The organism is Mesorhizobium sp. USDA 4775 (genome assembly GCF_054062655.1).
This window is the reverse complement of the sequence record NZ_JBSSFM010000001.1, coordinates 7,501-64,069: the sequence shown is the minus strand read 5'-3', so window position 1 is coordinate 64,069 and position 56,569 is coordinate 7,501. Positions and strand designations below refer to the sequence as shown.

The 56,569-nt window shown below is 63.7% G+C and carries 52 protein-coding genes, 1 tRNA gene and 3 pseudogenes (2 of these 56 running past the window's edge); 28 read left to right on the top strand and 28 right to left on the bottom strand.

The genetic code is table 11. The features are described 5' to 3' along the window. From ACVILI_RS00310 to ACVILI_RS00280, 7 genes and pseudogenes are all read right to left on the bottom strand, one after another. Window positions 1-374: the 5' portion of a 3-hydroxybutyryl-CoA dehydrogenase gene (locus tag ACVILI_RS00310; protein ID WP_015315562.1), read on the bottom strand. The gene continues 505 nt to the left of window position 1, outside the view; the window shows 374 of its 879 coding nt (coding positions 1-374); its start codon is at window positions 372-374; its stop codon lies off the left edge, out of view. Between the two features lie 116 nt (window positions 375-490). Then, window positions 491-1,421, bottom strand: a pseudogene (locus ACVILI_RS00305) (electron transfer flavoprotein subunit alpha/FixB family protein). Between the two features lie 23 nt (window positions 1,422-1,444). Continuing rightward, a complete protein-coding gene (locus ACVILI_RS00300) occupies window positions 1,445-2,194 on the bottom strand; it encodes an electron transfer flavoprotein subunit beta/FixA family protein (protein ID WP_038649929.1) in 750 nt (249 codons plus the stop codon). Between the two features lie 234 nt (window positions 2,195-2,428). Further along, window positions 2,429-3,229, bottom strand: coding sequence for a rhomboid family intramembrane serine protease (locus ACVILI_RS00295; RefSeq protein WP_019861384.1), 801 nt, complete (start codon window positions 3,227-3,229; stop codon window positions 2,429-2,431). A 32-nt stretch (window positions 3,230-3,261) separates the two neighbouring features. Then, the gene (locus tag ACVILI_RS00290; RefSeq protein WP_038649928.1) at window positions 3,262-3,843 is read right to left on the bottom strand and encodes a cob(I)yrinic acid a,c-diamide adenosyltransferase; all 582 of its coding nucleotides are present in this window, start codon (window positions 3,841-3,843) and stop codon (window positions 3,262-3,264) included. A gap of 18 nt (window positions 3,844-3,861) precedes the next feature. After that, entirely contained in the window at window positions 3,862-4,053 is a 192-nt protein-coding gene (locus tag ACVILI_RS00285) for a twin transmembrane helix small protein (RefSeq protein WP_019861382.1), read from the bottom strand. Window positions 4,054-4,078: 25 nt separating this feature from the next. Continuing rightward, entirely contained in the window at window positions 4,079-4,945 is an 867-nt protein-coding gene (locus ACVILI_RS00280; protein WP_084791686.1) for an SDR family oxidoreductase, read from the bottom strand. 58 nt (window positions 4,946-5,003) lie between these two features. Between ACVILI_RS00280 and ACVILI_RS00275 the strand changes: the two genes are divergently transcribed. Continuing rightward, window positions 5,004-5,855 carry a YihY/virulence factor BrkB family protein gene (locus tag ACVILI_RS00275; protein WP_027047430.1) on the top strand — a complete coding sequence of 284 codons (852 nt, stop codon included), beginning with the start codon at window positions 5,004-5,006 and terminating at the stop codon, window positions 5,853-5,855. A gap of 119 nt (window positions 5,856-5,974) precedes the next feature. Here the strand turns inward: ACVILI_RS00275 and ACVILI_RS00270 are convergent, their stop codons facing one another. Together ACVILI_RS00270 and gluQRS are read right to left on the bottom strand one after the other, a co-directional pair. Then, a complete protein-coding gene (locus ACVILI_RS00270) occupies window positions 5,975-6,889 on the bottom strand; it encodes a DMT family transporter (protein WP_019861379.1) in 915 nt (304 codons plus the stop codon). A gap of 153 nt (window positions 6,890-7,042) precedes the next feature. Beyond that, the gene (gluQRS, locus tag ACVILI_RS00265) at window positions 7,043-7,918 is read right to left on the bottom strand and encodes a tRNA glutamyl-Q(34) synthetase GluQRS (RefSeq protein ID WP_038649926.1); all 876 of its coding nucleotides are present in this window, start codon (window positions 7,916-7,918) and stop codon (window positions 7,043-7,045) included. 75 nt (window positions 7,919-7,993) lie between these two features. Here gluQRS and ACVILI_RS00260 point away from each other — a divergent pair, with 75 nt between their 5' ends. Both ACVILI_RS00260 and ACVILI_RS00255 read left to right on the top strand, forming a co-directional pair. After that, window positions 7,994-8,635, top strand: a complete 642-nt coding sequence (locus ACVILI_RS00260) for a DNA-3-methyladenine glycosylase family protein (protein WP_027047429.1) — start codon at window positions 7,994-7,996, stop codon at window positions 8,633-8,635. 128 nt (window positions 8,636-8,763) lie between these two features. After that, entirely contained in the window at window positions 8,764-9,321 is a 558-nt protein-coding gene (locus tag ACVILI_RS00255) for an HNH endonuclease (RefSeq protein WP_010911702.1), read from the top strand. A gap of 151 nt (window positions 9,322-9,472) precedes the next feature. Here the strand turns inward: ACVILI_RS00255 and ACVILI_RS00250 are convergent, their stop codons facing one another. Next, a complete protein-coding gene (locus ACVILI_RS00250) occupies window positions 9,473-9,991 on the bottom strand; it encodes a disulfide bond formation protein B (protein WP_038649924.1) in 519 nt (172 codons plus the stop codon). A 90-nt stretch (window positions 9,992-10,081) separates the two neighbouring features. After that, window positions 10,082-10,666, bottom strand: a complete 585-nt coding sequence (locus tag ACVILI_RS00245; RefSeq protein WP_038649922.1) for a YqaA family protein — start codon at window positions 10,664-10,666, stop codon at window positions 10,082-10,084. A 275-nt stretch (window positions 10,667-10,941) separates the two neighbouring features. On the opposite strand from ACVILI_RS00245, the gene ACVILI_RS00240 reads away from it, so the two are divergent. Beyond that, window positions 10,942-11,026 (top strand) — tRNA-Leu (locus ACVILI_RS00240). Window positions 11,027-11,177: 151 nt separating this feature from the next. Here the strand turns inward: ACVILI_RS00240 and ACVILI_RS00235 are convergent. From ACVILI_RS00235 to secA, 6 genes are all read right to left on the bottom strand, one after another. Beyond that, complete coding sequence (locus ACVILI_RS00235) at window positions 11,178-11,858, bottom strand: TonB-dependent receptor (protein WP_051726872.1); 681 nt, start codon at window positions 11,856-11,858, stop codon at window positions 11,178-11,180. A 275-nt stretch (window positions 11,859-12,133) separates the two neighbouring features. Beyond that, window positions 12,134-13,141 (bottom strand): YncE family protein, encoded by a 1,008-nt coding sequence (locus tag ACVILI_RS00230; RefSeq protein ID WP_240565422.1) that lies wholly within the window; start codon window positions 13,139-13,141, stop codon window positions 12,134-12,136. A 161-nt stretch (window positions 13,142-13,302) separates the two neighbouring features. Next, window positions 13,303-14,244, bottom strand: coding sequence for a creatininase family protein (locus tag ACVILI_RS00225; protein ID WP_457102278.1), 942 nt, complete (start codon window positions 14,242-14,244; stop codon window positions 13,303-13,305). Window positions 14,245-14,247: 3 nt separating this feature from the next. Beyond that, window positions 14,248-15,528: a GNAT family N-acetyltransferase gene (locus ACVILI_RS00220; RefSeq protein WP_038649918.1), complete on the bottom strand. Its 1,281-nt coding sequence runs from the start codon at window positions 15,526-15,528 to the stop codon at window positions 14,248-14,250. Then, on the bottom strand, window positions 15,528-16,928 hold the full coding sequence (locus ACVILI_RS00215) for a lipopolysaccharide biosynthesis protein (protein ID WP_038649916.1): 1,401 nt from the start codon (window positions 16,926-16,928) through the stop codon (window positions 15,528-15,530). The genes ACVILI_RS00220 and ACVILI_RS00215 overlap by 1 nt, the downstream gene beginning before the upstream one ends. A 118-nt stretch (window positions 16,929-17,046) precedes the next feature. After that, window positions 17,047-19,779 carry a preprotein translocase subunit SecA gene (gene secA / locus ACVILI_RS00210; protein ID WP_019861369.1) on the bottom strand — a complete coding sequence of 911 codons (2,733 nt, stop codon included), beginning with the start codon at window positions 19,777-19,779 and terminating at the stop codon, window positions 17,047-17,049. 262 nt (window positions 19,780-20,041) lie between these two features. Between secA and ACVILI_RS00205 the strand changes: the two genes are divergently transcribed. Then, a complete protein-coding gene (locus ACVILI_RS00205) occupies window positions 20,042-20,953 on the top strand; it encodes a peptidylprolyl isomerase (RefSeq protein ID WP_019861368.1) in 912 nt (303 codons plus the stop codon). Window positions 20,954-21,020: 67 nt separating this feature from the next. Here ACVILI_RS00205 and ACVILI_RS00200 read toward each other — a convergent pair whose 3' ends face one another. Continuing rightward, window positions 21,021-21,620: a TetR/AcrR family transcriptional regulator gene (locus ACVILI_RS00200; protein WP_027047427.1), complete on the bottom strand. Its 600-nt coding sequence runs from the start codon at window positions 21,618-21,620 to the stop codon at window positions 21,021-21,023. A gap of 263 nt (window positions 21,621-21,883) precedes the next feature. Here ACVILI_RS00200 and ACVILI_RS00195 point away from each other — a divergent pair, with 263 nt between their 5' ends. Next, complete coding sequence (locus tag ACVILI_RS00195) at window positions 21,884-23,101, top strand: MFS transporter (protein WP_038649914.1); 1,218 nt, start codon at window positions 21,884-21,886, stop codon at window positions 23,099-23,101. Between the two features lie 21 nt (window positions 23,102-23,122). On the opposite strand, the gene ACVILI_RS00190 is transcribed toward ACVILI_RS00195, so the two are convergent. Then, the gene (locus tag ACVILI_RS00190) at window positions 23,123-24,358 is read right to left on the bottom strand and encodes a caspase family protein (protein ID WP_038653397.1); all 1,236 of its coding nucleotides are present in this window, start codon (window positions 24,356-24,358) and stop codon (window positions 23,123-23,125) included. Window positions 24,359-24,525: 167 nt separating this feature from the next. On the opposite strand from ACVILI_RS00190, the gene argJ reads away from it, so the two are divergent. The 5 genes from argJ to ACVILI_RS00165 all read left to right on the top strand — a co-directional run bounded on the left by argJ (window position 24,526) and on the right by ACVILI_RS00165 (window position 27,784). Continuing rightward, entirely contained in the window at window positions 24,526-25,767 is a 1,242-nt protein-coding gene (gene argJ, locus ACVILI_RS00185; RefSeq protein WP_019861364.1) for a bifunctional glutamate N-acetyltransferase/amino-acid acetyltransferase ArgJ, read from the top strand. Between the two features lie 29 nt (window positions 25,768-25,796). Then, a complete protein-coding gene (locus tag ACVILI_RS00180) occupies window positions 25,797-26,549 on the top strand; it encodes a GNAT family N-acetyltransferase (RefSeq protein ID WP_019861363.1) in 753 nt (250 codons plus the stop codon). An 8-nt stretch (window positions 26,550-26,557) separates the two neighbouring features. Then, entirely contained in the window at window positions 26,558-26,980 is a 423-nt protein-coding gene (gene mutT / locus ACVILI_RS00175; RefSeq protein WP_038649912.1) for an 8-oxo-dGTP diphosphatase MutT, read from the top strand. A gap of 198 nt (window positions 26,981-27,178) precedes the next feature. Then, the gene (locus ACVILI_RS00170; protein ID WP_038649910.1) at window positions 27,179-27,496 is read left to right on the top strand and encodes a hypothetical protein; all 318 of its coding nucleotides are present in this window, start codon (window positions 27,179-27,181) and stop codon (window positions 27,494-27,496) included. Window positions 27,497-27,604: 108 nt separating this feature from the next. Next, a complete protein-coding gene (locus ACVILI_RS00165; protein WP_019861361.1) occupies window positions 27,605-27,784 on the top strand; it encodes a Flp family type IVb pilin in 180 nt (59 codons plus the stop codon). A gap of 42 nt (window positions 27,785-27,826) precedes the next feature. On the opposite strand, the gene ACVILI_RS00160 is transcribed toward ACVILI_RS00165, so the two are convergent. Next, window positions 27,827-28,681, bottom strand: coding sequence for a methyltransferase domain-containing protein (locus tag ACVILI_RS00160; RefSeq protein WP_038649908.1), 855 nt, complete (start codon window positions 28,679-28,681; stop codon window positions 27,827-27,829). A gap of 66 nt (window positions 28,682-28,747) precedes the next feature. Between ACVILI_RS00160 and ACVILI_RS00155 the strand changes: the two genes are divergently transcribed. From ACVILI_RS00155 to ACVILI_RS00140, 4 genes are read left to right on the top strand one after another with little or no spacing between them, the layout of a single operon-like run. Then, window positions 28,748-29,548: a ComF family protein gene (locus ACVILI_RS00155; protein WP_240564714.1), complete on the top strand. Its 801-nt coding sequence runs from the start codon at window positions 28,748-28,750 to the stop codon at window positions 29,546-29,548. Window positions 29,549-29,573: 25 nt separating this feature from the next. Further along, window positions 29,574-29,843: a glutaredoxin 3 gene (grxC, locus tag ACVILI_RS00150; protein ID WP_038649905.1), complete on the top strand. Its 270-nt coding sequence runs from the start codon at window positions 29,574-29,576 to the stop codon at window positions 29,841-29,843. 10 nt (window positions 29,844-29,853) lie between these two features. After that, on the top strand, window positions 29,854-30,720 hold the full coding sequence (locus ACVILI_RS00145; protein WP_084791792.1) for a carbon-nitrogen hydrolase family protein: 867 nt from the start codon (window positions 29,854-29,856) through the stop codon (window positions 30,718-30,720). Further along, complete coding sequence (locus tag ACVILI_RS00140) at window positions 30,717-31,142, top strand: DUF1178 family protein (RefSeq protein ID WP_032931815.1); 426 nt, start codon at window positions 30,717-30,719, stop codon at window positions 31,140-31,142. Before ACVILI_RS00145 ends, ACVILI_RS00140 begins: the two co-directional genes overlap by 4 nt. Before the next feature lie 4 nt (window positions 31,143-31,146). Here the strand turns inward: ACVILI_RS00140 and ACVILI_RS00135 are convergent, their stop codons facing one another. Beyond that, window positions 31,147-31,632 (bottom strand): MarR family winged helix-turn-helix transcriptional regulator, encoded by a 486-nt coding sequence (locus ACVILI_RS00135; protein ID WP_038649901.1) that lies wholly within the window; start codon window positions 31,630-31,632, stop codon window positions 31,147-31,149. 117 nt (window positions 31,633-31,749) lie between these two features. Here ACVILI_RS00135 and ACVILI_RS00130 point away from each other — a divergent pair, with 117 nt between their 5' ends. Further along, window positions 31,750-32,658, top strand: coding sequence for a DMT family transporter (locus ACVILI_RS00130; protein WP_038649899.1), 909 nt, complete (start codon window positions 31,750-31,752; stop codon window positions 32,656-32,658). A gap of 6 nt (window positions 32,659-32,664) precedes the next feature. Here the strand turns inward: ACVILI_RS00130 and ACVILI_RS00125 are convergent, their stop codons facing one another. Continuing rightward, window positions 32,665-33,261 (bottom strand): winged helix DNA-binding protein, encoded by a 597-nt coding sequence (locus ACVILI_RS00125; RefSeq protein ID WP_240564715.1) that lies wholly within the window; start codon window positions 33,259-33,261, stop codon window positions 32,665-32,667. Window positions 33,262-33,372: 111 nt separating this feature from the next. Here ACVILI_RS00125 and ACVILI_RS00120 point away from each other — a divergent pair, with 111 nt between their 5' ends. Continuing rightward, on the top strand, window positions 33,373-34,497 hold the full coding sequence (locus ACVILI_RS00120; protein ID WP_019861353.1) for an LLM class flavin-dependent oxidoreductase: 1,125 nt from the start codon (window positions 33,373-33,375) through the stop codon (window positions 34,495-34,497). 24 nt (window positions 34,498-34,521) lie between these two features. Further along, window positions 34,522-35,022, top strand: a complete 501-nt coding sequence (locus ACVILI_RS00115; protein ID WP_032921391.1) for a flavin reductase family protein — start codon at window positions 34,522-34,524, stop codon at window positions 35,020-35,022. Between the two features lie 12 nt (window positions 35,023-35,034). On the opposite strand, the gene ubiG is transcribed toward ACVILI_RS00115, so the two are convergent. Beyond that, complete coding sequence (gene ubiG, locus ACVILI_RS00110; protein ID WP_038649897.1) at window positions 35,035-35,784, bottom strand: bifunctional 2-polyprenyl-6-hydroxyphenol methylase/3-demethylubiquinol 3-O-methyltransferase UbiG; 750 nt, start codon at window positions 35,782-35,784, stop codon at window positions 35,035-35,037. A gap of 182 nt (window positions 35,785-35,966) precedes the next feature. On the opposite strand from ubiG, the gene ACVILI_RS00105 reads away from it, so the two are divergent. Continuing rightward, a complete protein-coding gene (locus ACVILI_RS00105) occupies window positions 35,967-36,536 on the top strand; it encodes a putative glycolipid-binding domain-containing protein (protein ID WP_038649895.1) in 570 nt (189 codons plus the stop codon). 18 nt (window positions 36,537-36,554) lie between these two features. On the opposite strand, the pseudogene ACVILI_RS00100 reads toward ACVILI_RS00105, so the two are convergent. Further along, window positions 36,555-38,392 (bottom strand): annotated as a pseudogene (locus ACVILI_RS00100) (CHASE3 domain-containing protein). A gap of 247 nt (window positions 38,393-38,639) precedes the next feature. Here ACVILI_RS00100 and ACVILI_RS00095 point away from each other — a divergent pair. The 8 genes from ACVILI_RS00095 to ACVILI_RS00060 all read left to right on the top strand — a co-directional run bounded on the left by ACVILI_RS00095 (window position 38,640) and on the right by ACVILI_RS00060 (window position 50,382). After that, on the top strand, window positions 38,640-39,893 hold the full coding sequence (locus ACVILI_RS00095) for an aspartate kinase (RefSeq protein ID WP_038649893.1): 1,254 nt from the start codon (window positions 38,640-38,642) through the stop codon (window positions 39,891-39,893). A gap of 81 nt (window positions 39,894-39,974) precedes the next feature. After that, on the top strand, window positions 39,975-42,245 hold the full coding sequence (gene ptsP / locus ACVILI_RS00090; RefSeq protein WP_019861345.1) for a phosphoenolpyruvate--protein phosphotransferase: 2,271 nt from the start codon (window positions 39,975-39,977) through the stop codon (window positions 42,243-42,245). Window positions 42,246-42,254: 9 nt separating this feature from the next. Then, on the top strand, window positions 42,255-43,334 hold the full coding sequence (gene prfA, locus ACVILI_RS00085; protein ID WP_019861344.1) for a peptide chain release factor 1: 1,080 nt from the start codon (window positions 42,255-42,257) through the stop codon (window positions 43,332-43,334). Then, a complete protein-coding gene (prmC, locus tag ACVILI_RS00080) occupies window positions 43,327-44,199 on the top strand; it encodes a peptide chain release factor N(5)-glutamine methyltransferase (protein WP_038649889.1) in 873 nt (290 codons plus the stop codon). The genes prfA and prmC overlap by 8 nt, the downstream gene beginning before the upstream one ends. Window positions 44,200-44,508: 309 nt before the next feature. Further along, a complete protein-coding gene (locus ACVILI_RS00075; RefSeq protein ID WP_038649886.1) occupies window positions 44,509-45,471 on the top strand; it encodes a DUF4167 domain-containing protein in 963 nt (320 codons plus the stop codon). 220 nt (window positions 45,472-45,691) lie between these two features. Further along, a complete protein-coding gene (gene clpB, locus ACVILI_RS00070; RefSeq protein ID WP_038649884.1) occupies window positions 45,692-48,298 on the top strand; it encodes an ATP-dependent chaperone ClpB in 2,607 nt (868 codons plus the stop codon). Between the two features lie 60 nt (window positions 48,299-48,358). Then, window positions 48,359-48,721, top strand: a complete 363-nt coding sequence (locus ACVILI_RS00065; RefSeq protein ID WP_019861340.1) for an MmcQ/YjbR family DNA-binding protein — start codon at window positions 48,359-48,361, stop codon at window positions 48,719-48,721. A gap of 149 nt (window positions 48,722-48,870) precedes the next feature. Continuing rightward, complete coding sequence (locus ACVILI_RS00060; RefSeq protein WP_038649881.1) at window positions 48,871-50,382, top strand: L,D-transpeptidase family protein; 1,512 nt, start codon at window positions 48,871-48,873, stop codon at window positions 50,380-50,382. Here the strand turns inward: ACVILI_RS00060 and ACVILI_RS00055 are convergent. The 3 genes from ACVILI_RS00055 to istA form a co-directional block, all read right to left on the bottom strand. Next, window positions 50,356-50,988: a TMEM175 family protein gene (locus ACVILI_RS00055; protein WP_019861338.1), complete on the bottom strand. Its 633-nt coding sequence runs from the start codon at window positions 50,986-50,988 to the stop codon at window positions 50,356-50,358. The genes ACVILI_RS00060 and ACVILI_RS00055 overlap by 27 nt on opposite strands. Window positions 50,989-51,151: 163 nt before the next feature. Further along, on the bottom strand, window positions 51,152-51,907 hold the full coding sequence (gene istB / locus ACVILI_RS00050; RefSeq protein WP_038646815.1) for an IS21-like element helper ATPase IstB: 756 nt from the start codon (window positions 51,905-51,907) through the stop codon (window positions 51,152-51,154). 12 nt (window positions 51,908-51,919) lie between these two features. After that, window positions 51,920-53,431: an IS21 family transposase gene (istA, locus tag ACVILI_RS00045; protein ID WP_148307437.1), complete on the bottom strand. Its 1,512-nt coding sequence runs from the start codon at window positions 53,429-53,431 to the stop codon at window positions 51,920-51,922. A gap of 340 nt (window positions 53,432-53,771) precedes the next feature. On the opposite strand from istA, the pseudogene ACVILI_RS00040 reads away from it, so the two are divergent. Further along, a pseudogene (locus tag ACVILI_RS00040) lies at window positions 53,772-55,347 on the top strand (MFS transporter). Between the two features lie 150 nt (window positions 55,348-55,497). On the opposite strand, the gene ACVILI_RS00035 reads toward ACVILI_RS00040, so the two are convergent. Continuing rightward, on the bottom strand, window positions 55,498-56,569 hold the 3' portion of the coding sequence (locus tag ACVILI_RS00035) for a M23 family metallopeptidase (RefSeq protein ID WP_027047418.1). 899 nt of this gene lie beyond the right edge of the window; 1,072 of the gene's 1,971 nt are visible here — the last part of the coding sequence; its start codon lies beyond the right edge, outside the window; the stop codon is at window positions 55,498-55,500.

Genomic DNA, 56,569 nt, shown 5'->3' with positions numbered 1-56,569 from the left:
GTGATCGAGATTGACGAGGTGTTGGTCGCCAGTATGGCTTCGGGATTGAGCTGCGGGCAGAGCTGCGCGTAGATCTTGCGCTTGACCGTCTCGTCCTCTGTCGCCGCCTCGATCACCAGATCGGCGCCGGCGAGATCGGCCATCGTCGGCGCGGAGGCAATGCGCGCCATCGCCTGGTTGCGCAGCTTCTCGTCGAGCTTGCCCGAGCCTACCTGGCGGGCCATGTTGCCGCTGATGGTGGCGATGCCCTTTTCAATGCGGTCGGGCGAAATATCGTAGATCAGCACCTTGTAGCCCGATAGCGCGGAGACATGGGCGATACCCCCACCCATCTGGCCTGCGCCGATGATGCCGATCGTCTCGATCTTGCTCATTACACCGATCCCGTCCAAAGGCTTTTGCAGCCTGCTTTTTGTGCGGTGCAAACTAAAAGGGCGGGGCGACTTCGTCTACCCCACCCCAAGCATTTAATACGCTTTGCCAGAGAGCGTCAAAGCGCCTTCTGCAACTCCGGCAGAATGACGAAGAGATCGCCGACGAGGCCGTAGTCGGCAACCTGGAAGATCGGGGGCCTCCTCGTCCTTGTTGATGGCGACGATGACCTTGGAATCCTTCATGCCGGCGAGATGCTGGATGGCGCCGGAAATGCCGACGGCGATGTAGAGGTCCGGAGCGACCACCTTGCCGGTCTGGCCGACCTGCCAGTCGTTCGGCGCATAGCCGGCATCGACCGCGGCGCGCGAAGCGCCGACCGCCGCACCGAGCTTGTCGGCGACCGGCAGGATGACCTCCTGGAACTTCTCCGAGGAGCCGAGCGCGCGGCCGCCGGAGATGATGATCTTGGCCGAGGTCAGTTCCGGACGGTCGGTCTCCGACAGCTTGTTCTCGACGAAGGTGGACAGGCCGGGATTGGCCGCTGCCTTGACAGTCTCAACCGCGGCCGAGCCACCCTCGGGCGCTGCCTGGAAGGAGGCGGTGCGCACGGTGATGACCTTCTTGGCGTCGGTCGACTGCACGGTCTGGATGGCGTTGCCGGCATAGATCGGCCGCTTGAACGTATCCGGTGAGACCACTTCGATGATCTCGGACACCTGCGCGACATCGAGCAGGGCGGCGACGCGCGGCGCGACGTTCTTGCCCGACGAGGTCGCTGGCGCGATGATGGTGTCGTAACCGCCGGCGAGCGACACGACGAGGGCTGCCGTCGGTTCGGCGAGACGCTCGGCGAGTTCGTCGGCTTCGGCGAGCAGCACTTTGCTGACGCCCTTGAGCTTGGCCGCGGCGTCCGCAGCACCCTTGGCGCCCTTGCCGGCCACCAGCACATGCACGTCCGAGCCGATCTGCAGGGCCGCCGAAAGCGCCTTGGCGGTCTGGTCGGAGAGGCTGGCGTTGTCGTGTTCGGCGATGAGGAGAATTGCCATTTATCTGTTCCTTTCCCGATCGCTTACAAAACGCCGGCTTCGTTCTTGAGCTTGTCGACCAGTTCGGCGACGCTCTTGACCTTGACGCCCGCCTTGCGGCCGCCCGGCTCCTCGGTCTTGATGACCTTGAGGCGCGGCTTGACGTCGGCGCCGTAGTCGGCCGGGGTCCTTTCGTCGAGCTGCTTCTTCTTGGCCTTCATGATGTTGGGCAGCGAGGCATAGCGCGGCTGGTTGAGACGAAGGTCCGCGGTGACGATCGCCGGCATCTTCAGTTCCACCGTCTGCAGGCCGCCGTCGACTTCGCGCGTCACCTTGGCCTTGTCGCCGTCGAGCACCACCTTGGAAGCGAAGGTGCCTTGCGCCCAGCCGAGCAGGGCCGCCAGCATCTGGCCGGTCTGGTTCGAATCGTCGTCGATCGCCTGCTTGCCGAGGATGACGAGGCCGGGCTGTTCGGCATCGACCACACCCTTCAGCACCTTGGCGACGCCGAGCGGCTCGGTCTGCTCGTCGGTCTTGACCAGGATGGCGCGGTCGGCGCCCATGGCAAGCGCGGTGCGCAAGGTTTCCTGCGCCTGCTGCGGGCCGATAGAGACGACGATGATTTCTTCGGCCTTGCCGGCTTCCTTGAGCCGGATCGCCTCTTCCACCGCGATCTCGTCGAACGGGTTCATCGCCATCTTGACGTTGGCCAGTTCCACCGCCGAACCGTCGGCCTTCACGCGAACCTTGACGTTCGCATCCACAACCCGCTTCACGGGCACAAGGATCTTCATTGCCTGTCACCTCTTCACGCTAGTTGGGCGCGCTATAACAGCTTGCGCCCCTTCTGAGTTGTCGAAAGCCGACATTCCTGACTGAATTCCGGCCAGACGGAATTCTGGCCGGATGGAAATTCTGGTCTTTGCCCGTCTTGGACTGCTCCTTAACAGCCCTGGCGCTCGGACGGAGACGTTTCCGTAGTTGGGGCAACCCCTGCCGTCAATACGCTGAAAGCGGCTCAAATCGGTTCAGTTTGGGCCAGACGGGTTTCCCCGGCCCCAGCGCGTCGTGGTGGCCTGCGGTTCAGGCGCCGCTGGTTCGGCGGCAACCGGCGGCTGGTCTGATGTGGGAACCACGGCATCCTCATCTGCGCCGGCAAAAAGCGGCACGCCGCGGCTGCGCAGGACCAGAACAAGCACCGCGCCTGCAATGATGCCGCCGATATGACAGGCCCAGGAAATCTGGTCCTCGCCGCCGGTGGCGAACATGAAGACTTGGAACAGCACCCACAGGATAAGCGGGATGAAGGCCGGAATGCGCAGCGGGATGCGAGCAAAGGCCAGGACCCAGACCTTAACCCTGGGATAGAGGATCAGATAGGCGACGACCACGCCGGCGATGGCGCCTGAGGCACCGATCAGCGGCACTTGCGAATCCCAGGCGATAAGCCCCTGGAAGGCGGCGCCGGCGATGGCGCACAGGAGATAGAAGATCAGGTAGCGGATGTGGCCGAGCGCGTCCTCGACGTTGTCGCCGAACACCCACAGGAACAGCATGTTGCCACCAAGGTGGAAGATGTCGGCATGCAGAAAGGAATAGGTGAGGTAGCTCAGGCTTTCCGGAATGATGATGAACCGGGGGTCAAGCTCGGCCGTGTTGTGGACAACGGACGGAATAAAGCCGAGGCCGAGCACGGCGGCATTGGTGAAGTTCTCGCCGCCGAGTGCCGTGGCGCAATAGACCAGCGCGTTGACCACGATCAGGCCGATCGTCACATATTGCAGGCGGATGTGGCGCAGCCTGTTGGTGTCGTAAAGCGGGATGAACATGCGTGCCTGGTCCCCTCCGCTTTTCGATCCGTTCAGCGGTTCTTGCCGGGAACCCATAGCACGTCGCCATTTCCATTGTCATTGACCGCCCGGGCGGCGACAAACAGGAAATCGGAGACGCGGTTGATGTATTTCAACCCGTCGCGGTTGACGTGCTCGCCCGGGTCTTGAGCCAGCGCCACCATTAGCCGTTCGGCTCGCCGCGCCACCGTGCGGGCCAGATGCAGCGCTGCCGCCGCCGGCGTGCCACCGTTGAGCACGAAGGATTTGAGTGGCTGCAGATCCTTGTTGAGGAGGTCGATGTCCTTTTCGACGCGGTCGGTCTGCGCGGCAACGATACGCAGCGGCTCGTAGCCAAGCGGCTTGCCGTCATCGGGCACGGCGAGATCGGCGCCGAGGTCGAACAGATCGTTCTGGATGCGCGACAGCATGGCATCGATCGCCGGGTGGTTGGCTGCCGTGTGCACGCGGGCGATACCGATGCAGGCATTGGCTTCGTCGACCGTGCCGTAGGCGTCCACCCGCAGATCGGATTTCAGCCGCCGCTCACCGGTGCCGAGACCCGTCGTGCCGTCATCGCCGGTGCGGGTGTAGATCTTGTTGAGCTTGACCACATCGCCTCCCGAACGGCCTCACTTGCGGGTGAAATACACGGCCAGCAGGATCAGCGCCAGCGCCACGGCCTGCAGCATGACGCGTGCCTGCATCAGCTTGTTGGAGGTGACGCCGGAACCGCCGCGCATCATGTTGATGAGGCCTCGGATCAGCACGATCGCCACGGCGGCCATGACCAGAATGGCGAGGATATTGAAGACGGTTGCCATTGTTGCGTTTCCAGTTGTTTCGCGTTCAGGCGCGTTTGGCCATCAGGCGGTAGAGCATCGAAGCCGGCAGGATACGTTTGAGCGCCGCGCAGATTTTAGCCGGCACCGTTACCACATAGTGCGGACGCGGGCGCCGCGACAGAAGGGCATGACGCAGAACCTTGTGGACTACTTCCGGCCCGGGCTTCAACGCCGATTGGCTGCCGCCGGCGCGCAGCCGCTCCAGCTGCGCGGCATAGTCCGCGCGGTGCACGGAATTCTCGATGTCGATGTTCTTCAGGAACCAGGGGAGGCCGTTGCTGGCGATCTTCGATTTCACCGGCCCCGGTTCGATCAGCGAAACATGGACGCCGCTGCCGTCCAGTTCCTGACGCTGGCAGAGCATCAGCGCCTCGAGCGCATGTTTGGATGCCGAATAGGCGCCGCGAAAGCGCACCGGCACCAGACCGAGGATCGACGAGCAATGGACGAGACGGCCGTGACCCTGGCGGCGCATCACCGGCACGAGACGGCTGGTCAGATCATGCCAGCCGAAGAAATTGACCTCGAACTGCTGCTTGAGCGCGGCCACCGACAGATCCTCGACCGCGCCGGCCTGGGCGTATGCGCCGTTGTTGAACAGGGCATCGAGCCGGCCGCCGGTGCGCTCGAACACCGCCGTCACCAGGGCGGCAATGGAGCCCGGTTCGCTGTAGTCGAGGTAGAAAGCCTCGATGCCGTCACTTTCGAGCGCGGCGATGTCCTCGGGTTTTCGGGCTGTTGCAAAGACCCGCCAGCCTTGCGCCTTGAGTGCCCGGGCGCAATATGCACCTATGCCGGACGAGGCGCCGGTGACGATGATGGTGCGCAATTCCTGCGCCGTCGGACTCGTGGTTTCGCCAAGGGTTGCCATTTGCCGCATTCACTTCCCATATTCGCGGCGTCGAGACAATCGAAGGGAACGCGGGTTCTTGTTGCGGAATATTGTCGCCCTGCGCCGCGTGCTCTACGACGCGCTCGGCCATTTCAACACCGATGACGGCTGGGCGATGGCCAGCCATCTGGCGATCACCTCGCTGATGGCGCTGTTTCCTTTCCTGATCTTCGCCACGACGCTGGGCAGCTTCCTCGGCGCCCAGGCCTTTGCCGACACGGCCGTGCACCTGGTCTTCGACACCTGGCCGGATCAGATCGCCAAGCCGATCGCGCATGAGGTGCTGAACGTGCTGACCGTCCGGCGCACCGACCTGTTGACCTATGGCGTGCTGCTTGCCGCCTATTTCGCGTCGAACGGCATAGAGGCGCTGCGCACCTCGCTCAACCGCGCCTATCGTGTCACCGAGACGCGCGGCATCATCTACCGCCGGGTGCAGAGCATCTTCTTCGTGCTGATCGCGACGGCCGGCTTCCTGGCGATCAGCGTGCTTCTGGTGTTCGCACCCCTGCTGGCGCGGCTGGCGGAAGCGCATTTCGAATGGATAAAGCCCTATACCGGCACGATCACGCTGTGGCGCTACGTCATCGCCTCGGCCGTCATCATCGGCGGGTTGTTTGCCGTGCACTACTGGCTGCCGGCCGGCAAGCGCCGCTTCGTCTCGCTGGTGCCGGGCATCGTCTTCACACTGGCCGCATGGCTCATCGGCTCGACGATGTTCGCCACATATCTCGACCATTTCTCGTCCTATGTTACGACTTACGCCGGGTTGGCCTCGATCATGATCGCGGTGGTCTTCCTCTACATCGTCTCGGCGATCTTCATCCTCGGCGGCGAGCTCAACGCCGCGATCAGCCGCTATCTCGAGGCGCGTGCCCGGGTCGGATGAGGCGGTGCCGAATTGAGGAAATGAAGAACTGGAGAATTGGGGAATTGGAGAAATGAAGAACTGAGGAAAAAGGCGGCCATATCTGGCGCCGTGTGCTTCTTCCTCAATTCCTCAATTCCTCAATTCCTCAATTCCTCAGTTCTTTTCAATCCCTCAATTCTTCCCTTGGTCTGCCGCGCCGTTGCCAGGCCGACGCCGAAGGTGGTGATCGCCATGCCGACGATCTGCAGCGCGTTGAGCTGTTCGTCGAAAAGCGCCCAGGCGATGATCGCCGTCACCGCCGGCACCAGGTAGAACAGCGAGGCGACTTTCGACATTTCGCCGTCGCGGATCATCACCATCAGCAGGAAGATGGCGCCGAGCGACAGCACCAGCACCAGCCAGGCCATGGCGAAGATCAGTTCGCCATTGATGATGACGGTGTGCGTTTCGAAGGCGAGCGCGGCCAGGATCATCAGCGAGGCGCCGCCGACATATTGCCACATGGTTGCTGCGACGAGGTCGCCGCCGGAAGCAAAACGCTTCTGCCAGATGGTGCCGGCGCTCATGCCGAGCACCGAGACCAGCGAGGCGGTCAGCGTCGCCGCGGTCACGCCGCCGCCGAGCGCGCCAAGCTTTGGCCACAGCACGATGACGATGCCGATCAGGCCGATGCCAAGGCCAAGCCAGTGGCGCGGCAGGATGGCCTCGCCCAGGAACTTGCCGGCAAGCACGGCGGTGATCAGTGGTTGCAGGCCGACGATCAGGGCCGAAAACCCGGCCGGCATGCCCCTGTGGATGGCCCAGAAGACGGCGCCGAGATAGACGCCATGCATCAGCACGCCGGCGCCGGTGGCGTGCAGCGCCTCCTTGCGGGTAGCTCGCTTCGAACCCAGAACGGGCATCAGGGCTGCCAGCAGGATGGCCGCTATGACGAAACGGGCGGCGAGGAAGGTGAACGGCTCCGCCCATGGCATGGCATAGCGCGCGCCGATGAAGCCGGTCGCCCACAGGACGACGAATGTGGCGGGGATGAACCGCTTGATGCTTTGCATTTTCCGGAGACCGCTACGCTGGTGAGAAACTGACCGTGGCGCTGCTCTAATCCCGTTCAACCCGAGGCGCAAAACGAAACGATTGATCCATGCATCACGGGAATTCAATCGGCAGTGCGTGCGGCGCGCTTTTGCCAGAGCTTTTTGCCACGCTCAGAGGCCGGCCATCCGCCTGATATCGTCCGGCGATGCGCCGGCCTCCCGCAGCTTGGCAAGGCCGGTGTCGCCAAGGCTCTTCGACAGTTTTCGCCCGTCCCGCCCGAGGATGAGCCGATGGTGGAAATAGGCCGGTTGCGGCAGCTCGAGCAATTCCTGCAGAAGGCGCTGTACGCCGGTGGCAGAAAACAGGTCCTGCCCACGCACGACATGGCTGACCCCTTGCAGCGCGTCGTCGACAATGACGGCCAGGTGGTAGCTGGTCGGGATGTCGCGGCGCGCCACGATCACGTCGCCCCAGTCCTGCGGGCGGGCTTCGACCGAGCGCGTCGCCGATAGCGTATCATCGCTGAATTCGGTCCATGCGAGGTCCCTGCCTACACGTACAACAGCGGCATCGACATCAAGCCGCCAGGCGAAGGGTTCGTTTTCAGCGATACGCCGTTTGCGTTCTTTCACCGGCAGCGCCTTGTCGACGGGGGGATAGAGCGGCACGCCATCGGGATCGCGCGGCCAGTCGCGCCCGCGCTTTTCGCTGTCGGCTATGAAGGCCCTGATCTCGCCACGGCTCATGAAGGCGGGGTAGACGAGGTCCTCGCGGATCAGCCGGTCGAGCACCGCCTGATACTCGGCGAAATGCTCGGACTGGCGGCGTACCGGCTCTTCCCAGCCAAGGCCCAGCCATTTCAGGTCGGCAAGCACGCCGGCCTCGAATTGCGGCGTGCAGCGCGTGGTGTCGATGTCCTCGATGCGCAGCAGCAGGCGGCCGTCGCGGGCCTCTGCGAGCGTCTGGTTGAGCAGCGCCGAATAGGCATGGCCGAGATGCAGTTCGCCGTTGGGGCTGGGCGCGAAGCGGAATGTCAGGAGCGTCATGTCTGAGGCGGCAATCGGGTTGTGCTGTGCTTTTGGCGGTTGCTACTTTGCTGCACATTGGTGGGCAAGGATACCATGCAACGAATCGCGACACTGAACGACATTGCCCGCGGGCTCGATGCGCTTTGCATTATCGACCCGCGCCTGGAAAAGGTGCGCGGCATGGCCGGCGAGGTGCCGCTCAGGCTTTCCGAGCCGGGATTCAGGAGCCTGGCGTCGATCATCGTCTCGCAGCAGGTGTCGCGGGCCAGCGCCGATGCGATCTTCGGGCGGCTGACGAAGCTGGTCGATCCGCTGACGCCGCAGGCGATCCTGGCCGCCGGCGAGGACATGTTTCGCGAGGCCGGCCTGTCGCGGCCCAAGCAGCGCGGCCTGATCGCGGTTGCCCAGGCCGTGGCGGACGGGCTCGACCTCCATCACCTCTGTTCGCTGGATGCTCAGGAGGCGATCACGACGATGACGACGGTGCCTGGCATCGGCCCGTGGACGGCCGAAGTGTACCTTCTATTCGCCGCCGGGCACCCCGACATTTTCCCCGCGCGTGACGTTGCGCTGCAGAGCGCGGTCGGTCACGCGCTCGGCATCGACCCGCGTCCGCCGGAGAAAACACTGATCGCATTGGCCGAATCATGGAGCCCGTGGCGAGGTGTCGCATCGCGGCTTTTCTGGTCCTATTATCGCGAAACCAGGGGGCGGGACGCAGCGCCGCCGTCCTGAATCTACAAAAAAGCATAAAAATCGGGGTTTTTTGACGCCTTGGGCAAGCGACAATCCGCTTCACATCCCTGTCATGTCGGGCTTACAGTATCCGCGCCGTTCGGGTCTAGAACCAAGGAGGTAAACACGTGACGGTTGCCGTATCTCCGGATGGGCTTCCAGCACTGGTGCTGAATGCGGATTACCGTCCGCTCAGCTACTACCCCTTGTCGCTCTGGTCCTGGCAGGACGCCATCAAGGCGGTGTTCCTCGACCGGGTGAACATCGTCGCCGAATATGAGCATGCGGTGTCCTCGCCGACCTTCTCGATGAAGCTGCCGAGCGTGGTCAGCCTGAAGGCCTATGTGAAGCCGTCCAGGCACCCGGCCTTCACCCGCTTCAACGTCTTCCTGCGCGACCGCTTCCAGTGCCAGTATTGCGGCACGCCCGACGACCTCACCTTCGACCACGTCATCCCCCGCCATCGCGGCGGTGCGACGACCTGGGAGAATGTCGTCGCGGCCTGCTCGCCCTGCAATCTGAGGAAGGGCGGCATGATGCCGGCGCATGCCAAGATGTGGCCGCTGCAGAAGCCCTATCAGCCGACCGTGCATGATCTGCACAACAACGGCCGCCTGTTCCCGCCGAACCATCTGCACGAAAGCTGGATGGATTATCTCTACTGGGACGTCGAACTCGAACCTTGAGATCGTTCGAGAATTCGGGAGGCTGGCCGCCTGAAGCGATTGTCTGCGCTTCCGGTACTCACGTACTTTAGTGCGCTCCGCTCCGGTTCTCGAAAATCACTTCATCCGACTCAGCCTGCCGAATTCTTGAACGATCTCGCGCCGCGCCAGATCAGTCCTTGGCAAACGCGCCACGGAAGGCGACGGCGCCCAGGATAAGGCTGGCGATGGCGTTCCAGCCGGCCAGGGACAGGCCCAGGATGCGCAGTGCCGCCTTGTCGCAGGAGGGCGGCACGAATTTGTCGAGCGCGTCGAGCACGCCCTTGCCGCCGGTGTCGACCGGGCCGGCGCCCGCCGTGCAATCGGTCGGGCCGGCCCACCACTGCCACTCGACGCCGGAGTGATAGACGCCGAGATAGAGGCCATAGAGCATCAGCAAGCCGCCAATGCCCAGCAGGCCGCGCGTCAGCCAGGCCGGCGCGCGCAGCATCGAGGCGATCACCGCCAGCACCATCAGCGGCGCGCCGATATAATAGGGGGTGCGCTGCTCCAGGCAGAGATGGCAAGGGATGTAGCCGCCAATGTACTGGAAGCCGAGCGCCGACCCGACGGTCGCGGCCATGGCGACGGCGAGAAACAGGGCGGTCCGCGTCCGCTGGTGTCTGGTGTCGGCATTCATGGTCGCTGTCATGGGGTTTTTGTCCGTTGAGTTCGCCGGCCGTTCGACTTTTTATCCATGTCGTTGTCCCAAAACCGCGGGGCACTTTTTGGGCGACATGGACTAGAACGCGTATTTGACGACGATATAGAGCAAAATCAGGGCAGCGGCCGCGGCGCCGGCGATCAGCCCGAGGCGCTTTTCGATGAATTCGCGGATCGATTCGCCATAGCGGCGCAGCAGCCACGCCAAGAGCAGGAAGCGCGCGCCGCGAGCGACGATGGCCGAGATGATGAAGATCAACAAATTGACGTGCAGGGCGCCCGCAAGGATGGTGACGACCTTGATCGGCGGCAGGTGCGCGAGACCGGAGGTAACGAGCAGCACCAGCATCAGGCCGATGCCAGAATTCTGCCAGCGCTCGAAGGTCTCCAGGCCGCCGAAATGCTCCAGGATCGGACGGGCGATAGTGTCGTAGGCGAAATAGCCGATCATCCAGCCGGCGATGCCGCCAAGCACCGAGGCGACCGTGGCGGTCAGCGCATAGCGGTAGGCGCGGTCGGGGCGTGCCAACGCCATCGGCAGATAGAGTACATCGGCCGGCACGAAGAAGAACGAGCTTTCAATGAAGGCGATGATGGCAAGCCACCATTCCGCGGATTTCCTGGCCGCCAGCGACAAGGTCCAGTCGTAAAGTCCGCGAAGCATCGGCACTCCTATGCGTGTCGCCCAAACGGTGCGCTGCGGTTTCGGGGCAATGGCATGCACAAAACAAAGACCCAAAGCGCGCCATCCATCCGCTGGGACGCGCCTCGCTTTGATGCGCCGCCTGTCTAGAAAGATTTTCCGCGCCGCACAATGGCAGCGCGGTCACGAAATCAAAAGGGGAAGATTGGTCGCATCCCGGTGATCTCGAGATTTGGCCAGTTGACGAACAGGCCTCCGACCGTATAGTCCGCGCCCATCCAGGCCGCCCGGCCTGAGCCCCTATGGCGGAATTGGTAGACGCGCTCGACTCAAAATCGAGTTCCGCAAGGAGTGCTGGTTCGATCCCGGCTAGGGGCACCATTCCTTTTTTCAGGATCCATGTTGCTTGCCCGCCCATGGCCTGGGGCAAGGTCGATAAGCCACGGAGAGGGTCGGTTGCATCGGACGCGGCCGAGATGATTCAGGGCACAGGCTGGCGCTACAGCGACAGCCTGTGCCTTCTCCGATCCAATCAGAGCGAGTGCTTGTAGCCGATCCCGATGTTCCATTTGTCGCCGGCGAGATCGTTGTAGGGCGCCGAGGTCGTATCGGTCTTCTTCCAGGAATAGCCGACGCTGGCATAGACCGCGTTGGTGGAGTCGATGTTGTAGGTCACGCCGGTGGCCAGTTTGGGCGTTTCCCAGGTGGTGCTGAAGGCGTTGCGGTAGCGGAAGTTGAAGACGTTCCAGGTCCATTGCTTGGACAGCTTCCAATCGCCCGCGAGATAGAGGGCATAGTAGGGAACATTCGCGTTGGCATCGGCATCCTTGATGATGCCAGTATCGTGCCAGGTGTAGCCGAGCCCCAGGCTGGGGGTCAGGGTGAAGGCATCCGTGATCTTGATTTTGTAGCCGAGGCTTGCTTCGGCATAGTACTGCGACTTTCCGCCGGTCTTGAAGGTTGGCTGGATGAAGATCCCGCCGACGAAATTATTGTCGAAATTGTGCGAGACGCTGAGCTTGAAGTAGGTGTCGGCAAGCGACCGGGCGGTGTTGCTGCCATTGTCGATGGCGTAGAATTCCGGGTCCCCCTCGATTGCGATCGTCCAGGTCGGCGCTGCCGGTGGCGGGGCTTCGACCAGGTCGGCGGCAAAGGCCGATGTGGCCATGGACAAGCAGACGCCCAATGGGGCGATGATGGCGCGCAAAAGCATGGTCTTTCCTCGAGATGTGGCGGCGCATCGGGGACGGAGCGGCGCGTTGGGATGTGGCGAGGATTAGCTAGGCGCGTGCCATTACAGTTATGTGACGATGTGCCATTCGTGTGGGCGGCTTCGCCCAGACGGCCCTCGACTGGAAACCGGCGGTGCAGTTTGGTCACACCCGCGAGGCGGGGGTGGCAACAACTCTTCGACGAGAACGGTTTTCTTGCCTTGGACGAAGCAGGTGCACCAGACGGCTGTGTCGCGCGTCTGCGCGGTCGAGATGGCTATCGCATATTGCCGGTATGGCCCTGCGAATATCTGCCGGGCTGCGGCCAAACCGTCAGGCCATGAGGCTCGACGCCGACGCGGATTTTCGTCACGGCGCCCGAGGTGGTGTCGATCATGTAGACCTCGCTGTCGAAGCGGCCGGACAACCACAATTGCCTGCCGTCGGCGCTGACATTGCCCATATCGGGGCTGCCGCCACCGGGTATGGGCCATTGCGCGACCACCGAACGGGAAGCAAAGTCGATGACCGTCACGCTGCCCGGCCCCTTTGCGCGGCCTTGCTCCATCTTGTGCGAGCCGCGATTTGAAACGTAGAGTTTTGTCCCGTCGCGGCTCACGACAAAGCCGTGCGTTCCGATGCCGGTGGCGATGAAGCCGATCTCGGAAAAGCTGTCTCCGTCGATCAGGAACACGCCGTCGTTCATCATGTCGGCGACATAGAAGACCTTGCCGTCGGGCGAAAGCCGGATGTCCTGCGGCATGCCCATCTTCGACAGAGCGAGGTGGCCGAGCACCTTCTGGTTTTTCAGGTCCACCTTCAACAGTCCCCCATCGCCATATTCGCAGGTGAATATGGCGTAGGCATTGTCGGCGGAGAAATCGGCATGGTTGATGCCGGGGCAGGTCGGCGTCGGTATCGTCGATTTCAGCGCCATGGTCTGCGGATCGCGCAGATCAAGGCGCTGAAAGGCCTCGTCGACGACGACGGCCGAACTTCCATCCGGCATGAAGTACATGTTGTAGGGGTCATCGACCGGGATTTCGTGACCCGGCCTGGCGGTCTTGGGATCGATCGGCGTCACGCTGCCCTTGCTGGTGCCGCTGGCGTTGTTGGCGACCCAGAGCGTGCTCAGATCCCAGGACGGAACGACGTGCTGCGGCTTGCGCCCGACAGGGAACCTGTCGACCTCCTTGAGCGTCGCGGTATCGATGACCGATACGCTGTTGGACGAGCGGTTCGGAACATAGACGCGCGGCAGCGCGCCTATCGTGGCCGGGCTCAAATGATCAGAGGTTGTCTGGTCGTAGATATTGACCGGAGAGCGGGCAGGCGGCGGCTCGCTGCAATCCTCCGGGCACGAGTCGGCCCAAGCCGATGCCGGCGATAGGGCAAGCAACAAAACGAGCAAGGCGCGAAAGCGCGTGAACCGTCGATATGGCTTGATCATTTGGGCTGCTGTCTTGTGAATTCGCGGATCGCTTCGGTCGTACCGCTGACGATCAGGTCGACGCCGAGTTGACCGAACTCGGCCGATGATCGTGTCGGGTCGCCACCATAGACGCCGTCGCCGGCGCCGAGCTTCGGAGCCGCCGCGAGGCGATCCTTGCGCACCATGGAAGGGTCGATGGCGAGCATCAGCGATGTGTCGGCCAATCCGGCGTGGGTTCCGATCTCGGACTGCCTCGCGCCGGCCGACAGGAGCTTGTCGACATAGGGGCCCTGGGTGATCTGATAGTATTGCAGCGCCGCAAAGACCCGGACCGGGCCTTTGCTCCATTCGGCATTCAGACGATCGGCCACATGACGCTCGTCGACTTGATAGCCGCCATGGTCGCCGATCAGCACGATGGTCTTGAAGCCGTGCAGCTTGAAGCTGCGCGCCGCGGATTCGAGCAATTGCTCGAAAATCTTGTCGCTGATGGTAATCGTTCCGGGAAACCGCATATGGGCGCTCGGCGGGTCGATGGTCCCTTCCGGGACATAGGAGATCACCGGGGCGACCAAGGCGTTGCCGAGTTGACCGGCAATCTTCTCGGCCAGGAACTTGACCCGCACATTGTGCTTGCCCAAGGCCATGGCAGGACCGCTTTGCTCTGTGCCGCCTATCGGGACGATGATCGTCGTCGTCCCGGCGCTGATCCGATCGCGCAGTTCGGTCCAGGTCTGGTCTTCGAGGAAGACCGATGCATTGGCAGCATGGGCCCCCGAGGCAAGACCCGACAGAAGCCAAAGGCCAACGACAATGCCCGCGCGCGTGAAACGGTGCCGTGCGATCAGCCTCTGGGCGATGCGTTGCACCGGACCGGATGTCCGCCGATTTCCTGCAGTTAGTTCGGGGGCGGTGGTCTCGGCAAGGCGCCGGCGGCCGCGAGGATTCGGGATCATGGGCTACCGCCGTCTCAGCAGGCTCTTCATGCGGTTGCGCAGCAGGCGGGCCATGTTGCGGGTCTCGCGGTAGAGATGCAGCTGCGAGGCGGCCTGGCGGGCGAGGCGGTCGGCGTCCGGCGTCAGCCCGATCACCAGCGTGCCGATCGGCTTGCGCTCGGCCCACAGCCGGCTCATCACCGGATGATCCGGCACCGCGCAGGAATCGGTCATCATGATGTTGGGATCGTCGAGATGCTGCCGGGTGACCTCGATCATCAGCAGCGTGCCGGGAGAATAGGCGGCCAGCGTCTCGTCATAGGCCGTCTTCCAGGTATAGGCGACGCCGGCCTCGACGAAGACGATCAGGCAAGCGATGGTGCGGCCGTCGAGCGTCAGCGAATGGATGCGGCACATGTCCTGCTCGGCGAGCCGGTGGACGGCCTCGCGGGCAAAGGCGGCGCGGAAGCGGTCGATCGCCATGGCGGTGCGCTCGCGGCCCTTCCAGCCGGAGGCTTCCAGCGTCAGGAAGCCCTCGATGGCGTGGCGGATCTCCTCGGGGCCGCGCGCCACCACATGCTCCAGCCTGCCGAGGTCGGCAAGGCGCCGTTTCAGGCGGCGGAACTCGCGATAATGGTGCGGGCGCAGCGAAGCCTTCAGATAGTCATCGCCGTCGAGCCCGCTCTCCAGCACGGGGCGCGGGGTCTGGCCGGTCGTGACCAGCGTCAGGCCGCGCGTCTCGGCCACGGTGTCGAGCAGGCTCGCCACGGGACCATCGAGCCTGATGTCGGGCAGCACGAAGACTTTCGGCAGCTTGAGGTGTGGGCGCGACAGCATCGAGAAGAAATCCTCGACGACGCCGACCGGATCGTCGCGGTCGATCAGCGGCGTGCCGAGCGGACCGAACGGGCTCGACCAGGTGCGCATCACCGGCACGCCGAGCGGCACCACCGGGCGTTCCACCGAGATCGGCACCAGCAGGCGCAGCCGGTTGCGGTATTCGTCGCCGTCGCGGATCACCGCCAGGCGCACCTCGCGATCCTCCAGCCGGGGCATGGCCGGCGCCAGGAAGCGCGGGTTGAAGAAGACGTTCGGCTCGATCGTGCGGGCGCACAAATAATCCAGTTCCTCGACCAGGTCGAAGCCGGCGGACGCCGGGTAGATGGCAAGCTTGCGTTCCGGCCGGTTGTTGGCGAGGATTTCGATATGGGCGGGATCGGGATCGCGCGCCAGCCCGGCAAGGCCGGACACCATGGCGCCGGCGGTGCCGCCGCTGGTTTCCTCGAGCAACGGGATGGCGGCCATCAGGCGGCTCCTTTGGCAGGCACGAAGATGGCCATGACGATGCCAAGCTTGCGCCAGACCGTGAAAGACAGCGCGCTGGCCTCGAAGATCATGGCGAAGGCGGTGGCCATGGCGGCGCCCCACAGGCCGAAATGCGGGATCAGCACCACGTTGAGGCCGATGTTGAAGGCCAGTGTCATGGCATAGACGGCGGCGCAGATGTTCTGGTTGCCGCTCATGGTGAGCAGGCTTTCGCAGGGACCGACGGCGGCGCGCGCCACGACGCCGAAGACGAGCAGGAACAGCAGCGGATAGCCCGACGTGAATTCGGGGCCGAACAGCACCAGCATGGGTTTGCCCAGTGCCAGCACCAGCAGCGCCATCAGCAGCGAAGGCCAGAAGGTCCAGGACACCGTCTCGCGGGCAAAGGCGGCAAGCCTCGCCGGCTCGCCATGGGTGAACTGCGCATAGCGCTGGGCGACACCGGCCTTGACGGCGAAATAGACGAAATGCACCAGCGCCAGCGTCTTGACCGTGGCGAAATAGACGGCGACGTCGTTGGGATCCATATAGGCGCCGACCATCAGCACGTCGGCATTGGTGAGCAGGAAGAAGAAGCTTTCGACCAGGAAGATCGGCAGCGAGACGATGAACCATTGCGCGAAATGCACCTTCATCGGTCCGGCCGGGATCTGCCTTTCCATGCGGTGCGTGACGCCGATCAACTGGGCGAGGGTGGTGACATAGGTGGCGGCGATCGAGGCGAAGATCGCCGTCCTGGCATCGGCGGCGTAGCCGGCAAGAAGCATCAGCGCCATGAACAGCAGGATCAGCACCGGCCGTATCAGATAGGTCGGCGACAGGGCGAAAAGCGCCCAGCTGTTCGCCCTGGCCTGGCCCTGCAACAGGTCCGACAGCGCGATCATCGGCAGGCAGATGACGCCGAGGATGAACGGGATCACGTAATAGTTTTCGATCCACGGCGCCGACAGCCAGACACCGAGCGCGCCAAGCCCGGCGATGATGGTGGAGGCGATCAGCACGAACAGGCGGCTGGCCACGACGATGCCGCGCAGTTCGTCCATCAGGCCGCGCTCGCGGTATTCGGGAATGAAGCGGATGACCGAGGTGTGGAAGCCGAGGCAGGCGAGGTTGCCGACGATGACCATCGTCACCCAGACCAGCACGAAGATGCCGTATTCGAACGAGCCCATCCAGCGCGCCATCAGCACCTGGCTGATGAAGGCGATGACGGCGCTGACGATGCGGATGGAGAAGGCGATGACGGACATGCGGCCGGCCTCGCCACGCTCATCGGCGGTGAACAGCACGGCGTCGATGCGGCCAAGCAACGGCCCGACACGCAGCGCCAAACGCTGCGGCAAGAACCGCCCGGCAGTCGTGGCCGCGGAAAAGCGCACCCCGATCTCTCTCCGTTTTCCGCCTCTTTTTCAGGCGTTGGTGTAGCGGAGACACATTAAGAAACGGTTGGGTGAGCTTCCTTCGCCCCGTTCACGGGGAGAAGGAAAGAGCGCGTCCTTAAGCAAAGGCCCCGTGGCAGTGCTTGTATTTCTTGCCGGAGCCGCAGGGGCAGGCTTCGTTGCGGCCGACCTTGCCCCAGGTCGCCTGATTGTTCGGGTCGCGGTCTTCGGGGGCGACGACGGCGCTCTGCTCCTGGCGCACCAGGAGGGCTGTCTCGCCGCCTTCGAAATCGTTCTCGCCGGTGGTGCCGTCAATATGCGTGCCGAACATGTCGGGCGCTTCCGGGGGCGGGGCTTCGGCGGCCTGGCGGACCAGTTCGACGCGCATCAGCTGCGCGGTGACGGCCTGGCGCAGATTGCCCAGCATCGCCTGGAACAGTTCGAAGGCCTCGCCCTTGTACTCCTGCAGCGGATCGCGCTGCGCGTAGCCGCGGAAGCCGACGACCGAGCGCAGATGGTCGAGATTGACGATGTGCTCGCGCCACAGATGGTCGAGCGTCTGCAGCACCACGGAGCGCTCGACATAGTTCATTACTTCGGGGCCGAAGCGCTCGGCGCGCTCCTTGGCGGCGGCATCGGCGGCGGCAGTGATGCGCTCGCGGATGTCGTCCTCGGCGATGCCTTCTTCCTTGGCCCAGTCCTCGACCGGCAGGTCGAGATTGAGGAATTCGGCGACCTCGGCCTTGAGGCCGGCGACATCCCATTGCTCCGCATAGGCGTTTTCGGGGATGGCCTTGGCGACGATCTCGTCGATGACGCCCTCGCGCATCTCGGCAATGGTTTCCGACAGGCCTTCGCCGTCCATCAGCTCGATGCGTTGTTCGAACACCACCTTGCGCTGGTCGTTGGAGACGTCGTCATATTTCAACAGGTTCTTGCGGATGTCGAAGTTGCGCGCCTCGACCTTCTTCTGCGCCTTCTCCAGCGCCTTGTTGATCCAGGGATGGATGATCGCCTCGTCTTCCTTGAGGCCGAGCTTCTGCAGCATGCCGTCCATGCGCTCGGAGCCGAAGATGCGCATCAAATCGTCCTGCAGCGACAGGAAGAATTTCGAACGGCCGGGGTCGCCCTGGCGGCCGGAACGGCCGCGCAACTGGTTGTCGATGCGGCGCGATTCATGGCGCTCGGTGGCGAGAACGTAGAGGCCGCCGGCGGCCAGCGCCTTTTCCTTCAGGCGCTCGACGTCGGCGTTGATTTCCTTTTCGCGCGCCTCGCGCTCCGGGCCCTCAGGCATGTCGCCCAGTTCGTCGGCAATGCGCATTTCGGCATTGCCGCCGAGTTTGATGTCGGTGCCGCGGCCGGCCATGTTGGTGGCGATGGTGATGGCGCCGGGCTTGCCGGCCTGGGCGACGATCGCCGCCTCGCGCTCGTGGTGGCGGGCGTTCAGCACCTCGAAATCCTTGAAACCTTCCTTGCGCAGGCGGTCGGCCAGCTGCTCGGACTTCTCGATCGAGGTGGTGCCGACCAGCGTCGGCTGGCCCTTGGCGCTGGCTTCGCGGATCTCCTTGACGATCGCCTTGTACTTCTCCTCGACCGTCCGGTAGACCTCGTCGTCCTCGTCCTTGCGGATGACCGGCAGATTGGTCGGGATCTCGGTGACTTCGAGCCCGTAGATGTTGCCGAATTCCTCGGCCTCGGTCAGCGCCGTGCCGGTCATGCCGGACAGCTTCTTGTAGAGGCGGAAATAGTTCTGGAAGGTGACGGAGGCGAGCGTCTGGTTCTCCGGCTGGATCGCCACATGCTCCTTGGCTTCCAGTGCCTGGTGCAGGCCTTCCGAATAGCGGCGGCCGGGCATCATGCGGCCGGTGAACTCGTCGATGATGACGATCTCGCCGTTGCGCACGATGTAGTCCTTGTCGCGCTGGAACAGCCGGTGCGCCTTCAGCGCGTTGTTGACATGATGGACGATGGCGACGTTCTCGACGTCATAGAGCGACTCGCCCTTCAGCAGGCCGGCATCGCGCAGCAGGTTCTCCAGCTTCTCGGTGCCTTCCTCGGTGAAGATCGAGGTCTTCTGCTTCTCGTCGATTTCATAATCCTGCGGCTGCAGCTGGATGATGAAGGTGTCGATGGTGTTGTACATTTCCGAGCGGTCCTCGAGCGGACCGGAAATGATCAGCGGCGTGCGCGCCTCGTCGACCAGGATGGAATCGACTTCGTCGACGATCGCGTAATTGTGGCCGCGCTGCACCATCTGGGCGCGCTCGTACTTCATGTTGTCGCGCAGATAGTCGAAGCCGAGCTCGTTGTTGGTGGCGTAGGTGACGTCGGACGCGTAGGCGACGCGGCGCTCCTCGTCGGACAGGCCATGGACGATGACGCCGACCGAGAGGCCGAGGAATTTGTAGACGCGGCCCATCCATTCGGAGTCGCGGGTGGCGAGATAGTCGTTGACGGTGACGACATGGACGCCGTTGCCGGCCAGCGCGTTGAGGTAGACCGGCAGTGTCGCGACCAGGGTCTTGCCCTCGCCGGTGCGCATCTCGGCGATGCCGCCATTGTGCAGCACCATGCCGCCGATCAGCTGGACGTCGAAGGGGCGCATGCCGAGCACGCGGCGTGCCGCCTCGCGCGCGGTGGCGAAGGCCGGGACCAGAAGGTCGTCAAGGCTGGCGCCATTGGCGATGTCCTGGCGGAATTTTTGCGTACGCCCCGCGAGTTCGGCGTCGGAGAGCGCTCGCATCTCGTTTTCCATGGCGTTGATCGCCTCGACACGGGGCCGGGTCGATTTGACCCGACGGTCGTTGGAGGAACCGAAAACCTTACGGGCGAGACCGCCGAGACTGACCATCCAATGGTCCTTTCGATAGAATTCTCAATCTTGAGATGGGCGCCGGCCGGCCCCATCAAATCCGCGTGATCGCACCGCCTGAATACGGGCAAACACAAAAAGCGCCCGGAAAACGGTTCTGGACGCAAAGTCGTTGGACAGATAAGAGGGGGCTCAACTGATGTCAACGCCGCGCTGGCCCTGCCGGTCGTGCCAAATTCCGCCACAATCTGGCTGATCTGGAAGCCACCCCTCCTTACAATCCTTCACCGGAGTCATCCTTATGCCCTTGTTGTTCCGCCGTGCGTCGCTCGCCAGCCTTGGCCTGGCCTTCGGCCTGTCGGCTCTTTGCCTGTCGCCCGTCATGGCGCAGGAGGCCGCTCCTGCTGCCCCGGCCGCACCCGCTGCGGCGCCGGTCGACCCGAATGCCGTTGTCGCAACGGTCAACGGCCAGCCCCTGACCGAAGCCGACCTAGTGCTTGCCGAAGGCGAGCTGTCGCAGCAATTCGCGCAGTTGCCGCCCGAACAGCGCCGCGCGGCTGCCCTTTCGGCCGCCATCGAGATCCGCGTCATGGCCGCCAAGGCCGTTACCGACGGCCTCGACAAGGATCCCGACTTCCAGCGCCGCATGGCCTTCCTGCAGCAGCGCGCGCTGCATGGCGAGATGGTCGAGAAAGGCGTCGTCGACAAGGTCACCGACGCCGAGATCCGCGCCCGCTACGACCAGGAAATCGCCAACACGCCGCCGGTCAACGAGGTGCATGCCCGTCACATCCTCGTGAAGACCAAGGAAGAGGCCGAGGCGATCATCAAGCAGCTCGACGGCGGCGGCGATTTCCAGAAGCTCGCCAACGAGCACACCAGCGATCCCTCGGGCAAGTCCAATGGCGGCGATCTCGGCTGGTTCGGGCCTGGGCAGATGGTGCCGGAGTTCGACAAGGCGGCCTTCGCGCTCGATGTCGGCAAATACACCAAGGAGCCGGTGCAGACGCAGTTCGGCTGGCATGTCATCAAGCTCGAGGACAAGCGCGCCAAGCAGCCGCCGGCCTTCGACGACGTCAAAGACCAGGCCAAGCAGGCGGTCATCCGCGACAAGTATTTCGCGCTGGTCAAGTCGCTGCGCGCCGGCGCCAAGGTCGAGATCCCCGACGCCAAGCTGAAGCAGGCCGTCGATACGATGGAAGCCGGCAAGTAAGCCTGAACGATTTCTTCAAAGGGGCGCGGCAGCCAAGGGTTGCCGCGCCCTTTTTTGTTGGCCGCCGCTATCTGCCTGATGCCGCTATGCCTTGCAGGAGATAGCGGATCATCTTGCGTATCGTCGCCTCGGGCTCGTCGAGCCGGTTGGTCAGGAGATGCCGCCAGGCGTAGGAAGCGATGAGATCGGCAACGACACCCGCATCGATATCGCCGGCGATCTCGCCCCGCGCCTTGGCGCGTTCGATGATCTGGCCGGTATGGGTGCGGCGCGCTCCGGCATAGCCGGCCAGGGCCGTCGCCGCGGTTTCATCCGACTGCGCCTCGGCGATCAGCGACTTGAAAACACTGCCCGACGATGTCTCGAGCCAGTGCGTGAATAGATTGATCAGGAAGCCGACGAGATCCTCCTCCAGGCTTCCCGTATCAGGAATGTCGACGCGCTTCTGGCGCTGGTAGACCTCGAGCAGCAGTGCCGCCTTGCTCGGCCACCAGCGATAGATGGTCGGCTTGCCGGCACGGGCGCGCCGCGCCACCGCCTCGATCGAGAAGCCGGCATAGCCGGCCTCGATCAGCACGGCTTCGGCGGCCTCCAGAATGGCTTCGGCGCTGTCCGGATTGCGCCTGGCACCAATCGATTTGCGTGCCGGATCGGCGATTTCGCCCATGAGCCGTTCCTCCTGAAGCGGTTGCGTGCCGGCCGAAACGACAACCCGCCGGCAACTGTTGCCTCGCCCCGTATTTTTGCCAGCCGGATGCCTGCCATCCGGAGCAAAGCCTTCGTTTTCCTTGCAGCGTTCGTGCGGACGCCAAATGAAGCCATTTGGCCGCAAAATACGCTGATGCCAAGAGATGCTCATACATCATCGCTTGACGAAACGGAACGGTTCGTTCTATTCAACGAAACGTTTCGTTCCGATGGACATCGCCCATGACGACCATTATCGCATCCGGCACCGCACCCGCCGAGACGACAATTTCGAGTTGGATGACCTTCTTGCTGGCTGCCGCCTGCGGGCTGATTGTCGCCAATATCTACTACGCGCAGCCATTGATTGGCCCGATCGGCGCTGAACTTGGCCTGCCGCCGCATGCGGCGGGCCTGATCGTTACGATGGCGCAGATCGGCTACGGGGTGGGCCTGCTGTTCATCGTGCCGCTTGGCGACCTCGTCGAGAACCGCAAGCTCGTGCTTGGCATACTCGTCGTTGCGACGCTTGCCTTGCTGGGTGCGGCGATATCAACGCAGCCGGCGGCTTTTCTGGCCGCGATGCTGTTTGTCGGTCTTGGCTCGGTCGCTGTGCAGACCCTTATCCCCTATGCGGCGCACCTGGCGCCGGAAGCCAGGCGTGGCCGCGTGGTCGGCAATGTCTCAGTGGGGTTGTTGCTGGGTATAATGCTGTCACGGCCGTTTTCCTCCTTCATCACGGCGCTGTCGTCCTGGCATGTGGTCTACTTCACCTCTTGCATTGTCATGATCGTGCTGACCGTGGTGCTGCGGTTCGCGCTGCCCAGACGCATGCCGACGGCGCGTCTGAGCTACGGTGCGCTTTTGGCGTCCATGGTGCATATTGCGCGCTCGACGCCGGTGCTGCGGCGGCGGGCTCTCTATCAGGCCTTCCTGTTCGCAGCCTTCAGCCTGTTCTGGACGACGACGCCGCTGCTGCTGGCCGGACCCGATTTTGGCTTGACGCAGCGCGGCATCGGCCTGTTCGCTTTGGCCGGCGTCGCCGGTGCAATCGCCGCGCCGCTCGCCGGAAGGGTCGCCGACCGCGGCTGGAGCCGCCCGGCGACAGCCTTTGCCATGCTGTGCGTCGCCGTTGCGTTTCTTGTAACCCATATCGCTCCCAGCGGCTCGACACTTTCGTTGGCGCTGCTGGTCGCCGCCGCTATCGTGCTCGACTTCGGCGTGCAGACCAACCTTGTGCTCGGCTATCGGGATCTGTTCGCGCTCGGCGCCGCGCATCGCAGCCGCCTGAACGGGCTCTACATGGCGACGTTCTTTATCGCCGGCGCAGTCGGCTCGGGCGTCGGCGGTTGGGCGTATGCCCAAGGCGGCTGGCCACTGGTGTCCTGGATCGGCCTGGCGCTGCCAGTTGCGGCACTGCTCTGTTTCGCCACCGAATTCATGTCGCGCCAAAGGGCGTGAATTCGCGCCCAGGTTAGCGCATCATTGCATCGCCTGCGAGGTTTCGGATTCGATGCGCCATCCCTCTTCGGCCTTGACCAGCCCGAGCGTAACGCGCGCCTTGCCGGTCAGCCGTGCCGCCGACTTGTCCTTCGGCACATAGTCGTAGTGCATGGCAAAGGTGGCCTCAGTGCGGTCCTCGCCATGCGGCGTGATCTCCAGGCTGCCTGGTTCCAGCCCGAGCGACCACGAAGTCCATTGCGCGAACCAGTCGGTCTTCACCTTGACGATGGCATCGGCGTCGTAGCGTGTGCCGAAAATGGTGGCCGACGCGCCGTAGATCCGCTTGACCGTTTCGGCCATCGTCCTGGTGTCCGGTGTCAGATAGTTCCGGCGCAGGAATTGTTCGATCGAAGCCTTGTCGTCGCCCACGGAACGCTCCAGCGCCGCGACCTGTGGGGCCGTGGCCGGCGCCGGCTCCGCCGCCGGCTTCGGCTTCGGGGCAGGCCCTTCACCCGGGACGAATTCGAAGCGTTCGAGCAGCGAGCCCTGCTCCCAGGGGCGCTGGCCTTCGCGGGTTTGCGAAACGACGTCGCGGCGCACCGCGATCATCATGTCGTTGATGCTCTGGCCGGGCTCGCCAATGTGCCGCAAAAGGGCTGATGCAAAGGGCGAGTTGCGCCCGGTGCCGTCCATGGCGACCGCGCCGGGCGCCGTCGAGAAGGCAATGAAGGAGCCGCGCGTCGAATCGAACTGCGCCAAGCCGGCGAGCGCCGTCGCCGAGCGCGTGGTGGCGGTGCGGCTGAGGCTGCGGGCGAACGGGTTGTTACGGCAGGCATCGAGAAACACCAGACTGACCTTGGTCTGCTGTTCCATGATGTCGAGGACTTCGTCGATCGGCACGGCTTCGAGCTGCAGTTTCACCGGCATGTCGAGCCTGGCGTCGACCGGCACGATGTAGTTGCGCCCGTCGACCTGCAGGCCGTGGCCGGCATAGTAGAAAAGCCCGACGCCGGCGCCTTCGAGCGCATCGGAGAATTCGCCGATGCTGCGTTCGAGCTCGCGCTTGCCGAGGTCGTTGCCTTCGATGACCTCGAAACCGATGGAGCGCAGCTTGTCGGCGATGTCGAGGGCGTCGTTGACCGGATTGGCCAGCGTGCCGGCCTCGGCATAGGTGCCGTTGCCGATGACAAGCGCCACGCGACGCGCCGGCTCAGCGTCGGCGCTCAGCAGCAATAGTCCCAGAAATGCCCATGCGAGGATCGCAAGCCTGCCCATGGGCGCAATCATAGCGCCACAGGCCCCGGCGACGCCAACAGATTTGAAATGCAGGCTTAATCCAGCGTGGTCCGCCGCCCCGGCAGGCGCGGCGAAAACGCCCTTGCGCCCGCGCGCCGTATCGGGCAAACCGGCCTTCCCTTGCGATTTTCCCGCCCGAGGTCCCCATGTCCACGACGATTTCGCCGCTCGCGCCGAAGAAGTACCCCAAGATGCCTGTCATTGAAGGGGTGCGCATCGCCACCGCCGAAGCGGGGATAAAGTACAAGAACCGAACCGACCTGCTGGCCATGGTGTTCGATGCCGGCACCGCGGTCGCCGGCGTGTTCACCAGGTCGAAATGCCCCTCGGCGCCGGTCGATTTCTGCCGTCAGAACCTTGCCGCCGGCAAGGCGCGGGTGCTGGTCGTCAATTCCGGCAATGCCAACGCCTTCACCGGCAAGAAGGGCCGCGAATCCACCGCTCTGACCGGCGAGGCGGCGGCCAAGGCTGCCGGCTGCACGGCAGGCGAGGTCTTCCTGGCCTCGACCGGCGTCATCGGCGAGCCGCTCGACACGACCAAGTTCAGCCATCTGCTCGCCGGGCTGGTCAGCGATGGCAAGCCCGACCTGTGGACCGAGGCGGCGAAGGCCATCATGACCACGGACACCTATCCGAAAGTGGCGACGCAGACGGTCAAGCTTGGCGATACCGATGTCACCATCAACGGCATCTCCAAGGGCGCCGGCATGATCGCCCCCGACATGGCGACGATGCTGTCCTTCATCGCCACCGATGCGCCGATCGCGGCCCCCGTGCTGCAGGATCTGCTATCGCGCGGCACGGCCAAGACCTTCAACGCGGTGACCGTCGACAGCGACACCTCGACCAGCGACACGCTGCTGATCTTCGCCACCGGCAAGGCCGCCAAGCGCGGCGCGCCCGAGATCACCGACCCCAGAGATGCCCGGCTCGGCCAGTTCCGCCGGGCGCTCGGCAAGGTGCTGAAGTCGCTGGCGCTGCAGGTGGTGCGCGACGGCGAGGGCGCCCGCAAGCAGGTCGAAGTCACCGTCACCGGCGCGAAATCGGCCCGCTCGGCCAAGCGCATCGCGCTGTCGATCGCCAATTCGCCGCTGGTCAAGACGGCGGTCGCCGGCGAGGACGCCAATTGGGGCCGTGTGGTCATGGCCGTCGGGAAGGCCGGCGAACCCGCCGACCGCGACCGGCTGTCGATCTGGTTCGGCGACAACCGGCTGGCGCATGAAGGCGAGCGCGATCCGGCCTATTCGGAAGAAAAGACCTCGGCCTACATGAAGCGTGACGATATCCGCATCCGCGCCGATATCGGCATCGGCCGCGGCAAGGCGACGGTGTGGACCTGCGACCTCACCAAGGAATATGTCACCATCAACGGCGATTATCGGAGCTGACGGTTTTGGCTTCCAGGCATCCGGCAAGCATGCTTGCGATCGTGCGCCGCTACGAGGCGGCCGGCTTTCGCGCCTGGCCGGCGGCCGCCGTCCACTATGACGGCACCTGGGTGGTGCGGCTCACCGCCGGCCATCCGGCCAAGCGGCTGAATTCGGTCAACCCGCTCGATCCCGGCGACATCCAGCACATAGCCGACCGCATCGGCCGCGCCAGCCGCCGTTTCGACGCCTATGGAAGGCCGCTGACGTTCCGCATGTCGCCGCTGTCGGGTCCCGATCTTGCCGGCCATCTCGACAAGGAGGGCTGGAGCCGATTCGACGAATCGCTGGTCATGCGGCTGCCGCTGGCCGACGCCCAGCTCGATGCCGCCATGGACCAGATTCCGCTCAAGGACATCAGCCGCTTCATCGGCGCGTCGCTCAAGGTCAGCGGATCGGATGTTTCGCTGCGGCCCGGCCTGTCGGAGATCATCGGCGCCATCCAGCCAGAGGCCGGGCTGTTCGCACTGGAAGATGGGGCAGAGGCGCTGGCGACCCTGATTTGCGTGCATGACGGCGATCTCGCCGGCCTGTTCGAAGTCGCCACCGACAAGGCGGCGCGCAACAAGGGCCATGGCCGCAACCTGATCCGGTCGGCGCTGAAATGGGCGCGGCTGCGCGGCGCGCGGGAGGCCTGGCTGCAGGTCGAGGCCGGCAATGTGCCGGCGCTGGCGCTCTATCGGTCGCTCGGCTTCGAGGAAGTCTATCGCTACCATTATCGCCGGCCGCCCGGGCATGAGTGACGTCGGGCATGAATGATCCGGCCAATACCGGCAAGCGCCTGCTCCTGGTCGCGGCCTGCGCGCTGGTCGATACCGACGGCCGCGTGCTGCTTGCGCAGCGGCCCGAGGGCAAGCAGCTTGCTGGCCTGTGGGAATTTCCCGGCGGCAAGGTCGAGCCCGGCGAGACGCCGGAACAATGCATCATCCGTGAATTGCATGAGGAGATCGGCATCGAGACCGAAATCCCGTGCCTGGCGCCGCTTACCTTCGCCAGCCATTCCTATGACGACTTCCATCTGTTGATGCCGCTGTTTGTCTGCCGCCGCTTCCGTGGCATCGCCCAGCCCCGGGAAGGGCAGGCGCTGAAATGGGTGCGGCCAAGAGAGATGCGTGACTATCCGATGCCGCCGGCCGACGCGCCGCTGATTCCGTTCCTGATCGATCTGCTCTGAGGATTTGTTTTGACGCAATTCCCAAGGGAAAGCGCTCCGCGTCCCGGGAAAGCCGCTTCACATTTTTCCTGGAATTGCTCTGAGGAGCGGCCACGGCCCATATCAGCCAGCGTTAATAGAAGATTTATCTCATCATGAAAAATTGATGCATGGCCGTGTCGTCGCGGCCGCGTCGCGGATTGGCTGGGGAGCGATAGGATGAGCCTGGACAGGGATTGGGATTCGATCCGGCCCGACCGCGGCTTTCGTGCCGCAGATGCGGGCATGGGCATCCTGCGCGTGACACTGCTGTTCGGCTCGGCCGCGGTGGCGCTGGCGCTGATCGCGACCCCTTTCCTCGACAGCCAGACGCGCTCGCAATCGGCGCGCGATGATTTTCCCGGTGGTCTCGACATGACGGCCACCGGCTCGATCAGCCATCGAACCACCTATACGGTGCGCCGCAGCGTGTTGCAGGCGCAGCCCGGTTCGGTCTGCATCATCGGCTCCGATGGCAGAACCAGCGGCGACTGCTGACATGGTTGGAATTTGCAAGAGGGTGGCGGTTTCACCGCCTGTTAAGGCTTTGCCGTTAACCTTTCTTAACAGGTCGGCGGTAAGGTCCTTGGCGAGGGGATCGAGGTGATGAAACCAGTGCTGCTGCATTTTCTGAAAGACGAAACCGGCGCCACGGCGGTCGAATATGGCTTGATCATAGCTGTGTTGTCGCTGACCATCGTCGCCGGCATCAGTCAGGTGTTCAACTCCATCACCTGGCTGTTCAGCAACAATAGCAGCCGGCTTGCGAACGCGTTCGCACCCTGATCGGGCTGTCCACGGCCGACCCGATCATTGCCCGTCGGGAGCCTAAAGTATCGTCTTCAGCGAGACTTTGGCTGAACCCGGTTTCAGCGGTTTCTGCTGCGATGCATCGGGCGCCCAGCCGGACATCCAGACCATCGAGAAACTTGCCCGGATCCGGCCGTCGGCGTCGGAAAACCGCTCGGCATAGATTTCCGCGGCACGCGCAAACAGTCTGCGTGTGCTCGGCCGCCGGCTGCGATCGGTGAGGGCGCTGGTTTCGCCCATGGCGCGCAGATCGGCCATCAAAGCAAACAGATTGGCATAGCGCACCGTCACGGTCTCGACATCGGCGACCGGCAGGGCAAGACCGGCGCGCTGCAGCAGCGCACCGGCGTCGCGCACGTCGGTGAAGGGGATGACGCGGGGGCTGGCGCCGCCGTAAAGCTCGGTCTCGGCCGCAAGCAGGCTCTCGCGCAGCTCGCCGAGCGTGCCGGCGCCGGCGAAGGCGCCAAGAAAGAGCCCGTCCGGCCGAAGCGCGCGGCGGATCTGGATCAGCATGCCGGGAATGTCGTTCATCGCCTGCAGCGACAGAAGCGACACCGCCAGATCGAGGCTTGCCGGTTCGAAGGGCACGGTTTCCAGTGGTGCGACCATGCCGGCGGCACCCGTCAGGAAAACCGTGTCCGTCTCGACGCGGACGATATCCGCCACCTTGCCGCTCGCGGCGAGCACACCGGCCGCGGCCGACGTCTGGCAGAACAGCACCGCCGCCTTGTCGAACCGGCGCTCGACGGCGCCCAGCCGGTCGGCAAGGTCCTCGGCGGCGCGGTTCATCAGGAAATCGGCACCGTCGACCGGATGGCTTAGCGCGCGCCGCTTGTGCGCCAGCCACAAAGAGGTATCCATAATAGGCTGCAAACGGGTGGATCCTTGTTTGTCCACGCCCTGATATACTTGGTACACTCGGTGCGGAGAACCAACCACGTGGCCGATCCGACGCCAGAGATCAAGTCCATCGGGATCAGGAACCTCGCCCGATCGGCCTTCGGCTGGCCGGCGCGCATGCTGTTTCCGCCGGTCTGTGCCGGCTGCCGCCGGCATGTCTCGCAGCCGGGCGTGCTGTGCGGCGCCTGCTGGCCGAAGCTGCGGCTCTTGGAACGGCCCTGGTGCCCGGTTATGGGCACGCCGTTCACCAACCATATGGGCGAGGGTTTTCTGTCGGCCGAGGCGATCGCGGATCCACCACCCTTCGAGCGGGCGCGGGCAGCCGTCGCCTATTCCGGTGTCGCCCGCCAGATGGTGCAAGGGCTGAAATACCAGGATCGCACCGATCTGGCACCTTGGATGGCGCGCTGGATGGTGCGCGCCGGCGCCGATCTCATCGCGGAAGCCGATGTGGTGGTGCCGGTGCCGCTGCACTGGCGGCGTTTCTTCCGGCGGCGCTTCAACCAGTCGGCGGAACTGGCGCGCGCGGTCTGCGAGCTCAGCGGCCTGTCTTTCGCGCCTTCCGCCATGCGGCGGGTGAAACTCACTCGCCAGCAGGTCGGGCTCGAGCGGCAGGAGCGCGAGGAGAATGTGCGGGCCGCTTTCCGCGTGCCGGCCGAGGCGGAGATCCAGATCGCCGGCCGCAGGGTGCTTCTGATCGATGACGTCTACACCACGGGCGCCACCGTGCGCGCGGCCACCAAGGCGCTGAAAAGGGGCGGTGCCGCCACCGTTGACGTGCTGACCTTCGCGCGCGTGTTGCCGGGGGACTTCCGGGCGGACGAGTCCGTGACTATATAAGTCGGCAACGAAAGCGGAATTCATCATGGTCGATGTCACGATCTATACGCGTATGATGTGCGGCTACTGCACGGCGGCCAAGCGGCTGCTGGAGCGCAAGGGCGTCGCCTATACCGAGCATGACGCTTCGTTTTCGCCCGAATTGCGTCAGGAGATGATCTCGCGCGCGCACGGCCGCACGACCTTTCCGCAGATTTTCATCGGCAACACGCATGTCGGCGGCTGCGACGACCTCCACGAGCTGGAGGCCGAAGGCCGGCTGGACAGGCTGCTCGCCAACGGCGCGACGATTTGAGGGTATGATGATGGGTGTTTTCAAGGCTGCGGCGGTCCAGATGCGTTCCGGCGAAAGCCCCGAGCGCAATGCGGTCGATCTCGAACGGCTGGTGCGTGAAGCGGTCGGGCAGGGCGCGACCTATATCCAGACGCCGGAAATGACCGGGGCGCTGATCCGCGACAAGGAGGCGCGTGCCGCCTCCTTCACCTCCGAAGACAGGGACATCATCGTTGCGACCGCACGTGGATTGGCGCGCGAACTCGGCGTCTTCCTGCATATCGGCTCCACCGCCATCCTGCGCCCCGACGGCAAGCTCGCCAACCGGGCGCTGTTGTTTGGTCCGGACGGCGCGACGCTCGCCACCTATGACAAGATCCACATGTTCGACGTCGATCTCGACAATGGCGAAAGCTGGCGCGAATCCGCCGCCTACGAACCCGGCACCGAAGCCGTAGTGACCGAGGTTGCGGGCGCCAAGCTTGGTTTTGCGGTCTGCTACGACCTGCGTTTCCCGCAGCTGTTCCGCACGGAGGCGGTGGCCGGCGCCGATGTTTTGACCGTGCCCGCCGCCTTCACCCGACAGACCGGCGAGGCGCACTGGCATGTGCTGCTCAGGGCCCGTGCCATCGAGAACGGCGCCTTTGTCGTCGCCGCCGCACAAGGCGGCCTGCATGAGGACGGCCGCGAAACCTATGGCCATTCGTTGATCGTCGACCCGTGGGGCCGCATCATCGCCGAAGCCGCGCATGACGAGCCTGCGGTGATCGTCGCCGAGATCGACCCGGCGCAGTCGCTTGCGGCGCGCAAGAAGATCCCCAATTTGAAGAATGCGCGGGATTTCACCATCAATGCCGGCGCGGTGGACGCGCCGCGTCTCAGGGGTGCTGCCTCTTGATCCGCTTTTCCCTGATCTGCGAAAACGAGCACGAGTTCGAGGGCTGGTTCCGCAGCAATGACGATTTCGACACCCAGAAGAAGCGCGGCTTTGTCGATTGCCCGAGCTGCGGCTCGCACAAGGTAGAGAAGGCCCTGATGGCGCCCGCCGTTTCCACGGCCCGCAAGCAGGAGACCATAGCGCTCGCCATGGGTGAGGCGCAGAAGCAGGCCCTGGCGCAACTCAAGGCGATGGCCGAGAAGGTGCGCGAGAATGCCGACTATGTCGGCGACAAGTTCGCCGAGGAAGCGCGAAAAATCCATTTCGGCGAGACCGACCCGCGCGGCATCTATGGCGAGGCGACGTTGGAAGAGGCCAAGGGGCTGGCCGAGGATGGCGTCGATTTCATGCCGATCCCGGTGTTTCCCGACGACCGCAACTGAACGTTCAGCTCACGCTGCCTATCAATTTCTCAAGCAGGTGCGAGAGCGTTTCCCGTTCCGCTGGCGTCAGGCCCGCAAGAATCTCGTGCTCGTTGGCGACATGAGCGGTCAGGGCCTCGTCGATCAAGGCGAGACCCTTCTCGGTAAGCTGCACGACGATGCCGCGCCGGTCGTTGGGGTGCGGGCCGCGCAGGATCAATCCGGCTTTTTCCAACCGGTCGAGCCGATTGGTCATGGCCCCGGATGTCACCATGGTCGCTTCATAGAGATCTGTCGGCGTCAGTGCGTAAGGTGAGCCTGAGCGGCGCAGCGTTGCCAGCACGTCGAACTCGCCGGCTTGCAACCCGAAACGGGCAAACAGCGGCGCCAGGCGATCACGCGCGATCAACGACGAGGCTTCGTTCAATCGCCCGAGCACGCCCATCGGCGAGACATCAAGGTCCGGCCGCTCCCGTTTCCACTGTTCGATCGCCTTTGCCGCGCGATCCATCTGTCTCACCGCTAAATATCGTGATGTTAAGAATCTTTGTGTTATCTTATCTCAAGGTACAGCACCGGCCAAGCGCCGCAAGTGCCAAATTTCACGATTGAGTGACGGGACCATCCGATGAAATTTCTCTGGGATTCGGCGCTCGGCCTCCTGGTCGTCACCGGCGGCCTGCTCGGCCTGACACTGCCCTTCGGCAAGCTCGCCACGGCGGCCGGCGTGCCGGCCATGGTCTGGGCCTTCGTCATCTCGCTCGGCGCCGGCGGCGTGCTTTTGTGCGTGCTTTTGCTGCGCGGCCAGCGCATCTGGCTCACCGCGCACAAGCTGCGCTATTTCTTCGTCACGGCGGCAGTGTCCTATGCCCTCCCCAATCTCTTGATGTTCTCGGCCATACCGCATCTGGGCGCCGGCTATACCGGCATCATGTTCACGTTGTCGCCCGTCGTCACGCTGATGTTCTCGATCCTGCTGCGCGTCCGGCGCCCGAACATGCTGGGCATATCAGGCATCGCCGTCGGTTTCGTCGGCGCCGTGATGGTCGCGGCGACGCGCGGCGAGGCCGGCCAGCCGGCCGATATGTTCTGGGTGGTGGTGGGGCTGCTGATCCCGGTCAGCCTTGCAGCCGGCAATATCTACCGCACCGTCGACTGGCCGGAAGGCACCGGCCCGATCGAGCTTGCCGTCGGCAGCCATCTGGCGGCGGCGACGCTGCTGCTCGCCGGCATTCTCGCTCTGTTCGGCATCAAGGCCTTCGCGCCGCTCGGCGGCGTTCCGCTGGTCGTCATCGCGCAGGTTGCGTCGGCGTCGGCGATGTTTGCCTTCTTCTTCCGGCTGCAGGCGGTCGGCGGCCCGGTCTATCTCAGCCAGATCGGCTATGTGGCGGCCGCGGTCGGCCTGCTTGCCGGCACGATCTTCCTTGGCGAGCACTATCAGCTGCTGACCTGGGCCGGCGCCGCCATCATCACCGCCGGCGTCTTCATCACCACGAAGGCGCAGAGCCAGGCCGTCGCGAAGCCGCAGCCTGCGTAAACGTCGTCAAAGTTTTCCGCCGCCGTCGGCGTCGCCGCCGGGCTCCGGCCTTGGATGCCGGCGGCGGTGCGTGGCGGCGGCCCGCGCCGCCTGTTCGTAGATGCCGGTCATCAGCTCGAGCGTACGCGCGACGTCTTCGAGCTTGTCGGCCATTTCGGGAATGCGCGTCACGGCGTCGATAAGCAGGACGGAGCGGATGTCGGCATAGCGCTCGGTCACGCGATGCCCGAGCGGCGTCACTTCGTAGGTGACGCCTGCCCTGCCGCTGCCGGTGCGGGTGATCAAACCGCCCTTCAGCAGTTTGCGCAGGCTGTACTGGATGTTGGGGATGTCGTCGCGGTTGGTCATCTGGGCAAGATCGCGCACGCTTTTCTGGCGGTCGTTCATGCGGATGATGTGGAGCAGTGCGTTCTCGGGTCCGCTGGCGGAAAACTCGATCACCGTGGCGAGGCATTCAGCCTGCCAATGGCCGAATGCCTCGTAGGAGCGCATCAGCGCGTATTCGACTTCGGTGACGTCGATCTCCAGCGGCGTGCGCGCCAGATGCCAGCCGCGATCCAGCAACTCGGCCTGTGTTTCCAAAGATTTGCGCCGTTCGTTCATCTGCCTGTCCCCTGCCATCAGCATGCGCTGATCCCGGTGATTGCGTCCACATGAATTTATGATAGACTTTCTATTATAAATTATAAGCAAAAAATGAGGAGAACACCGCCAATGAGCATGCTCGACAAGACCGCGCCTCACGCGCAGCCCTTCTTTCTCGGCACTTTCGCGTCCAATTGTTCCGGCGGCATGACCGTCACCAAGGTTCCCGAGCGCTGGGCCAGTTCTTGGGACAACAATCTGCGGCTGGCGCATCTGCTCGACGAGGCCGGCATCGACTTCATGCTGCCGATCGCACGCTGGATCGGTTATGGCGGCGAGACCAATTTCCACGGCAACGTGCTGGAGACGATCACCTGGGCGGCCGGGCTTCTGGCGCTCACCCGCAACATCACGGTTTTCGCCACCACCCATACCGCGGCCAACCATCCCGTGGTCGTTGCCAAGCAACTGGCGACCATCGACCAGATCAGCCGCGGCCGCATCGGACTCAACATCGTCGCCGGCTGGAACAAGCCGGAATATGAGGCACTTGGGCTGACGCTGCCCGATGACCATGTCACGCGCTACGGCTATGCCCAGGAATGGTTCGATATTGTCCAGGCGCTGTGGGAGCGCACGGAAGCCTTCGACTGGGACGGCACCTGGTTCAAACTCAGGAATGTGCTTGGGGACCCGCGTCCGTCGTCACGGCCGCCGATCCTCAATGCCGCCGGGTCGGAGGAGGGCCGCAAATTCGCGGTCCGCAACGCCGATTTCCTGTTTACGCCGGCGATCGACCTGGCGCGCTCCAAGGACGAGATCATTGCGCTGAAGGAGCAGGCGAGGGCCGCCGGCAGCGATGTCGACGTGCTGACCTTTGCCCATGTCGTCTGCCGCCCGACCGAAAAGGAGGCCACGGACTATCTCGAACATTTCGGCCGCGCCAATGCCGACTGGGCGGCGGTCGACAATCTGGTCCGGCTGCAATTCGCCCATGCGCAGTCGTTCCCGCATGATCTCCTGGCGCTCATTCGCGACCGCATGGCGGCCGGCCATGGCGGCTTCCCGCTCACCGGCACGCCCGAGCAGGTCGCCGACGGGATCACCGCCTTGCATGCGGCAGGCTTTCGCGGCTCGACATTGTCCTTCGTCGATTATGTCGAGGAATTCCCCTATTTTCGCGACACCGTGCTACCCATTCTCGAAGAGAGAGGCATTCGCATCGCACCGGCCGCGATGCGGTCGGCGGCTTAGCAAAGAAGCGACGAGGCAATGTCCATGACAGAAGCTCCGGTCAGCGTCGCCGACTTCCGCGCCGCCATGCGGCTCATCGTCGGCAATGTCAGCGTCATCACCGCCGGTGCCGGCGACGACCGGTCCGGCCTTGTCGTCATTTCGGTGGTCTCGCTGTCGGCCGAACCGCCCAAGGTGATCGCTTGCGTCAACCGATCGTCATCGACCTGGCCGGTTATCGAGCGCTACCGGCATTTCGGCGTCAATTCGCTGGGGCCTCAGCATCAAGCCGTGGCGGAGCGTTTCTCCGGCTTTGGCGGCATCAAGGGCAAGGACCGCTATGACGGCGCCGAATGGGTGACGCTTAAGACCGGAGCCGCGCTGCTTTATGACGCCGTGGCCGCCTTCGACTGCAGCCTCGACGAGATGATCGACCGCGGCACGCATTCCATCGTGATCGGCTCGGTCGAGGCGGTGCGCACCCGCGATGCCGGCCAGGCGCTGATCTATTGGCGGGGCGGCTACCGACCCCTCAGCACTGAATAGCGTAAGAGCGGATCAGACGGATCCCTTCTCCGCCAGCACCATGTAGTTGACGTCCATGTCCTTCGATCGCGCCCAGCGGTCGGCAAGCGGATTGTAGGTGACGCCGGTGCGGTCGATGATGGTCAGGCCGGCGCCGCCGAGCGCCTTCTCCAGTTCTTCCGGGCGCACCAGCTTGCCGAACTGGTGGGTGCCGCGCGGCAGCCAGCGCAGCACATATTCAGCACCGATGATGGCGAGACCCAGCGCCTTCAGCGTGCGGTTGATGGTGGCCACGAACATGATGCCGCCGGGCCGGACCATCTGCCCGCATTTGGCGACGAACAGATCGATGTCGGCGACGTGCTCGACCACTTCCATGTTGAGGATGACGTCGAATGTCTCGCCGGCGTCGGCAAGATCCTCGGCCGTCGTGGCTCGGTAGTCGACGATCACATTGCCTTCGGCTGCGTGCAGTTTCGCCACTTCGATGTTTGTCTCGGAGGCGTCCGCTCCCACGACCTCGGCGCCAAGCCGCGCCATCGGCTCGCACAAAAGACCGCCGCCGCAGCCGATATCGAGGATGCGCAGCCCCTCGAACGGCCGCGCGGCACGCGGGTCACGGCCGAAGCGCGTCGCTATCTGGTCGCGGATATAGGAAAGCCGGACCGGATTGAATTTGTGCAGCGGACGAAACTTGCCGTTCGGGTTCCACCATTCGGCGGCAAGGGCGGAAAAGCGTTCCACTTCTCCGGCATCGATCGTCGATCGTCGGGGTTCTGGCATTGGTTGGTCTCCTCGAACGCTAGGAAGTCGGGCGTGGAGGCGGGAAAGTCAAGGCAACAATTTTCCTCTGCCGACAGGGCGGAGCATCCTGTCAGGGCATGTCAGCTGTCGCGTACGGCGGTGAAACACAATTGGCCCGGCGGGCGAATGAAGGGCATCGTTTGGATTCGAAGGAGTGCACGATGAAGGTCATGACGGCTTCGATCCTTTGGCGCAGGCTGGATGTGGAAGGCCACGACGCCTGCCTGCTGTCGCAAGGCGATGGCGGGCACAGCCTCCAGGGACAAGCCATCTTCGTCCAGGACGGCAAGCCATGCTGCCTTGCCTATGAGGTGATTTGCGACGCCGGCTGGCGCACGCGGTGGGCGCGGGTCGCCGGGTTTCTCGGCATTCGCAAGCTGCACTGTGCCATTGAACGACGTGCCGACGGCGAGTGGACGCTGAACGGCGAGCCACAGCGGGACGTCACCGGCCTTGTCGATGTCGACCTCGGCTTCACGCCGGCATCGAACCTGTTGGCGATCCGGCGGTTCGACCTCGGTGTCGGCGAGACGACGCCCGCTCCAGCCGCCTATCTGAGCTTTCCAACATTCGAGATGGTGCTTCTCGAGCAAAGCTATCGGCGTCTCGACGAGACCCGCTACGCCTACACCGCGCCCATGTTCGGTTATGAAGAGATCCTTGGTGTCTCGCCGCACGGCTTCGTCGTCGACTATCCCGGCCTGTGGACAAACGTGGCTGCCTCAGGCTGAAGGAAGTCCCGGCGCGGCCTATTTCGCGTCCAGCACGTCGCGCAGCTTGGCTTCGAGTTGCTCGATGGTGAACGGCTTGGCCAGGAAGTGAACGTCATGGTCGAGCACGCCGTTATGGACGACGGCATTCCTGGTGAAACCGGTGGTGAAGATGACCTTCAGGCCGGGTTGGCGTGCGACCGCCTCCTCGGCGAGCTTGCGGCCGTTCATCGCAGGCATGACGATATCCGTGAAAAGCAGGGCGATGCCCGATGTCGCCGCCAGCTTCTGAAGGGCCTCCTGGCCACTTCCAACGTGGATGACCGTATAGCCGAGTTCGCGCATGGCGTCTGTCGTGGCGGCCCGCACGCGGGCGTCGTCCTCGACGACGAGGATCGTCTCGGTGACCTTGACGGTGCTCTTGCCGCGCCCGGCGGGTGCCGCCGGCTCCTCCGGTCCGAAAAACCGGGGCAGATAGATCCTTATCGTCGTGCCTTGGCCCGGTTCGGAGTAGATCTTGACGTGGCCGCCCGACTGCTTGACGAAGCCGAACACCTGGCTCAGCCCAAGTCCCGTGCCCTTGTTGACCGGCTTGGTCGTGAAGAAGGGTTCGAAGGCCTTGGCGATGACCTCGGGCGACATGCCGGTGCCGGTGTCGGTGACCGCGATCATCACATATTGGCCTGGCGTGACTTCGGCATGTGTCGCGGCATAGGCGTCGTCGAGGTGGCTGTTGGCGGTCTCGATGGTCAACTTGCCGTCATTGTCCATGGCGTCACGGGCGTTGACGGCAAGGTTGAGGATGGCGTTCTCGATCTGGCTGGGGTCGGCGTGGGTTTTCCACAGGCCGGCCGCCAGCACGGTTTCGACGCGTATGCCCTCGCCCAGCGCACGGTGGAGAAGGTCGGACATGCCGGTCACCAGCCGGTTGGTATCGACCACCTGCGGCGCAAGCGGCTGCAAGCGCGAGAAGGCGAGCAGCCGGGAGGTCAAATTGGCGGCACGGCCGGCTGCATCCGTCGCAGCCTCGACGAATTTCTCGATGTCATTCTCGCCACGCTTCAGCTTGCGCTGGGCAAGGTTCATGGCGCTGAGGATGACCGCCAGCATGTTGTTGAAATCGTGGGCGATGCCGCCTGTCAGTTGGCCGACCGCCTCCATCTTCTGCATCTGGCGGATCTGGGATTCGGCCTTCTCGCGCGTGTTGATCTCGTTGCCGAGCTCGATGTTCTTGCGCATCAGCTCTTCCTGGGCGGTGGCGACCTCGCGGAAGCGGCGGCGGATTGGCGGATCGTGTAGGCACCGAGCAGGAAGATCGCGACGAGGGCCGCAAGCGAACCGACACGCAGCCAGGCCTCGACCTGGTCCGTGTGCTCGTCGCGCGCTGCGATGTCGGCGGCGCCGATGCGCCGGATGGTGTCCATGCTGGCGCGGATCTCGTCCATGGCGGCCTTGCCCTGGCCGCCGCGGACGAGTTCCAGCGCCTTCGACGCATCGCCCTTGTCGTAGAGGGCGATCGTCTCGGACAGTTCAGCCTGTTTTTGCGCCAGCGCGTCCTTGATGTGGCTGATCTGCGGGGCGAGCTGATCGTTGGATGATGTCATGGCATCGATGCGGGCAAGTTGCCCCGGGATGGCATCGACAGCCTTCTGGTACGGTTCGAGATAGGATTTCTCGCCGGTCAGCAGATAGCCGCGCTGGCCGGCCTCGGCATCCTGCGCCAATGAAAGCAGCCCTGAAAGCTGCTGCTGGTATTCAATTGTCTCGCGCGCGGCGGCACGATTGGCCCTTTGTCCCTCGACCAGCAGGGCACGGGTGCCGACGATCAATGCCAGCACGGCGAAGCCGGCGACAAGCGGCAGCGATTGCAACCGCATGGCGCGCCGAAGACGAGCAATCATCTGTTATGCCGAACCAAAAGGAATTCCCCGCGGGCAGCATTTGGTAAGCGGCGCGGACCCGGATGGCAATATGCCGTCTTGTTGAAGCCGGCATTCCGCTGCCAGCCTTGCGAAACCCAAAGCATTTGGCTAAGGAGGCCGCGCATTCAGCGGCCGGCGCCAGCCGGGCGCTTTCCTTCGTTTTCGGCTCCAGGCCGGCTTCAGTCAAAGGCATTTCGCTTCCATGGCGCGTATCGTGATGAAATTCGGCGGAACCTCCGTCGCCGACATCGCCCGCATCCGCAATGTGGCGCGTCACGTCAAACGCGAGGTCGACGCCGGCCATGAGGTGGCGGTGGTCGTCTCGGCAATGGCCGGCAAGACCAATGAACTGGTCGGCTGGACGCGCGAGGCCTCGCCGATGCACGACGCACGCGAATATGACGCGGTCGTCGCTTCCGGCGAGCAAGTCACCGCGGGTCTGCTGGCCATCACCTTGCAGAACATGGGCGTGCACGCCCGTTCCTGGCAGGGCTGGCAGATCCCGATCAAGACCGACAACGCGCATGGCGCGGCGCGCATCCTCGACATTGACGGCGCCTTCCTGATCAAGCGCTTCGGCGAGGGCCAGGTGGCCGTCATCGCCGGCTTCCAGGGCATCGGGCCGGACAACCGCATCGCGACCCTCGGCCGTGGCGGTTCCGACACCAGCGCGGTCGCCATCGCCGCTGCGGTCAAGGCCGACCGCTGCGACATCTACACCGATGTCGACGGGGTCTACACCACCGACCCGCGCATCGAGCCCAAGGCGCGGCGGCTGGCCAAGATCTCGTTCGAGGAAATGCTTGAAATGGCCTCGCTCGGCGCCAAGGTTCTGCAGGTGCGTTCGGTCGAGCTTGCCATGGTGCACAGGGTGCGTACCTTCGTGCGGTCGTCCTTCGACGATCCCGATGCGCCCGGAATGGGGGATTTGCTCAATCCTCCGGGAACGCTCATTTGCGACGAGGAAGAGATCGTGGAACAGCAGGTCGTCACCGGAATTGCCTACGCCAAGGACGAGGCCCAGATTTCGCTGCGCCGCGTCGGCGACCGCCCTGGCGTCGCCGCCGGCATTTTCGGGCCGCTGGCCGAGGCCAACATCAATGTCGACATGATCGTCCAGAACATTTCTGAGGACGGCAAGTTCACCGACATGACCTTCACCGTGCCTTCGGGTGACCTCGACAAGGCGCTGGCCGTGCTCGACCGGCTGAAGGCCGAGGTCGGCTACGATGTCGTGCAGTCGGAAGCCGGCATGTCGAAGGTTTCGGTCATCGGCATCGGCATGAGGAGCCACGCCGGTGTCGCCGCCACCGCTTTCAAGGCGCTGGCCGAGAAGGCGATCAATATCCGCGCCATCACCACCTCCGAGATCAAGATTTCGATACTGATCGACGGTCCGTACACCGAACTTGCGGTTCGCACTTTGCATTCCGTCTACGGTCTGGATAAGCAGTAGCAAGACTGAATCAGTTGTTGCGCGCATGCCGGCAGCGGCGGAAACTGCGCCGGCAAGTGTTTCATTGGAGAAAAAGCCGCGATGCGTGACCAGGCCAGTGGCCCGCGCGTTTTGCTGAAACGGCTCCGCGAGCTCATGCAAGAGCCGCTGGAGCCGCAGGAGCGGCTTGACCGGATCGTGCGCGACATCGCTTCCAACATGGTTGCGGAAGTCTGCTCGCTCTATGTGCTGCGCGCCGATTCGGTGCTTGAGCTCTACGCCACCGAGGGTCTGAACCCGAACGCCGTCCACCTGGCGCAGTTGCGGCTCGGGCAAGGCCTTGTCGGCACCATCGCCGCCAGTGCGCGGCCGCTCAATCTTTCCAATGCGCAGGAGCATCCGGCCTTCGCCTACCTGCCGGAGACCGGTGAAGAGATCTACAATTCCTTCCTCGGCGTGCCGGTGCTCAGGGCAGGGCGCACGTTGGGCGTCCTGGTCGTGCAGAACAAGACCATGCGCCACTATCGCGACGACGAGGTCGAGGCGCTGGAAACCACCGCCATGGTCATCGCCGAGATGATCGCCACCGGCGATCTGGCGCGGCTGACGCGGCCGGGCCTCGAACTCGATCTGCGCCGGCCGGTCAGTTTCACCGGCCTGTCCTTCAACGACGGCGTCGGGCTTGGCCATGTCGTGCTGCACGAGCCGCGCATCGTCGTCACCAATCTGTTCAACGAGGACAGCGAGGAAGAGGTCCGGCGGCTGGAAAGCTCGCTCGGCTCGCTGCGGCTCTCCATCGACGACATGCTGGAGCGCCGCGACGTCGCCTTCGAGGGCGAGCATCGCCAGGTGCTGGAAGCCTACCGCATGTTCGCCAATGACCGTGGCTGGGTGCGCCGGCTGGAAGAGGCCATCCGCAACGGCCTGACGGCCGAAGCGGCCGTGGAAAAGGTGCAGAGCGACATGCGCGCCCGCATGCTGCACATGACCGATCCCTATCTGCGCGAGCGGATGAGCGATTTCGACGACCTCGCCAACCGGCTCTTGCGCCAGCTGATGGGCCGCGGACCGGAAGACGTCGCGGCCTCGCTGCCGAAGGACGCCATCATCGTCGCCCGCTCGATGGGCGCGGCCGAGCTGCTGGACTATCCCAGGGAAAAAATGCGCGGGCTGGTGCTCGAGGATGGTGCCGCCACCAGCCATGTCGTCATCGTCGCGCGCGCCATGGGCATCCCGGTCGCCGGCCAGATGAAGGGTGCCGTTTCCATGGCGGAAAACGGCGATGCCATCATCGTCGACGGCGAGGAAGGCACGATCCATCTGCGGCCGCAGTCCGATCTCGAAGCCGCCTATGCCGAAAAGGTGCGGTTTCGCGCGCGCCGGCAAGAGGTCTATCGCGAACTGCGCAAGAAGCCGTCGACGACCAGGGACGGCGTGCAGGTCGACCTCCTGATGAATGCCGGGCTTGCCGTCGACCTGCCGCAACTGGCCGAGTCGGGCGCTGCCGGCATTGGCCTGTTCCGCACCGAACTGCAATTCATGGTCGCCTCGACCTTTCCGCGCGCCGAGGCGCAGGAGAAGCTCTATCGCGACGTGCTCGAGGCCGCGCGCGGCAAACCTGTCACCTTCCGCACCATCGACATCGGCGGCGATAAGGTGCTGCCGTACTTCAAGGGCGCCATCCAGGAAGAAAACCCGGCGCTCGGCTGGCGGGCGATCCGGCTAACGCTCGACCGGCCCGGGTTGCTGCGCACCCAGATCCGCGCCCTGCTGAAGGCCAGCGGCGGGCGCGAGCTCAAGCTGATGCTGCCGATGGTGACCGAGCTTGGCGAGATCGCCCAGGCGCGCGAGATCATCGACCGCGAGGTGCGGCATCTGTCGCGTTTCGCCCATCATCTGCCGACCAGCCTCAAGCTGGGCGCGATGCTGGAAGTGCCGTCGCTGCTGTTCCAGCTCGACGAATTGATGAAGGCCGTCGATTTCGTCTCGGTCGGCTCGAACGATCTGTTCCAGTTCGTCATGGCGGTCGACCGCGGCAACACGCAACTGGCCAACCGCTTCGACACGCTGTCGGCGCCGTTCCTGCGCGTGCTCAAGCAGATCGCCGATGCCGGCATCCGCAACCACACGCCGGTGACGCTGTGCGGCGAACTCGCCGGCAAGCCGATCTCGGCGATGGCGCTGATCGGTCTGGGCTTCCGTTCGATCTCGATGTCGCCGGCCTCGATCGGCCCGGTCAAGGCGATGCTGACGGAACTGCCGCTGGATGAGCTGACGGCGTTCTTCGACGACAATCTGATGGCGCCGGCGCAGGGGTTGCCGATGCGGGCGCTGCTGCAGGCCTTCGCCGACGACCGCTCGATTCCGTTGTAGCGCCCCATCATGGTCAATCTGCCCCGCGATCGTATGGATCAAGTCGTCAAGCGTTTCGAGATGCTCGAAGCGCAGATGTCGGCCGGCCCGGCGCCGGACGCCTATGTGAAGATGGCATCGGAATATGCCGAGCTGCAGGACATGGTGGCCAAGGTCAGGCAATTGCGCTCGGCCGAGCATGAGCAGGCCGACCTTGAGGCAATGCTTGCCGACAAGGGCACCGACGCCGAGATGCGGGCGCTCGCCGAGGCGGACCTGCCCGGCGTGGAGGAGCGTATCGAAACGCTGCAGAAGGATATCCAGATCCTGCTTCTGCCCAAGGACGCCGCCGACGACAAGAATGCCATCCTCGAAATCCGTGCCGGTACCGGCGGTGACGAGGCTGCGCTCTTCGCCGGCGACCTGTTTCGCATGTATGAGCGCTATGCCGCCGAACGCGGCTGGCGGTTCGAGACGGTGTCTGCCAGCGACGGCGATGCAGGCGGGTTCAAGGAAATCATCGCCACCGTTTCGGGCAAGGGCGTGTTTGCCCATCTGAAATTCGAATCCGGCGTGCATCGCGTGCAACGCGTGCCGGCGACCGAGGCAAGTGGGCGCATTCACACCTCGGCGGCGACCGTCGCCGTGCTGCCGGAAGCGGAAGAGGTCGACATCGAAATCCGCGCCGAAGATATCCGCATCGATACGATGCGCGCTTCGGGCTCCGGTGGCCAGCATGTCAACACCACCGATTCGGCGGTGCGCATCACCCATTTGCCGACGGGCATCATGGTGGTGCAGGCGGAGAAATCGCAGCATCAGAACCGGGCAAAGGCCATGCAGATCCTGCGTGCCCGGCTCTATGATCTGGAGCGCAGCAAGGCGGACGAGGAACGCTCGGAATCGCGTAAATCGCAGGTCGGCTCCGGTGACCGTTCGGAGCGCATCCGCACCTATAATTTCCCGCAGGGCCGCGTCACCGACCATCGCATCAACCTGACGCTCTACAAGCTCGACCGGGTGATGATGGGCGAGCTCGACGAAATCGTCGACGCGCTGATCGCCGATTACCAGTCGAAGCTGCTGGCCGATATCGGCCTCGATGGCTGACCCTCTGCCCGAGGCGCTGGGGCCGCTGCTGTGGGAAGCGCGGGCCAGACTTGCCATGGCCGGGGTCGATGATCCGGCGCTCGATGCGCGGCTGATCGTCGAACATTTTTCCGGCACGACGCGCACGCAGGCCATTGCCGACCCTGAACGCTCGATGGACGGCAATGCCATCGCCGCGATCGAAGCCGCCTTAAGGCGCCGGGCTGGTGGTGAACCGGTGCATCGCATCCTCGGCTACCGCGAATTCTACGGTTTGCGGCTGTCGCTGTCGCCGGAAACGCTCGAGCCGAGGCCGGATACAGAAACGCTGGTCGAGGCGGTGCTGCCTTTTGTCGAAGCGACGGCCGCGCGCGAAGGGACCTGCCGCATCCTTGATCTCGGTACCGGGACGGGAGCCATCGCGCTGGCGCTGCTGAGTGCCGTGCCGGCCGCGACCGCCACCGGTGTCGACATTTCCGCCGGCGCGCTGGCGACGGCAGCCCGCAACGCCGGGGAACTCGGGCTTGGCCGCCGGTTCACGACGGTGCAGTCGGACTGGTTCGAAAAAGTTTCCGGCCGATACCATGTAATTGCCGCAAACCCTCCCTATATACCTTTACGAGACATTGGAAATCTGCAGGACGAGGTCCGCGATTTCGACCCACACCTAGCCTTGGATGGCGGCGTGGATGGGCTGAACCCCTACAGGATCATCGCCGCCGAGGCGGCCCGGTTTCTAGAAGCCGAAAGCAGGATTGCGGTCGAGATCGGCCATACGCAACGCAACGAGGTTACGGATATATTCAAGGCGGCTGGTTATGCATTGGCTGCTGCCTTACGTGATCTCGGCGGAAACGACAGGGTTCTTGTCTTTCAATGGGGATAAGCCTTGACGCAGCGCGAAAAAACCGCTTGGCAATACCGGGGAATGCGGCTAGGGTCGCCTCAACCGGATGAGACGAAGCAGGCAGTGCTCTTAGCGATTCGGTCCTCCTTGGAAATAGCTGCCTTCTTGCGCAAACGACGCCCAGCTTCGTGCGGGAATCGTCCGGCAAGTGATGTAACCGGAACAGGATGGCACGTGGCGCCAACGCAATTGATGCGGGCGAACGCCGGTGAAGAAACGAAACGGCTGGCTGCATGAGCGCCTCCGTTCGTAACGAGTTTTCGAAAATTTCAAGATGAAGAGAGTCGAATGAGGCCACAACAGCAGAACAGGCGCATGCGCGGTCGCAACAACAATGGCGGCGGCGGTGGCAACAACAATAACAACAACAACCGCAAGGGCCCTAATCCCCTGACGCGCAACTACGAGAGCAACGGCCCGGATGTGAAGATCCGTGGATCGGCTCAGCAGATCGCCGAGAAATACGCTACCCTGGCCCGTGACGCGCAAAGCTCCGGCGACCGGGTCATGGCGGAGAACTATCTCCAGCACGCCGAACACTACAATCGCATCATTGCCGCCGCGCAGGCGCAGATGCCGATCCAGAACGTCCAGCAGAACCGCGACGATTTCGACGATGACGGCGATGAAGATCGCGACGATTTCGACAATGCCGGCAACAATGGCGCCGGCAATGGCGGCAACACAGGTTCCGATCCGCAAATTCCTGTCATCAACCATGGCGCCGGTCCCCAGCCAGTGATCGAGGGCATGCCGGCCGAGGTCGCACTGAACCGTGACGGCCGCGACAATCGTGACAATAGCGGGCGCGATAATAACGGGCGCAACAATGGCGGCCGCGACAACAATGGCGGGCGTCACCGCGATCGCCGCCCCAATGGCGGCTATGGCCAGAATGGCCAGCGCGATTATGCCTCGTCGACCGAGCAAGGCGGCCAGCAGCAGCGCAACGAGGCGCCGGCACAGGCGGAGGTGCAGGTTGAGCCCGGTTCGCTGGTCGAGGCCGTTGCGGCTGCCGAGCAGGCTCCGCTGTTCGAGAGTTTTTCGCCGGCGGCTCTTGCCGCCCAGGCCGAGCTCAACGAGGCTGCCGCCGAGAGCGGCGCTGCCCGTCGCCCGCGCCGTCCGCGCCGTCCGCGCACCAATGCCGAGCAGGTCGACGGCGGTGGCGACAATGCGGATGCCGGCGAGGCGGCCGCGGCCCCGGCCGAAAGCGGCAATGCCGAGCCGGTGATCGTCGACATCGACAACTGATCGAACGGCATTTCAAGGCGTTGAACGGCGGAGAGAAATCTCCGCCGTTTTCGTTTCGGCTGACGTGGAATATTATGCATTGACCGACATCAAGGCGTCTTGAGACGGCATGGCCTATGCACCATATCTCGGCTGAACGGGATCCGGCTCGAATGGGCGGGTCCGTCACCGCAATCTGATCCGGTGCCGCAAAGCGGGCCGGTGATGGAAGGAGACAGATATGAACCTTGAGAAGTACTCCGAGCGCGTGCGCGGCTTCATCCAGTCCGCGCAGACCATGGCGCTCTCCCGCAATCACCAGCAATTCACCCCCGAACACATTTTGAAGGTGCTCGTCGACGATGACGAGGGCCTGGCCGCGTCGCTGATCGAGCGCGCCGGCGGCAATGTCCGCGACGTCAAGCTCGGCGTCGAGACGGCGCTCGAGGCGATGCCGAAGGTCGAAGGCGGCAACGGCCAGCTCTATCTGGCGCAGCCGCTGGCCAAGGTGTTCTCGACGGCGGAAGAACTGGCCAAGAAGGCCGGCGACAGCTTCGTCACGGTCGAGCGGCTGCTGCAGGCGCTCACCATGGAAAAGTCGTCCAAGACCGCCGACATACTGGCAAAGGCCGGCGTCACCGCGCAGGCGCTTAACCAGGTCATCAACGATGTCCGCAAGGGCCGCACCGCCGATTCGGCGAGTGCAGAGCAAGGCTATGACGCGCTGAAGAAATACGCGCGCGACCTAACGGCGGATGCCCGCGCGGGCAAGCTCGACCCAGTGATTGGCCGTGACGACGAGATTCGCCGCACCATCCAGGTGCTGTCGCGCCGCACCAAGAACAATCCTGTGCTGATCGGCGAGCCGGGCGTCGGCAAGACGGCGATCGCCGAAGGCTTGGCGCTGCGCATCGTCAATGGCGATGTGCCGGAATCGCTGAAGGACAAGCAGCTGATGGCGCTCGACATGGGCGCACTCATCGCCGGCGCCAAATATCGCGGCGAGTTCGAGGAGCGGCTGAAGGCCGTGCTTTCCGAAGTCACCTCTGCCGCAGGCGGGATCATCCTGTTCATCGACGAGATGCATACGCTGGTCGGTGCCGGCAAGGCGGATGGCGCGATGGATGCGTCGAACCTGTTGAAGCCGGCGCTGGCGCGCGGTGAGTTGCACTGCGTCGGCGCGACCACGCTCGATGAATACAGAAAACATGTCGAGAAGGATCCCGCCCTCGCCCGCCGTTTCCAGCCGGTCTTTGTCGACGAGCCGACGGTGGAGGATACCGTCTCGATCCTGCGTGGCCTGAAGGAAAAATACGAGCAGCACCATAAGGTGCGTATCTCGGACTCGGCGCTGGTGGCGGCGGCGACGTTGTCCAACCGCTATATCGCCGACCGCTTCCTGCCGGACAAGGCGATCGATCTGGTCGACGAAGCCGCTTCGCGGCTGAGGATGCAGGTCGATTCCAAGCCCGAGGCGCTGGACGAGATCGACCGCCGCATCATGCAGCTCAAGATCGAGCGCGAGGCGCTGAAGGTCGAGACGGACGATGCCTCGAAGGACCGGCTTGCCCGCCTGGAGAAGGAGCTTGTCGGCCTCGAGGAGGAATCGACCGAGATCACAACCAAGTGGCAGGCCGAGAAACAGAAACTCGGGCTTGCGGCCGACTTGAAGAAGCAGCTCGACGAGGCACGCAACGAGCTTGCCATTGCCCAGCGCAAGGGCGAGTTCCAGCGCGCCGGCGAGCTAGCCTATGGCAAGATCCCGGAACTCGAGAAGAAGCTGAAGGAAGCCGAAGCCCAGGACGGCAAGGCCGGCATGGTCGAGGAAGTGGTCACCCCCGACCACGTCGCCCATATCGTCTCGCGCTGGACCGGCATTCCGGTCGACAAGATGCTGCAGGGCGAACGTGACAAGCTGCTGCGCATGGAAGACGAGATCGGCAAGCGGGTCGTCGGCCAGGGCGAGGCGGTGCAAGCCGTTTCCAAGGCGGTGCGGCGCGCCCGTGCCGGGCTGCAGGATCCGAACCGGCCGATCGGCTCGTTCATCTTCCTGGGACCGACGGGCGTCGGCAAGACCGAACTGACCAAGGCGCTGGCAAGCTTCCTGTTCGATGACGACAGCGCCATGGTGCGCATCGACATGTCGGAGTTCATGGAGAAGCACTCGGTCGCCCGGCTGATCGGCGCACCTCCCGGCTATGTCGGCTATGAGGAAGGCGGCGCGCTGACCGAAGCGGTGCGGCGCCGGCCCTATCAGGTCGTGCTGTTCGACGAGATCGAGAAGGCGCATCCCGATGTGTTCAACGTGCTCTTGCAGGTGCTCGACGACGGCCGGCTCACCGACGGGCAGGGCCGCACGGTCGATTTCCGCAACACGCTGATCATCATGACGTCGAACCTCGGCGCCGAATACCTGGTCAATCTCGGCGAGGACCAGGATGTCGACGCCGTGCGCGACGAGGTGATGGGCGTGGTCAGGGCATCGTTCCGGCCGGAATTCCTCAACCGCGTCGACGAGGTGATCCTGTTCCACCGGCTGCGCCGCAAGGACATGGACCGCATCGTCGAGATCCAGCTCAAGCGGCTGGAAAGCCTGCTCGTCGATCGCAAGATCACGCTGTCGCTGGATCACGAGGCGATCGAGTGGCTGGCGGCCAAGGGCTACGATCCGGCCTATGGCGCGCGGCCGCTGAAGCGGGTGATGCAGAAGGAACTCCAGGATCCGCTGGCGGAGAAGATCCTGCTCGGCGAGATTCTCGACGGTTCGACCGTCAAGGTCACGTCCGGTTCCGACCGCCTGAACTTCCGCTCGAAGCCGACGGTCGTCGCGACCGAAGCGGCGGCCTGATTTCAACGCCGCGCGTCCACCCTGGACGAGCGGCGTTTTCATATTGAGGGTGGGGGGCGGATGACGCTGGACGACTACAACGGCTTCTGCGCCTCATTGCCCGCGGCAAACCACGTCATCCAGTGGGGCGGCGCCCATGTCTGGAAGGTCGGGGCCAAGGTGTTTGCGATCGGCGGCTGGGATCAAGGCCAGCAGCTCTTCGTCACCTTCAAATGCTCCGACATCGCCTATGATGTGCTGAAGGAGCAGCCGGGCTTGCGGCCCGCGCCCTACCTTGCCTCGCGCGGCATGAAGTGGATCCAGCGTCGGACAAGCCAGAGCATGGATGATGCCGCGCTGAAGGACTATTTGCGCGAGAGCCATCGCCTTGTCGCCCTGAAGCTGACCAAGCAGGCGCGCAAGGAATTGGGGCTCGCGAGCTAGCGAGTATTCGTTGGTACGCCGGAAAACCGCCATCTTCATGCCCGGTTCATATTGGAACCATAGGGTGGGGTAACTGGTTTGCTGGCGAAGGGGTTCGCCCAGTGAACAATGCCGGGCGGCGGCAATTACGGACCGGAGAGTTGGCCACGATGTTCCGCACGATCTTTGCCCTTTCGGCCCTCGCCACCGGGCTTGTGACTTTCGGTGCGCTCGCCGCGCCGACGCAGGACAGTGCACCAAGGGTTGCCCGCGCCGCCAATGATGGCGGCATTCTTGTGGCCCAGGACGGAAATCTGGACATCTACTACGACGCGCGTGGCAACCGCGTCATCGTCGATGCCGACACCGGCAAGGTCATCGCCATCCAGCCGCCGCAGACACGGCTTGACCGGCGCGCGCTGCGCCGCGAGACAAGGCTGCGCGAATTGGGCCGTGCCCCTGCCGATGATGATCGCTACTATCTCGATGATCCCGAGGACATGGCCCGCTTCCGCCGCAAGCAGTTGGAAGAGGAAGGCCGGGTCATCCCGCCGCCGGCGGATGAATACGACCCCAATGGCGACAATTCGGTCGAAGCCTATCCGCCGGCGCCGCAGGACGACGGCAATTACGACAACAGCTATCCCGATGCACCGGCAAGGCCGGGCACCATCAAGCGCCAGCCGCTGAACGAGGCAGCGATAGACCCTGCGCAGCCCGACGTAGAGCAGGTCAATCCGGATACGCAGGCTTCCCTGCCGCCGGATACTGGCGGCAAGGCCGCCGTCGATCCGTCGCTGTCGCTCGGCGTGCGCCAGGACGTGGCGGCGCTGCAGGTGCTGCTCGACCGCGGCGGCGCTTCGCCGGGCGTGATCGACGGGCGTTTTGGCTCGAATGTCGATAAGGCCCTGGCCGCCTATAACCAGATCACCGGCAGCAATCTGAAATCGACGGACACAGTCGGCATCCAGGCGGCGCTCACGCAATCGGGCGGCGATGCTTTCGCCAGCTACACCATCACAGCGGAAGATGCTGCTGGCCCCTATGTCGCCTCGATCCCGGAAGATTACGGCCAGAAGGCACAGCTCAACTGCATGTGCTACACCTCCGTCACGGAGGCGCTGGCGGAGCGCTTCCACATGGACGAGAACTATCTCAAGTCGATCAACAAGGGTCTCGACTTCAATCGCCCCGGCACGATCATCAAGGTCGCCAATTTCGGCAAGTTGGTGTCAACGCCAGTGGCGCGCATCGTCGCCGACAAGACCAAGAAGGAAGTGTACGCCTATGATGCCGGCGGCAAGCTGGTCGCTGCCTATCCCGCGACCATCGGCTCTGCCGACACGCCGTCGCCCACCGGCATCCACGCCGTGTCGCGCATCGCGCTCGACCCGAACTACACCTACAATCCGAACATCAACTTCAAGCAGGGCCAGAACGACAAGATCCTGACCATTCCGCCAGGCCCCAACGGCCCCGTCGGCTCCGTGTGGATCGCCCTGGACAAGCCGACTTACGGCATCCACGGAACGCCCGAGCCGTCGAAGATCGGCAAGACCGAAAGCCATGGCTGCGTTCGCCTGACCAACTGGGACGCGCGCGAACTCGCCAAGCTGGTGTCGCCAGGCGTCACTGTGGAGTTTGTCGGCGGACCTTCAGCCGATGACTTTGCGCAGCAATGAGCCGCGCAGCGCGGTGGCATAGATCAGCTGCACCACCAGGATGAAGCCGACGCTGAGCAATGGCGTGACCAGGCAGAGTAGCGCACCGATCGCCCACAGGATCTGTGCCTTGACGATGCGCAGATAGACCGTGCGCTTCGTTTCGGCATCGACGTCTTCGGCGACAAAGCCGTTCTTTTCCGCGTAGCGCCAGCTGGCGAACAGCGTGACGCCGAGCATCAGCAGGTTGAGCCAGTAGACCAGCACCGCGGTCCTGAATTCGAGGAAGTCCGCCAGAAGGTCGGTCGAGAACGGCAAGAGCGCAATGAAGGCGAGAAAGCAGAGATTCAGCGTGGCAAGCCGCCTGTCGGATTTGGCTATCAGCCCGTGCTGAGCCTGCTGGCCGAACCAGAAGATGGTCAGCGTCAGGAAGCTCAAGGCATAAGTCAGGAAGCGCGGTGCCAGTGCGGCAATGGCGACCAGCAGATCGTGCTCGGAATGCACGGTCTCATGCGCCGGCACCCTGATCTCGAGCACGATGAGCGTGAGCGCGATGGCAAAGACGCCGTCGGTGATGCCGACAATGCGGCCGCGTCCCTCCGCCGACGCTTCAAGTGGTCGTTTCATCAATTTTCCCCGGCTGCGTATTCCGACGAAGCCGGCCATCGATTCCGATTTGAAGCCGGCCAGTCATTCCGATTTCATTCCGGCCGGTGTTCCGATTTGAAGCCGGCCATTTTTCGGACTGATCCTGGGTCTCGTTGATGTTTGGATTGGGTTTCGTTTCAGGTCAAGCGTGCGCTGTTTCGGACGCTCTCGGCGAGCGCTGTTTTCGCATGCTTTCACCGGTGAGATCGATGCGATAGGCGTTGTGAACGAGGCGGTCCAGGATGGCATCGGCCAGGGTTGGGTTTGCAATGATCTCGTACCAGCGATCCAGGGGCAGCTGACTGGTGACGATTGTCGATCGGCGTTCGTAGCGGTCTTCAATGATCTCAAGCACATCACGCCGCTGGTCATCATTGAGTTTTTCCGGTCCCCAGTCATCGAGAATGAGAAGGTCGGTTTTGGCGAGTTGCTTGAGGATCCGGCCATAACGTCCGTCGCCTCTCGCGAGGGCAAGCGTTGCAAACAGCCGGGGAACGCGGTGATAGGCGACGGAGAAATCCTCTCGGCAAGCTTTGTGGCCAAGCGCACAGGCCAGCCAGCTCTTGCCGACGCCGGCCGGCCCGGTGATGAGAAGACTGTGATGCTTTCTGATCCAGTCGCAGCCGGCGAGCGCCATGAACAGATTGCGATCAAGACCGCGTGCGGCACGAAAGTCGGCATTCTCGATCTGTGCGTCATGGCGAAGTTTTGCAGCTCTGGCGCGGGCTTCGAAACGCTTCTGGCGGCGCATGGTAGCCTCGCGCTCGAGCAGCATGGCAAGCCATTCGCCATGCTCGAGGCCGCGTGCTTCGGATTGTGCGTCGAGTTCCTGGAAGGCAGTGGCCATGCCATGAAGGCCGAGTTCGCGCAGCATGTTGATGGTCGGATGGATGAGCATTGGTATGTCTCCTCAATGGAAGTAATCAGGGCCACGCAGATTGGCGTGATCGACGATGGCGGTCGGTTCGGTGGAATGCCTTGCGGCCTTGTGATTGGCGATGAGCGAGGCGATGCTCTTGCAGTTCAGCCCACCGATCTCGACAGCGCGGGCTGAGACGGCTTCGGCGCGATCGCGTGTGACATCGCGAAACAGGCGAAGGACACCCAGGCATGTTCGAAAGCCTTGTTCAGGATGTGGGCGGCTGGCGAGGATTGCGACAACCAAGCCTTCCGTCTCGGGCCCGACGGATGCGGCCCAGCGACGGAAACGATCCGGCGTCCACTCGGCATATCGCCGGTGGGAGCTGGGCATATGATCCGGATCCGTCCCATGACGAGGGCCGCCATAGCGGCGCTGATGGACGGCAATGCGCTTGCCGCGGTGGAAGATCTCGATGGTGCGTGCCGTTGCCCTCAGATCGACTTGCTGACGAATGAGGTTGTGCGGTACGGAATAGAAGAAGGTCTTGAACTCGACGTGGTAATCCGTCGAGACGCGGGCCAAACGCCACTCGGCGAATTCGTAGTCTTCGCTCGGAAGGCTTGCCAGCGCAGCACGCTCGACGCTCTCAAACAGTTGCCGGCGACTGACGCCCAGCCGACGCATGACGTGATCATTGATGCGATTGAGTGCCTGGCGAATTGCGGCATTGGCCTCGGCCAGCGAGAAGAAGGTCTGGTTGCGCAGCCGCCCCAGAATGCATGACTGGGCGAAACGCACGCCGTTCTCGACTTTCGATTTGTCCTTCGGCCGTCGCGGCCGTGCCGGAAGAACGCCGACGCCATAATGGGATGCCATCATGCCGTAGCTGCGATTGATCTCGGGATCGTAGAAGCTGGCGCGGCTGACGCCCGACTTCAGATTGTCGGGGACGATCAGGCGGGGAACGCCATCAAAGAAACGAAACATCCTGACGTGTGAACCAATCCAATCCGGCAGTGTCTGGGTCCAGGTCGCTTCGGCATAGGTCAAGCTGGACGCACCCAGCACTGCCACGAAGATCTCCGCCTCACGGATCTCGCCGGTGTCTCGATCAACGATCGGGATCTTCTTGCCGGAATAGTCGACGAAGACCTTGTCGCCGGCGGCGTGTTCCTGGCGCATCGTCGGCGAAAGCCGCTGTTCGAAGCTGCGAAAGAGCTCGCAGAACCGGCTGTAGCCATATCCGTCGGGATGACTTCCTCGATACTCCTCCCACAAGATGAGGAGCGTGACGCCCGGCTTCTTGAGCTCGACGGCAAGATGGGCCCAGTTCGGCTCTGTGCGCCGCCGCGTGCCCTGCTTGACGCCATTGCGAGCGAAGAGTTTGTTCTCAAGCGCGTCATCGGTCAGCTCGCCTGGCAGGGGCCAGCTCAACCCGATTGCCGCTGCGCGCCGCAGATTATCCTGCACCGTACTGCGTGCTATTCCCAGCACGACCGCAATCTCGCGGGAGCTGGTCCCGCTTCCGGCAAGCCGAAGCATTTGTCTCAACTGTCTCATGGTCAGCCTTCTCTTTGCCGGCATCAAAATGTCCTCGTTCATCGCGAGGTAATTGATGCCAAAGTTGCTGACCCAGGAGGTAATCTTCAGTGCCGAAAACCGGCCGGTCTTTGGTTGGAATGGTGGCCGGCTTCATACCGGAATGGTGGCCGGTGTTTGATCGGAATGGCGGCCGGCTTCACGTCGGAATCCGCACCCCGGCTGCCGTCTTCCGGAAAACTTAGCATGACTGCCGGCGTTTGCATCGATACAGGACGCATCCTGGCCAATTGGCTGGTTTCAAGGACTGCAAGCTGCTGGCCGGTTGTTGCCGGTACGCTCGGGGTCTAAGCAAGGTGCCATGCATTCGCCAAATGAAGCTGCCGCCGCCCCGCTGACCAGCCCGGTCACAAACGGAACGTTTTGTCCGCAATCACAACGGCGATTCGTCTTGATCGCGGCGATCCTGGCCTCCGCGCTTGGCTTCATCGACGGCTCTATCCTGGCCATCGCCATGCCGGCGATCCGTGTCAACCTCGGCGCCAGCCTTGCCGAGGCGCAGTGGATCTCCAATGCCTATGCATTGACGCTTTCGGCGCTGATCCTTGCCGGCGGCGCCGCCGGCGACCGGTTCGGGCTGCGCCGTGCCTTCGTGGCCGGCATCGCGCTGTTCATCGTTGCCTCGCTCGCCTGTGCGCTGGCGCCGAATGCCGTCGTGCTGATCGCGTTTCGCGCTGTCCAGGGTATTGGTGCTGCGATCATGGTGCCGGGGAGCCTCGCCATCATCGCCAAGGCCTATCCGAAAAAGGAGCGGGGCCGTGCAATCGGCATCTGGGCGGCCGCCTCGGCGCTGACCACAGCCCTTGGGCCGGTGCTCGGCGGCCTTGTGCTGTCGGCTTTCGGCGACGGCATCTGGCGGGCGATCTTCGCCGTCAACCTGCCGCTCGGCCTGATCTCGATCTACCTGCTGCTCGTCAAGATTCCGGCCGATGCGGCGACGGAAAAACGCAGCCTCGACCTCGGCGGTGGCGCGCTCGCGACATTGGCGTTCGGCGCACTCGCCTATGGGCTGACCTCGATGAGTTCGAGCGGCGAGGGCCATATGGCGGGGCCGAGCATTGCCGCCGGCGCGGTGCTGCTTGTCGTCTTCATCCTGTTCGAACTACGCCAGCGCGAGCCGATGATAGACCTCAGCCTGTTTCGCATCGGCGCTTTTGCCGGTGCCAATGTGGCGACCTTCTTCCTCTATTTCGCACTGTCGGCCAATCTTTTCTATCTGCCGATGCTGCTGATCGCCGGCTGGGGACTGAGCACGGCCGAGGTCGGCTTCATCTTCCTGCCGTTGTCGGCATCGATCGCCCTTCTGTCGGGACCCGTCGGCCAGTTGTCGGACCGGATCGGACCGCGTTTCCCGATCGCCTGCGGCAGCCTGATCGTGGCTCTCGCCTTCGCCGGACTTGCCTTGCTCAGCCGTGCCGGCATCCACCATTTCTGGACCGGAATATTTCCGCTGATGGCGCTGATGGGCCTCGGCATGGCGCTGGTCGTCTCACCACTGTCCACCGCGATCATGACGGCGGTGGAAGACAAGGATACGGGGGCTGCCTCCGGCATCAACAATGCCGTCTCGCGCATTGGCGGCCTGATCGCGGTGGCGGGCAATGGGCTCGCTTGCCACCTGGGTCTATTCAACGATGCTCGACACCAGGGTCAGGCCGGGCATTCCAGGTTTTGGCGAACCGGTATCGACAGGCTTGCCGCCCGAACTTGAAGCAACACGCCTTGCTGCCAGCGACATGGCCTTTTCAGCCATATCCTTGACGACGGCCGTACTCTGCCTGCTTGCCGCGATCATCGCCTGGATGACCGTTTCGGGTCAGGCGCTGCCCTGGCCGCGCCGCGCCGATGAATCGTCAACTGATTCGTCGCGAAACTGATTCGCCGATGCCGGATTGGCCAAGGTTCAGAGCAATTCCTGGAAAAGTGTGAGCGGTTTTCCTGGGTAAGCGCGTAGCGCTTTCCCTCGGGATTGCGTCAAAACAAAGAGTTAGAGAGGTTCGCCGTTTCCGGGAAGCGGTGAAATCGCTCTAGCCGTCGATCTTGGCGCTCGCGACCTTAAGCGAATTGCCTTCTTCCTGCTTCAGCAGGTCATCGATGCGCTCGCGCTCGCGCTTGAAGGCGACGAGGTCGTCGCCCTTCAGCACCTTGCCGACCGGCAGCCGAACACGCATCGAATCGACTTTGGTGCCGTTGACGATCAGCTCGTAGTGGAGATGCGGACCGGTGGAAAGACCGGTCTGGCCGAGATAGCCAATGACCTGGCCCTGGCGAACCCGAACGCCCGGCGCGATGCCTTTTGCAAAGGCGCTCTGGTGATTGTAGGAGGTCTCGTAGCCATTGGCATGGCGCAGGATGATCTGCTTGCCATAGCCGCCAGCCCAACCGGCCTTCTCGACGACGCCATTGCCGGCGGCGATGATCGGCGATCCGATCGGGGCGGCCCAGTCGGTGCCCGTGTGCATACGGACATACCCGAGGATAGGATGCTTGCGCGCACCAAAGCCGGAGGTGAATCTTCCGTTGGGCAGCGGGTTGCGCAGCAGGAACTGCTGGGCGCTCGATCCATCTTCGTCGAAATAGTCGCTGCTGCCGTCTTGCATCTGGAAGCGATAGAAGTTGCGCGTTGTGCCGCCGAAGGTCGCCGAGACATAGAGGAGCTCCGAATCGTCGGAGGTCTGGTCATCCCCGTCCGGCTGCGAGAACAGCACTTCGAGGCGATCGGACGGATTGAGTCGCGACTGGAAGTCGACGCCAGATGCCAGCAGCTTGATCAGCCGCTGGGTCATTTTCTTCGACATGCCGTAGGAATAGGCGGTGCGGTAGATACCGTCATAGACAGTGGGCAGGTTGCCGCGCACCACCACCGGTGCCGACGAATCGTCAAATGCCGTCAACAATTCGGGGTTGGGATCCGGCTCCTGCGCCGGCACATACTGGCCGCGGTCATCGAGTGCGATGGTAACGATATGGGTGGTCCTGTCGTAGACGCTGGTGCGCACGACCTTGGCGGCGTCGCCATGGACTTCGAGACCGACGCGCAGCACGGTTCCGGCTTTCAGCGTCGGCGCGTTCAACAGCTTGGCGATCGCTTCGGCCATG

Bases quoted from the DNA above. Each gene is read 5' to 3' on its own strand.
- ACVILI_RS00225 (WP_457102278.1), bottom strand. From the start codon at position 14,244: ATGATCCCGAATCCTCGCGGCCGCCGGCGCCTTGCCGAGACCACCGCC.
- ACVILI_RS00245 (WP_038649922.1), bottom strand. From the start codon at position 10,666: ATGCTTCGCGGACTTTACGACTGGACCTTGTCGCTGGCGGCCAGGAAA.
- ptsP (WP_019861345.1), top strand. From the start codon at position 39,975: ATGCGTGACCAGGCCAGTGGCCCGCGCGTTTTGCTGAAACGGCTCCGC.
- ACVILI_RS00220 (WP_038649918.1), bottom strand. From the start codon at position 15,528: ATGGCCGCCATCCCGTTGCTCGAGGAAACCAGCGGCGGCACCGCCGGC.
- ACVILI_RS00295 (WP_019861384.1), bottom strand. From the start codon at position 3,229: ATGTTCATCCCGCTTTACGACACCAACAGGCTGCGCCACATCCGCCTG.
- gluQRS (WP_038649926.1), bottom strand. From the start codon at position 7,918: ATGACGCTCCTGACATTCCGCTTCGCGCCCAGCCCCAACGGCGAACTG.
- ACVILI_RS00135 (WP_038649901.1), bottom strand. From the start codon at position 31,632: ATGGATCGCGCGGCAAAGGCGATCGAACAGTGGAAACGGGAGCGGCCG.
- ACVILI_RS00060 (WP_038649881.1), top strand. From the start codon at position 48,871: ATGTTCCGCACGATCTTTGCCCTTTCGGCCCTCGCCACCGGGCTTGTG.
- ACVILI_RS00170 (WP_038649910.1), top strand. From the start codon at position 27,179: ATGAGCCTGGACAGGGATTGGGATTCGATCCGGCCCGACCGCGGCTTT.
- ACVILI_RS00095 (WP_038649893.1), top strand. From the start codon at position 38,640: ATGGCGCGTATCGTGATGAAATTCGGCGGAACCTCCGTCGCCGACATC.
- ACVILI_RS00195 (WP_038649914.1), top strand. From the start codon at position 21,884: ATGACGACCATTATCGCATCCGGCACCGCACCCGCCGAGACGACAATT.
- ACVILI_RS00165 (WP_019861361.1), top strand. From the start codon at position 27,605: ATGAAACCAGTGCTGCTGCATTTTCTGAAAGACGAAACCGGCGCCACG.
- secA (WP_019861369.1), bottom strand. From the start codon at position 19,779: ATGGTCAGTCTCGGCGGTCTCGCCCGTAAGGTTTTCGGTTCCTCCAAC.
- ACVILI_RS00300 (WP_038649929.1), bottom strand. From the start codon at position 2,194: ATGAAGATCCTTGTGCCCGTGAAGCGGGTTGTGGATGCGAACGTCAAG.
- ACVILI_RS00180 (WP_019861363.1), top strand. From the start codon at position 25,797: ATGCTTGCGATCGTGCGCCGCTACGAGGCGGCCGGCTTTCGCGCCTGG.
- ACVILI_RS00075 (WP_038649886.1), top strand. From the start codon at position 44,509: ATGAGGCCACAACAGCAGAACAGGCGCATGCGCGGTCGCAACAACAAT.
- ACVILI_RS00190 (WP_038653397.1), bottom strand. From the start codon at position 24,358: ATGGGCAGGCTTGCGATCCTCGCATGGGCATTTCTGGGACTATTGCTG.
- ubiG (WP_038649897.1), bottom strand. From the start codon at position 35,784: ATGCCAGAACCCCGACGATCGACGATCGATGCCGGAGAAGTGGAACGC.
- prmC (WP_038649889.1), top strand. From the start codon at position 43,327: ATGGCTGACCCTCTGCCCGAGGCGCTGGGGCCGCTGCTGTGGGAAGCG.
- istB (WP_038646815.1), bottom strand. From the start codon at position 51,907: ATGCTCATCCATCCGACCATCAACATGCTGCGCGAACTCGGCCTTCAT.
- mutT (WP_038649912.1), top strand. From the start codon at position 26,558: ATGAATGATCCGGCCAATACCGGCAAGCGCCTGCTCCTGGTCGCGGCC.
- ACVILI_RS00065 (WP_019861340.1), top strand. From the start codon at position 48,359: ATGACGCTGGACGACTACAACGGCTTCTGCGCCTCATTGCCCGCGGCA.
- clpB (WP_038649884.1), top strand. From the start codon at position 45,692: ATGAACCTTGAGAAGTACTCCGAGCGCGTGCGCGGCTTCATCCAGTCC.
- ACVILI_RS00285 (WP_019861382.1), bottom strand. From the start codon at position 4,053: ATGGCAACCGTCTTCAATATCCTCGCCATTCTGGTCATGGCCGCCGTG.
- ACVILI_RS00260 (WP_027047429.1), top strand. From the start codon at position 7,994: ATGCAACGAATCGCGACACTGAACGACATTGCCCGCGGGCTCGATGCG.
- ACVILI_RS00235 (WP_051726872.1), bottom strand. From the start codon at position 11,858: ATGCTTTTGCGCGCCATCATCGCCCCATTGGGCGTCTGCTTGTCCATG.
- grxC (WP_038649905.1), top strand. From the start codon at position 29,574: ATGGTCGATGTCACGATCTATACGCGTATGATGTGCGGCTACTGCACG.
- ACVILI_RS00270 (WP_019861379.1), bottom strand. From the start codon at position 6,889: ATGCAAAGCATCAAGCGGTTCATCCCCGCCACATTCGTCGTCCTGTGG.
- ACVILI_RS00125 (WP_240564715.1), bottom strand. From the start codon at position 33,261: ATGAACGAACGGCGCAAATCTTTGGAAACACAGGCCGAGTTGCTGGAT.
- ACVILI_RS00115 (WP_032921391.1), top strand. From the start codon at position 34,522: ATGACAGAAGCTCCGGTCAGCGTCGCCGACTTCCGCGCCGCCATGCGG.
- ACVILI_RS00055 (WP_019861338.1), bottom strand. From the start codon at position 50,988: ATGAAACGACCACTTGAAGCGTCGGCGGAGGGACGCGGCCGCATTGTC.
- ACVILI_RS00105 (WP_038649895.1), top strand. From the start codon at position 35,967: ATGAAGGTCATGACGGCTTCGATCCTTTGGCGCAGGCTGGATGTGGAA.
- istA (WP_148307437.1), bottom strand. From the start codon at position 53,431: ATGAGACAGTTGAGACAAATGCTTCGGCTTGCCGGAAGCGGGACCAGC.
- argJ (WP_019861364.1), top strand. From the start codon at position 24,526: ATGTCCACGACGATTTCGCCGCTCGCGCCGAAGAAGTACCCCAAGATG.
- ACVILI_RS00120 (WP_019861353.1), top strand. From the start codon at position 33,373: ATGAGCATGCTCGACAAGACCGCGCCTCACGCGCAGCCCTTCTTTCTC.
- ACVILI_RS00130 (WP_038649899.1), top strand. From the start codon at position 31,750: ATGAAATTTCTCTGGGATTCGGCGCTCGGCCTCCTGGTCGTCACCGGC.
- ACVILI_RS00250 (WP_038649924.1), bottom strand. From the start codon at position 9,991: ATGACAGCGACCATGAATGCCGACACCAGACACCAGCGGACGCGGACC.
- ACVILI_RS00145 (WP_084791792.1), top strand. From the start codon at position 29,854: ATGGGTGTTTTCAAGGCTGCGGCGGTCCAGATGCGTTCCGGCGAAAGC.
- ACVILI_RS00200 (WP_027047427.1), bottom strand. From the start codon at position 21,620: ATGGGCGAAATCGCCGATCCGGCACGCAAATCGATTGGTGCCAGGCGC.
- ACVILI_RS00205 (WP_019861368.1), top strand. From the start codon at position 20,042: ATGCCCTTGTTGTTCCGCCGTGCGTCGCTCGCCAGCCTTGGCCTGGCC.
- prfA (WP_019861344.1), top strand. From the start codon at position 42,255: ATGGTCAATCTGCCCCGCGATCGTATGGATCAAGTCGTCAAGCGTTTC.
- ACVILI_RS00280 (WP_084791686.1), bottom strand. From the start codon at position 4,945: ATGGCAACCCTTGGCGAAACCACGAGTCCGACGGCGCAGGAATTGCGC.